Raw genomic sequence first — 57671 nt, forward strand, 5'->3', positions numbered from 1 at the left:
GTCGGGAGTCGGGAGTCGGGGAATGTGGGATTATTGACCTTGACTTTATCATTCCGATGCAACCGGAAACGATATCATTGGTTTTACGGATGATGTGGTTATTGTATTCCTGTGGATGTACAGGGGTTTCCGCTGTTATGAGGTACACTAAAATATCATTGTTGTAGTCAAACCGTCGTCAAGCGTATTCTCTCAAGCTCCGGCAAAAAATAGTGAAGGCTCATTTGGCAGAAAAGATGTCAAGCGAGGAAAGTAGCTACTAGATGTGGAGTCAGTAAAAGTCTAGTCCAAAAACTGGTGAATCTTCAAAAAACCGAGGGCGATTTACAGCCAAAACAGAGAGGAAAACCGCAATTGAGTCATCTGACAAATGCCGAACCATTCGTCAAAGCACTGGTGGCAGAGCACCCAGATGCCAATGCAGGTAGAGTTGTGTGAATTATTTGCTCATCAGACTGGAAATTGGGTGAGCTCCACGGCAATGTCTCGGCCCAAGCAGAAGTTAGGATTAAATCGTAAAAAAAAACATGGTAGAGTAGCCAAGCCGCAACAGAAAGAGTCCAAAAATTAAGAGTATAATATTGGGAAACTATCAAACATATCGAGCCAGAAAACCTGGTATTTTTGGATAAAACTGGGATTTTACGCTCGTTTGACCAGAACTCATGCCCGTTCGCAACCGTTCGAGTATCCTCATTAAAACCATTTTATCGAGCCGCGAAAATTACAGCTATAGGCGCCATTAGTATCAACAAAGTGCTGGCAGTAATGACAATGAATGATTCAATGGATGGAGCAGCATTTGCCGTATTTATTGAGAAGCTTTTGTGTCCTCAATTATGGGCAGGAGCAGTAGTAATGATGGATAATCTACCCGCTCATAAACTAGCATCAATTGTACCAATGATTGAAGCTTTAGGCAGGAGTGTTATTTGTTTATCTCCTTACTCTCGCCTATTTTAACCCTATTGAACTCTCGTGGTCACAACTCAAATCCTTTTTGCTCTGGTTCGCTCCAACTAACGCATCTATGATTGATAGAATAATAGCAGTTGCCCTCAATTTAACAAATTCTCAGCATTTAAGAAATTGGGAAAGCTTGGTGTTGCTATTGTACCTCATAACAGCGGGAAATGCTGTAATTTCATATCCGATTTACATAGGGTGTTTTTTCGGATTTTCTGGATTTCTCGAAGAGGTGTTATTTTTTTAACCGCAGATGGACGCAGATAGACGTAGATAGGTTAGCTTTTTGGGCATCGGATTTGGTATAATTTTCTCTCTTGTTCTCCATACAAGGGCTTTAAGTCCTCGGCGTTTTGTTCGGGCAGCTTGTTGAAAAGGCTGCAATGTCTCAGTTTAACCCTAGCAAATTAATTTCCCGTGTTTCTACAACTAAAAAAACAATGGCGACAGATTGTCTCGTTATTGATGAGTTTTGTTTTAGTTTTGCTCCTCAATAATTGGATTCAAGCCGCGCCTCAAGCCGGCACTCAAATTCTTTGGGATACCTATGGAATTCCACACATTTACGGAGAGAATAGTAAAAGCCTTTTCTACGCTTTCGGGTGGGCGCAGATGCAAAGTCACGGTAATCTGATTTTGCGTCTTTACGGGCAAGCTCGGGGGCAAGCTGCGGAATTTTGGGGCGAAGATTATCTGGAATCCGATCGCTGGGTGCAAACTATGGGAATTCCTAATCGCGCCCAGGCGTGGTATGAATCACAAAATCCCATTTTTCGCAACTATCTCGATGCTTTTGTTGGCGGAATGAATGCCTATGCAAAAAAACACCCAGAGGCGCTCACCAAAGAATTAAAGGTAGCATTGCCCCTCAAACCGGTAGATGTATTGGCACACGCGCAACGCGTCATCAATTTTACTTTTGTAGTCGATCCAGATCGCGTTGAAGATATCGCTGAAAATGATACCCCCAAAGGCTCTAATGGTTGGGCGATCGCTCCTTCCCATTCTCAAAGCGGCAATGCCATGCTATTGGCAAATCCTCACCTTCCTTGGTCGGATTTATATTTATGGTACGAAGCGCAACTGGTTGCCCCAGAAATTAACGCTTACGGAGCGACTCTCGTCGGATTTCCTGTATTAACGATCGCCTTTAATGACAACTTGGGATGGACTCATACTGTCAACACTCACGATGGCTGGGATGCCTACGAATTGTCCCTCGCTAACAATGGCTATCGCTTCAATGGCAAAATCCGAAGTTTTGACAGGGAAGAGAAGGTTTTAAAAGTCAAAGAAAAGAATGGGAATTTGCGCTCGGAATCTCTAGTAGTGCGGCGTTCTGTTCACGGGCCGATTCTCACAGAAAAACAGGGCAAAGCGATCGCCCTGCGCGTTGTCGGACTCGATAAACCAGGAGCCCTTCAGCAGTGGTGGGATATGGCACGCTCAAAGAATTTTTCTGAATTTGAAGCCGCTTTAAAGCGCTTGGAAATTCCCATGTTTACCGTCATGTATGCCGATCGTGAGGGGCATATCATGCACTTGTTTAACGGTCAAGTCCCCATACGCAAAAAAGGAGATTTTAAATACTGGTCAGGCACGATCCCAGGCAATACGTCAGAGACTTTGTGGACCACAAATCATCCCTATGCGGATTTGCCGCGCGTTGTCGATCCGCCCAGCGGTTGGTTGCAAAATACCAACGATCCCCCCTGGACGACGACGTTTCCCAGGCAGATCGCAGCGGATAAATATCCCGCCTACATGGCACCGCGCGGCCCGATAGACTTGCGAGCGCAGCGATCGGCAAAAATGCTCTTAGAAGATAAAAAAATCTCTTTCGCTGAATTGATGCAATACAAACATTCCACTCAGGTAGAACTCGCCGATCGCCTCCTCGATGATTTAATTCCCGTCGCACGGCAAGGCAGTGCTCAAGCGCGCCGCGCTGCGGAAGTTCTCGCCGCTTGGAATCGCAAAGTCGATGCTGACAGTCGCGGTGCGGTGCTGTTTGCCTTTTGGAAACAAGCGATGGATGACGATAAGTTATTCGCTAAACCTTGGAGGGAAGATGCGCCGCTAACGACGCCAGACGGGTTGGCAAATCCTGCGGAGGCGGTGCGGGTGCTGGAAGCGACAGCAACCAAAGTTGAGGTAACTTATGGCGCGTTAGATGTGCCATGGGGGGAAGTCTTCCGATTGCCTGGGGCGGCGAATCTGCCTGCAAATGGAGCTGACGGTGAGTTGGGCGTATTTCGCTCAGTCTGGTTCGCTCCTGGGAAAGACAATCGCTTTCAAGCGGTTGCCGGCGATTCTTTTGTCGCTGCGATTGAGTTCTCGAATCCGGTGAAAGCGATGGCGCTAAACAGTTACGGCAACGCCACTCAACCTGGTTTGCCCCAGGCAGGCGATCAGTTGCAGCTCTTTGCTCGCAAGGAATTGCGCCCTGTATGGCGATCGCGATCGGAAGTTGAAGCTCACCTGAGTTCGCGCCAGAAACTTTAGCAGAAGGAAGAAGGAAGTTCGGCAACGGATTCTGTAACGGATGTAACGGATGTAACGGATTTCAGGAAGAAGGAAGTTCGGCAACGGATTCGCAAGGGCGGATGTAACGGATGTAACGGATGTAACGGATTTCAGGAAGAAGGAAGAAGGAAGAAGTTATATCAAATCTGTTAGCATCGGAATTATTGATATCTCTCTTCTCGACAAGGGCGTGAATCAGCGTCAATCCATTGTCATCTGCGGTTAACACATTCTCTTTTTTTTACCGCAGATGATGGCAGATAAACACAGATTAACGCAGATGAATTAGATCGAGTCCGGTTGCAACATGGATGATTGTTGACTGTTAACTGGATTTTACTCTTCTGATGCTACCGGAATTGATATTAAAACACCTCTTTCCGTTTCCCCTTTACCCATCGCGCAGCAGTCGGCAAGCATACCCACCGACTGCTACGAGCAATAAGCCCAGCGCGGAAATAGCGTATAACAAAGCCATGCCAGCACCGGCACCTGTCCCGATAATTGGGCCAAAAATAGCTGCTAAAAAACCTCCGGGTTGCATGGCGGGTTCAAAGACGCGATCGGCAAGCGGCCCTGCGATCAATAAACCGATCGCTGACGCCAATTGCACGATAACTGCTTTGGTAGCAAAAACGCGCCCCTGTACCTCTGGTGCGACTTTCGCCAGCCAGATCGCCTCGTTGGAACTGCCGAGGATGGGGAAATTGAAAGACGAACAAAATTGAGCGGGAATCCAGATGGAAAGCGCCTGACCGAAAGCAAAGACTATTTTACTCAAGCCCGCGCCTGCCATGCCGAGCAGAAAGCCCCGGATTCGGCGTTTGGGACCGCCCCAAATACTGACGATCGATGCTCCTAAAACGCCGCCTGCGCCGGCGGCTGAAAGAATAGTACCTAGGGTTCTGGCATTGTTGCCGGTGCGTGCCAGTATCATCGGTGAGTAGAGGGCCGCGCCGATGTCGTGAGCGAACCAGAATAGCGAAACTGACACCAGCAAGGCAAGCAGGCTGGGACGCTCGAGGATGTAGCGGAATCCGAAGCTGAGTTCTTGCAACAGGTGGGGGCGAGTCGGCTGGGGATTCGAGGCGATCGCGGGCTGGGGTATTTTGACAGATACTAGGGTGGCGATCGCTATTGTAAAAGTTGCCAGGTCGATCGTAAAAATCCCGCTCAACCCAATCACAGAATAGAGAATCCCCGCCAGCGTCGGAGCAATAATACTCGCACCGTAACTTGCCAAAAAACTTAAACTGCTAGCGCGGCTGTAATGCTTTTCTGGCATCATTGTGGCGATAGCTGCTGAGTAAGCTAACTGCTGAATTTGGCCAAAAATTCCGTTAACTGCACCCGCTACATATATATGCCATATTTGCAGGTTTTGGCTGATATAAAGTAATAGGATAGCGAGCGTTAACAAAGCTGAAACCGCATCACCGATCCCCATCAAAAATTTTCGATTACAGCGATCGACGAGAATGCCAGCAACCGGAGCGAGCAAGATGCGCGGCAATTGAATAAAAAAACTCAACAAAGCCAAAGCCGTCACTTGACTGGTGGACTCCCAAATCCAAATAGTCAGCGCAAACGCCGACATAGCGCTGCCAATCATCGAAGCAGTTTGTCCCAGCCACAGTTGAATAAATTTTTGCATGAAATAGGCGGTTGATAGGATTTAAAATTCAGAGGATAGGGGTTTTTAGGCAGGATAATGACCGAAAGCATCCAGGATACAAGCCCCCGATTCATGCGTGGAGAAATAAAAAACCTGTATCCGAGAAACTTGCCCCCCGAATTTATCCGTGGGGTCAATGCTTCAATCTAAAATCTAAAATCTAAAATCGATTGACACCCGCATAAAATCGCACGCTGCTCTCATTAAAACCAAGGCCATTGCTGGCTAAGTGGAGATAATTCTTCATATTGCTGTCTCGCCTCCTTGCGGTAAAATTTCGCCAAATGCCGCTGCCGCCACATCAGTACACCCGTCATAAACAGTACAATCGCTGCTAATCCTGCGATCGCGTGTGCCAGCCGCAAATAAATTCCGCCATAGCTGCCAATATGTAGCGGATAAAGCGAGTTGAGAATTCGATTTGCTACAGAAGCTGAATTTACACTGTCAGCCTGCAATATTTCGCCACTGTATTGGTCGAGATAAATGGTGCTAATCCCGTTTGGGTTCGGGTCATTGGGAAATTTTTTCCGTACTTTAAAAATTGCTTCAGGCGTCAAAGGCAGAGAAATAAAAGTGGTTTTAGCTTCCGGCCAAACCCTATTAACTTGGTGTACTATTTCGTCAAGATTTTGCCTCGAACTGCTAGAGTGGGGATGAGAAGTCAATGCTGGCTGTGGCTTTTCATTCGTTAGCCAATACAGCGTCGATTGAACCGGCGCGTAAAAAATTATCGCTGTCCCTGTAGCGGAGATGAGCATGAGAAAAGCGACCGATACAATGCCAGAAACGTTATGTAAATCAAATACAGTCCGCTGCCAGTGAGCTTTCCAATTAATAGAAAATCCGCGAGCAAAATTGCGCCAACCCGTCCACAATACCAAGCCAGTAAAAGTTAGTCCTAGCATTACTAGACCGCAAATACCTACAACCAAATGACCGAATTCTCCTCCAGCTAATTCCGCGTGTAACGTCAAAATAAAACCTGTAAAAGTTTGTTTCGTGAGGCGTGTACCCGTAATTTCTCCGCTGTAAGGATTGACATAAACGCTAACTATTTCCTCACTCTTTGACAGCATCCAAACTTTGCAAACTTCCTTGGCTTCTCGCGGCAGAAAGATACTAAGAGCTTGATTTTGCGGATAAGCTTTTTCGACAATTTGCAGGACATTTTCCAGCGGTATCCGTTCGGCTTGAGGAATAACTTGCAGGAGTTGGGGATTGAAGAACCGCTCGATTTCGGGACCGAAAACCAGCAAGCACCCGGTTAAAGCAATTGCTGCTAGAAATATTCCTACCACCAACCCCAAATACAAGTGCAGTTTGAATGCGAGTTTGCGGAACTTCATCTCAAAATTTTCCTCGAAGCCGTTAACTGTTCTCATTGTCTAACCCAAGTTGCTAGTTATAATTAGACGCCCCCCAACCCCCCAAATTTCGGCGGCTTTTAGAGTATTCTTCCCAAATTTGCGGAGGGCTTTTAGAGTTCCCCCCGAAGCTTGGGGGTAAATTTGTAACTAGCAACAAGGGTCTCTCAGAGGGAGAGCCACCCTTGTTATCATTTCCAGAAAAATACCTGATAGCGACTGTTAGGCTGCCAGCCCTTTCCTCGCAATTCCCAACTTTCTCATCAGCATGAAATCCCCAGCCGATAAATAATTACCAGTTAAGGCGGTAATTAACACTGAGAGTCAAACCTCTGCCTGGATAATTAGAGCTGTCCGAGCCAAATCCAGCGATGTATTGAGAGATTACGGGAAAATATTGATTATTCAATAAATTCTCGACTTTGACTTGTAGCAGCCCTTTTCCCAGTTGAATTGTGCTGATGTAATCCACTGTGAGATAGCTGCTAATTGGACCACCATCCGACCCGTCTTTAAAGGCCCGATCGCGATTTCCAGAATATAAGAACTGTAACCGATTGTTCCATCCCTGCAAAGTTTCGTTTTGGAGATAAGCTGTTAGCTTGAGCGGTGGAATTCTGCTGCTATCGAGGGCGAGGTAACTGCCCCTATTCTCCTCAGATTCGCCTTCAATATAAGTAGCAGTACCGCCGAGCGACCATGCTCGTGCAGGTTGCCAATCCACAGTCCCTTCTAAGCCGTAAATGCGTTCTGGGGCGCGCTTTAGTTCCAGGCGGCCTGTGTTGCCAACTGGTTGAAAACTCACTCCTAAATCAGAGGTATTGTAAAAAGCGGAAAGCGACATTTGCACGGATTCCCACGTTCCTCGAATGCCAATTTCGTAGTTGTTGACTTTTTGCGGTTGAGTTACTTCTAACGAAGATTCAATTCCGACAAAATTGTTAGGGGGTTCGCGGAGGATGCGGCCGAAATCGGGAACTGAGAAACCTTGAGCAAAGTTGCCAAATACGTTGAAGTTGTCATTAATTTTATAGACAGCCCCTGTATTAAATAGGGTGGCGTAAAATTTGCGATCGCCTCCTTCGATCTGGCGCTCGTTAAAAGTGGTATAATCATTGACTTCTAACCCGATGCGTTCGTGACGTATCCCGCCACTTAGAATCACGATATCGTCAATATTCCATTCCATTTGACCGAAAAAGCCAAGGCTGTTGTAAGTGTAAGGAGGAACGAAAGGACGCTCGGAGATTTTCCGGTAAACCCGACCACCACTTTCGTCAAATCTCTGCAGGTCGTACAGGTCGAAACGCTGTTTGCTATCTTCAGTAATATAGTCAGAGCCCCAAGTTAATCGAAGATTTTCGGCACGGGATAAAGGAGTGGTGATCGCCAGTCTACCTCCTACCTGTTCGCTCTCGGCTCGCGAACGAGTAACGCCGAGAAATGGACCATAGAACTCGAACGGGCGGTAATCTAAAGGAACACCTACATTGGAATTCGTTCGATAGTAGATTTGACTTTGAAGGCTGCTGCCAAAAAGGTTTTGGTTGGTGTAAGTTAGGTTGAGGAGTGTACTTTTATTTCCCGGTGTTTCCCCGTCGATATCCAAATTTCCGGTTCGGATGGCGCGGGCTTTTTGCCGTCCTTCCTGGTCGTTAACGCTAGAGTCTAGGATCACATTGGGATCTTGGGTTTCCCGATAGTGATTGACAGTTAGTTGCAGCCGCTGTTGGCTGCTCAAATCTACCCCGACTTTGCCCAGCACGTTGAAGAGAGTGCTGCTATCTCCGCCGAGTTCAAAATAGGGAATGCGATCGCCTTTGGCATCGTAAAAAGATCCACTTCTAGAGAGCGAGACAGTGCCGGTCAGATCGAAATTACCCGTTCGGCCAGAAATCGTCTGCTGAGCGTTAAAGCCTAAAGCATCTTCTGTGTTTGTTAAAGCGCTATTGACGCCCACTTCAGTAATAGCAGTTAGCCTTTCCTCAGTTGGCCGACGAGTAATAATATTAATCACGCCACCTGTAGCCTGAGCGCCGTAGATTGCGGTAGACCCCCGCACTACTTCAATACGTTGGATAGCGCTAGGATCGATGTTTCTAAAATTTCTGCCAAAAGATTGAAGGTTGGTCGTTTGCGGCACGCCGTCAATCAGAACGGAAACGTCGCGACCCCGCAAAGTTTGTCCAAAAGTGGCCGTACTTTGAGTCGGGGCCGCAAAACCGGGAACCTCATTTGCCAGAGCTTCCCCGACATTTCTCGATGGCCCTACCTGCTCCTGAATTTCTTCTGAGTCTATCACCGTTATAGAGCGCGGCACGTTTGTCACTCTTTCTGCGGTTCGTGTTGCAGTGACGACGATTTCAACCCGGTCTCTCCCCACCTGTGGCGTCCCCGGTGGCTGCGCTGTCGGCGGCAAGGGTTCTCCGGGTGTCCCCGGTGGCTGCGCTGTCGGCGGCAAGGGTTCTCCGGGCGTCCCTGGTGGCTGCGCTGTCGGCGGCAAGGGTTCTCCGGGTGTCCCTGGTGGCTGCGCTGTCGGCGGCAAGGGTTCTGCGGGTATCTCTACCGGCTGCCCTGTCGGTGGCAAGGGTTCTCCGGGTGTCCCCGGGCGCTGTGTTGTAGGAGCCGGTGCAGGCGTGCGAGCAGTCGTGTCCGAGGTGGGTTTTATGCCCAGAATCAGACCCGCAGCACCAGGAATCACCTGTGCTACTGGTTGACCCCTCTCGCCAATGACTTTGATTCGGATGCTGTTGTTATCTAAAGGAGTAACGGTGATAGAAGCAATTCCCGCAGCCGGCTTGTCTTGACGAAACTCATTTCCCCCCGGCAATCGCAGTTGAGCGGTGATGACATCAGCTTGTAAAGTTTCGCCAAAGGTGGCGCTGAAGACTTGTAGGGGCCTTCCATCTTCAGTGTCTAGAATGATTTCAATGCCTTCTGACGTGGGGTTGAGGCGAACGGCCGTCACCTGCGCGATGTTGGAAGCGCACGCCGGCCCAGCGACTAACGCCGACACGACTCCTGCGAGCCCAAGGCTATTTAATAATTTCTGCGATCTATTCATTACTCTTGAATCAACAATTGATAGAACTTCGGATATGTGGTTTGCGTTGTTTGCACAACATGATTGGTGGCAGCGTTGCTGCTCTTCTGGGCCGGAGTGAAACTGACCTGCGGAAGATACGACCTAGTTGTCGGGCGCACTTCGATCCGATTCTCCCGTCGCTATCCGCCTTTGTCTGGCAGGAAGCCCGTGAGGGCGAACGCCTCTGTCCGGTGGCGCGATCGACGATCTGCCACGGTTGGCACCTTCCTCGGTTAAAGGAAGTAGTCGCTGGGCTGTTAATGAGAAAGTACCTTAATTAGATAACAGAGCGCTCACATCTGTCAAGAGTTAACTAATGAAAACTAATTTCATTTTAAGATAGGGGGTCAGACCCCTCTAGCTAGTTGTGCAGCACTTGCATATTATGGTTGCTGTCAGGGCTAGACAAACGATCGCCTAAAATGCTATGGCAAGAGTTAGAAAAGATTGTCATATAGGAAATGATAGGAGTCAACAAATTTGCTCGACGACTCTTGACAATAAATATCATTTAGCGTAGTATGCTTAAAGTCGATAGCCGTAAAGCCCCTGAAGCTGATATCGAAGCTGGCTCGGACCCAAAATCGCCCCGGAGCCATTGCCGAACAGCGCGATCGACAACAAAACGTGAAAAGAAGCGCTAATACCCGGATTGAAGACTCAAACGCGCTGATGGCAGACTCGTAACGTCCGAAAGCTGTTCACAGAAAGTCTATGTGGAAAGAATTTGGCGGAACAGGTTGGCGTACTGCAAACAAGATTTATTAGGTAAAAAGAATCGATGAGTGACGCAAGCATTAAGGGAAACCAACTCACCGAAAGTTGTACCACTTTAGTAGAACTCCTACAAAACAGAGCATTACACCAACCAGAGCAGAAATATACATTTCTGTTAGATGGAAAAACTGAAACCGCCAGTTTGACTTATCGAGAGTTAGATGCGATCGCCCGATCGCACGCCGTGCGACTTCAGACATTGGGAGTCACTGGCGAACGAGCCTTACTGCTTTTCCCGCCAGGATTGGACTATCTCGCCGCCTTTTTTGGATGCTTGTACGCCAAAGTTATCGCCGTTCCCCTCTATCCGCCGAAGCTGAAACGGAATTTAGCGAAAATTAGCGCCATCGCCCTAGATGCAGGAGCAACAGTTGCGATCGCTCCGGCGCGACACCTGGAAAATTTAGAGCAGCTATGCGAGCAAGCGCCGGAACTCAAAGCGATGCGCTGGCTGAGTGCAGAGGCGCTTTCCGATGACGGCGAAAAGTGGCAGCAGCCAGCCATCCATCCCGACGAAATAGCTTATCTTCAGTACACTTCGGGCTCAACCTCCACCCCCAAAGGCGTAATGGTGAGCCACGCCAACGTTTTGTACAACATCGAATACATTCACCGAGGCTTTGACCACGATGCTGAGAGCGTTGCGGTAACGTGGCTCCCCCCCTTTCACGACATGGGGTTAATTGACGGATTGCTCAAACCTTTGTATCTGGGAATTCCCTCTTACTTCATGCCGCCAGCGGCGTTTATTCAGAACCCGATGTGCTGGTTGGAAGCGATTTCGCGCTACAAAGCTACCCACAGCGGCGGGCCCAATTTTGCTTACGACTTGTGTGCTAGCAAAATAAGCAAAATCTTGCTAGCACAATTTGAGGATGATGATTGTGGGGTAGGCGTCCCGCCTGCTGTGAAAATACACCGGACGGGCGGGACGCCCATCCCACAAAACAATCAAAATCATCCTCAAATTGTGCAACGCCAAAAAATGCTCGACTTGAGTAGTTGGCGCGTGGCCTATAACGGCGCAGAACCCATCCACAAAGAAACCCTAGAGCGATTTACCAAAGCTTTTGAGCCCTGCGGTTTTCACGCCGATGCCTTTTGTCCTGCTTACGGAATGGCAGAAACTACGCTAAAAATTGCCACGGTTCGCAGCGGGGAAACACCGACTTTCTTACCTGTTGACGCTGGGGCGCTAGAAAATAATCACATTGTAGAAGTTGTCGAAGGCGAGGTGGGCGCGAGAACTTTAGTCGGCTGCGGTTTCCCTGAATTTGGCACTAAAGTTGCGATCGTCAATCCCGAATCTCTGACGCAGTGCCAGCCGCAGGAAGTCGGAGAAATTTGGGTAGCTGGCGAAACAGTTGCGCGAGGCTATTGGAATCGCCCAGAAGAGACAGAAAAAACTTTTCAAGCATATCTTTCAGATACCAGCCAAGGACCATTTTTGCGAACAGGAGATTTAGGCTTTTTACGCGATCGAGAACTGTTTATTACAGGGCGGCTCAAAGATTTGATTATCATCCGAGGTCGCAATCTTTACCCCCAAGATATAGAAAGAACAGCAGAGCGCAGCCATCCCAGTTTGCGGCAAGGGGCGATCGCAGCATTCTCGGTGGAAGTCGCAGGCGAAGAACAGCTCGTTATCGTGCAAGAATTACAATCTCGCAAAGCGCCGGATAATGCCGAGGAAATTATCAGCGCCATCCGATCCCGCATTGCTCAAGAATATGAAGTGCAAGTTTATGGAGTAGTGCTGATTAAGCCCGGAAGCATTCCGAAAACGACCAGCGGTAAAATTCAACGTCGCGCCGCCTATGCTGACTTTCTAGCTGACAATTTGGAAGTTGTCGCCAGTAGCGTTTTAGAGTTAGCTGATTCGGGGGAAATCGACGATCGACTCACGCGAGAAATTCTGCTGGCAGCAGAGTTAGAAGAACGGCAGCCGCTGCTTGAAGCTTACCTTTGGCAGCAGGTAAACCGCAGGGGAATTCATTCCCCTGCTAATAGCCAAAGTTGGCTAAAGGCGACTGAAGAGGAATCTTCAATCCACTTCAGTGCCAGGGAGAAAACACAAAATATTATCGATCGACCGCTCAGTAGCTTTGGACTAGATTCTTTAAGAATTTTTGAGTTAAAAAATCAAATAGAGAGTGACTTGGGCGTTACTGTATCGGTTGCCGATTTGTTTGAGGATAGGAGCATTGCTCGACTGGCAGTGCAAATTCTAGAGCAACTGACAGGAAATACCAAAGCAGCCGTCATTGGACCAGTTTCTCGCTCGCGCCATCTTTCCCTGTCTTTTGCCCAAGAACGCTTGTGGTTCTTCGACCAATTGGAACCGGGAAACCCCTTCTACAACCTCTGCGGTGCGGTTCGGGTGACGGGGCAACTTAATGCAGAAGCACTCAGACAAAGTATTGAGAAAATTATCGAGCGGCACGAGGTTTTGAGAACTGCGTTTGCCGCTGTGGAAGGGCAACCGATACAAGTTGTCGCTGCTGCGGGCGATTGGACGCTGCCGCTGATAGATTTGAGCGCGAGCTCCCCAGACGATGGCCAGGCCGAGGTGCAAAGGCTGTCTGCGTCCTCCGCGCGAGAGCCCTTTGACTTGGGGCAAAGCTCTTTGCTGCGCGCCAAACTGCTGCGCCTCGACGAAACAGAGCACGTCTTACTTTTAACCGTGCATCATATTGTTTTTGATGGTTGGTCCCTGGGCGTATTTCTCCGGGAGTTGGCAGAATTTTATCAAGCTTTTTCTAGCAATGATTTACCCTTGCTTTCCCCGCTGCCAATTCAATACGCCGACTTTGCCGCATGGCAGCGCCAGCAGTTGCAAGGAGAAATATTAGAGAGGCAACTGGGTTACTGGAAGCAGCAGTTAAGCGGCAGCTTGCCGATTCTAAATTTACCAACAGACTTTCCTCGCCCCGCCGTTCAAACGTTCCAGGGTGCGAGACAAACTTGGGAGTTGCCCAAAGATTTGAGCTTGGCGCTGGCCGGGTTGGGCCAGCAAGAAAAAGCCACCCTATTTATGACGTTGCTGGCAGCCTTCAAGACGCTGCTTTATCGCTACACGGGGCAGACAGATATTTTAGTTGGCTCTCCCATCGCCAACCGCAATCGCAGCGAGGTAGAAGCATTAATTGGATTTTTTGTCAATACTTTAGTGCTGCGGTCTGACTTAAATGGAAATCCGACTTTTCGAGAGTTGCTAAGGAGCGTGCGAGAGGTGGCATTAGGCGCTTACGCGCATCAAGATGTACCGATTGAGAAGCTGGTCGAGGAGTTGCAGCCAGAGCGAGATTTGAGCTACTCGCCGCTGTTTCAGGTGGCGTTTGCCTTGCAAAACGGCTTGACGCAGACTCTAGAATTGCCAGGGCTGACCTTAAATTCCCATGAAATTGATACCGGAACCGCTAATTTCGACTTGATGCTATTTTTGGAAGAAACTGAGCGGGGGTTGACGGCGACGTGGGAGTACAGCACGAACCTGTTCCAACCCAGCACGATCGCGCGGATGCACGGGCATTTTCAGATTTTGCTGGAAGGAATTATCGCTAATGCCGATCGGCGCCTGGACGAGTTGCCATTGCTAAGCGATCGCGAACGGCATCAACTGCTAGTTGAGTGGAATAATACGCAAGTCGATTATCCAAAAGATTCCACCATTCACCAATTGTTTGAAGCGCAGGCAGAGCAGACGCCGGATGCCATTGCAGTCGTATTTGAAGACCAAAAACTAACCTACGGCGAACTGAATAAACGAGCGAATCAAGTCGCGCACTACCTGCAAAAACTCGGTGTAAAACCTGAAGTCCGCGTCGGAATTTATGTCGATCGCTCCCTAGAAATGGTGGTGGGATTGCTGGGAATTATGAAGGCTGGCGGCGCTTATGTTCCGCTCGACCCGGCGTATTCAAGTGAACGCTTGAGCTTCATGCGGTCGGATGCCCAGGTTCAAGTGCTGCTGGCGCAGTCGCATTTAGATGAGGAGATTCGCGATCGGGCGCAGAGTGTAGTTTTCCTTGATTCAGACTGGGAAAACATCGCTCACGAAAGCAAAGAAAATTGTTTGAGCGATGTAACACCCGATTGTCTCGCTTATGTAATCTATACGTCAGGTTCGACAGGGAAACCCAAGGGCGTTCAAGTCAACCATCGCAGCGCCGTTCATCTTTTTGCAGCCACTTCCCCCCTATTTAATTTTAGCGAGCGCGACGCTTGGACAGTTTTTCACTCTTACGCTTTCGACTTCTCCGTATGGGAAATTTGGGGAGCGCTTGTTCACGGCGGAAAGCTGGTGATCGTCCCTCTGGAAGTGACTCAATCGCCTTCCGCTTTTTACCAATTGCTGTGCTCCGAGCGAGTTACCATTCTCAATCAAACTCCTTCAGCAATTCGCCAACTGATTGACGCTCAAAAAACTGCAGATCGCGAGCCAAAATGGAGCCTCCGCCTAATTATTTGCGGCGGAGAAGCTTTGCCTGCAGAACTCGCCTCTGAGTTGCTGGAGTGGAACCTCCCCCTTTGGAACTTTTACGGCCCCACAGAAGCCACTGTCTGGACAGCCATCCATCCGATAAAATCCGTTGAATCAAAGCGCGGTTCGATCCCCATTGGTCGCCCTCTTCCCAACACCCAGCTCTACATTCTGGACGCAAATTTGCAGCCGGTTCCTGTAGGCGTTTTGGCCCAACTTTATATCGGCGGCGCTGGCTTATCCAGAGGCTATTTGAACCTACCCGAACTAACTGCCCAAAAGTTTATTCCCAATCCCTTCAGTCAGGAAATCGAGGCGCGGTTGTACAAAACTGGAGATATTGCTCGCTACCTGCCAGATGGAACGATTGAATTTGTAGGCCGCAGCGACAATCAAGTCAAAATTCGCGGTTTCCGAATTGAACTGGGCGAGATTGAAGCGGTACTGAGCCAGCATCCAGCAGTGCGGGAAAGTGTAGTGCTGCTTGGGGAGGATAATTCAGGCGAAAACGGCTTGGTGGCTTATATAGTTTCTAGCTCAGAATTCAGCACTGGGCAGCCATCTTTAATTAGCAAACTGCGTGGCTGTCTCAAAGAAAAGCTGCCACAATACATGATTCCTTCAGCCTTCGTGCTGCTAGAGGCTCTGCCTTTAACATCTAATGGAAAAATCGATCGCCGATCGCTCAGAGTTCCCGATGTAGAAAGCTCGGAATTAAACGCAGCTTTTGCACCTCGCACTCCGGAAGAACAGTTACTCGCTGAAATTTGGAGTCAGGTTCTCGGCGTCAAACAAATAGGAATTGGCGACAATTTCTTCGAGTTGGGAGGACATTCCCTGCTAGCAACGCAACTGATTGCTAAAGTTCGAGAAGCGTTTCAGGTAGAGTTGCCGCTGCGCAGTTTGTTTCAGTCTCCGACGGTGGAAAGTTTGGCATCCGCGATCGCCATCGCTAAAGTGCAGCAGGCGATCGAACCTCGCCCCATTGCCCAACTGCCTGCAATCGTCCCCGATCCTCAAAATCGCTGGGAACCCTTTCCGCTCAACGAAATGCAGCAGGCTTACTGGATCGGGAGAAATAGCTTTTTTGAAATGGGGAATGTCGCCATTCACGGCTATGTAGAAATTGAAGGCGACGATATAGATTTAGAGCGGTTTAGCCTCGCGTGGCAGCGAGTGGTGGAACGCCACGATATGCTGCGCGCGATCGTCCATCCAGACGGGCAACAGCAAATTTTAGAAACAGTGCCAGCTTATGAAATTCGAGTATTAGATTTGCGCGGGCAAAGCCCAGAGGCGGTGAATTCCCAACTCGAAGTAATTCGCGAGTCCCTGTCTCACCAAGTGCTGCCGCTCGATCGCTGGCCGCTTTTCGAGATTCGCGCCTCGCTTCTGAGCGATCGCCGCATCCGCTTGCACGTCAGCATTGACGCCTTGTGCATTGACGGTTGGAGCTATCAAATTCTCTTCGGAGATTTGGTGACGTTTTACCGCAATCCCAACGCAGCGATCGCGCCTTTGCAACTGTCATTCCGCGACTACGTTATAGCTGCGATCGCGCTCCAAGATTCCCCATTTTTCCAGCAATCTTTAGAGTATTGGAAAAATCGCCTCGCGGCTTTGCCGCCAGCGCCCGAACTGCCCTTAGCCAAGCATCCGAGTTCCCTGACACAGCCTCGCTTCAAGCGCTGGAGCGCTCAGCTAGAGCCGGAAACGTGGAAAAAACTTAAAGCCAGAGCCGCGCGATCGGCGCTTTCTCCGACAGGCGTTTTGCTGGCTGCTTATGCCGAAGTTCTGGGCCTGTGGAGCAAAAGCCCTCGGTTTACCCTCAACGTGCCGCGCTTCAATCGCCTTGTACTGCACCCGCAAGTCAACGACATTATCGGCGAGTTTGCCTCGTTTACTTTGCTGGAGGTAGACAACTCGCGCCGAGAAAGTTTTGAAGTTCGGGCGAAACGCCTGACTCAGCAGCTTTGGCACGATTTAGAGCACCAGTACGTCAGCGGCGTGCGCGTTCTGCGAGAATTGGCGCAACTGCTGGGAAGAACATCGGCGGCACCGATGCCAGTGGTATTCACGACTAATCCGCAGAATAACCCCGGACAAAGCGATTCTTCCATACTGAGCGCGATCGCAGAAATCGGAGAGGTTGTTTACGTCGTCGGTCAAACTCCCCAAGTTTGGATAGACAATCAGTACAGCGAAGCTGGCGGCACTCTGTTCTTGAACTGGGATGCGGTGGAAGAACTCTTCCCCCAAGGGCTAATCGACGATATGTTTGATGCCTACTGCGGCCTGTTGCAGCGCCTCGCGGGGGAGGAGTCAGCTTGGCAAGAAGAGGCGCAGTTGCAGCAGCAAGCCGTCGCTAACGGCATCGAAGCACCGATTCCCGATGTATTGCTGCACGAGTTGTTTGCTCAGCAAGTAGCCTCGCGATCGCAGCAATCCGCCGTGATTACTTCAACGCGTACCCTCACCTACGAGGAACTATATCTGCGATCGAATCAAGTCGCTCACCGATTGCGGAAGCTGGGAGCTCGCCCCAACCAGTTGGTTGCCGTCGTTATGGAAAAAGGGTGGGAGCAAATCGTCGCTGTGCTGGGCATTCTCGCATCCGGGGCTGCTTATTTGCCCGTAGATGCTGCGCTGCCAAAAGAACGGCTGTGGTATTTGCTGGAAAATGGCGAAGTTGAGATTGTTTTGACCCAATCTGAGTTAAATCAGCGATTGGAATGGCCGGAAAATGTGCGGCGAATTTGTCTCGATACCGACGAATTGGCTACCGAAAGCAGCGAAGCTTTGGAGTCGGTGCAGGAACCGGAAGATTTAGCTTATGTGATTTATACTTCTGGCTCAACTGGCTTGCCGAAAGGCGTGGCGATCGCGCACCGAGGTGCAGTTAATGCGATCGCTCAGACCAATCAAGTGTTTAATGTGGCCGAGTGCGATCGCGCGATCGCAGTCACCGCACTGCACCACGATATGTCGGTTTACGATATCTTCGGCATCCTAGCGGCCGGAGGAGCGATCGTCATTCCCGATGCCTCACAACGGCTAGACCCCGCTCACTGGGCTCAATTGATGGTAAAAGAGCGCGTCACCATTTGGAACTCGGTTCCCCCGATGATGGAAATGCTGCTCGATTACGCTGCCGGACGTTCTGAGGTGTTGCCAGAGTGCTTGCGCTGGGCATTTCTCGGCGGAGACTGGATACCGATAACGCTCCCTGAGAGGTTAAGTGCGATCGTCAAAGGATGTCGCGCTGTCAGCGTTGGCGGGCCAACCGAAACTACCCTTTGGAACATCTGGTATCCGGTAGAAACTGTTGACCCTTCTTGGAAGAGCATTCCCTACGGATCGCCGATCGCCAATACACGCTATTACATTTTGAATGAAAGGCTCGAAGACTGTCCCGTCTGGGTTGCCGGTGAGATGTGCTGTGCCGGAGTTGGACTGACAAAAGGATACTGGCGGAACGAAGAAAAAACTCGCGCCAGCTTCCTCACGCACCCCGTCACGGGCGATCGCTTGTACCGAACGGGAGATTTAGGGCGCTTCCTCCCTGACGGCAACATCGAATTTTTAGGACGAGAAGATTTCCGCCTTAAAATTCGAGGATTCCGCATCGAAGCAGGAGAAATTGAAGCTGCTTTGAACGAGCACCCAGCAGTCAAGGCATCCATTGTCACCGCATTCGGAGAAAATCACAGTCAAAAGCGCTTAGTAGCATATATCGTTCCACAACAAAACGCTGCCCCGGCGGTTGAAGAATTGCGCCAATTCCTGAGCGAAAAACTGCCAGATTATATGGTGCCTTCTACATTTATAATTCTGGACGCGCTGCCGCTTTCGGCGAACGGCAAAGTTAACCGCAAGGCACTGCCAGAACCGGATGCCGCAATTCCAGAAGCAAAGATTTTTGTCGGACCGCGCACCCCTATTGAGGCAATGTTAGCGAGAATTTGCTGTGAGGTTATCGGCATCGAACAGTTAAGCATTACCGATAACTTTTTTGAACTAGGAGGAAATTCGCTCCTGGCAATTCAATTAGCAGCAAAGGTACGAGAATCTTGTCAGATAGAGTTGCCTTTGTGCGATATTTTTGCAGGACGATCGCTCGCCGTACTTGCCGAAAATATTTCTGAAGCCAAAAACCAAAATGCGGCCGTTGAAGAACCCGCGATCGCGCCCGTTTCGCGATCGGCGTACCGCATGAAACTGTCATCTTTGCGCTAACCACAAATCAGTGATGAGTCATGGGATTGCAGCCCATAACTCATAACCACTCTCCAAATATCGGCTGCAATCCCAATTACCAATTACCAGTTACTAATCCTATGACGGTGCATTTTTCCGAAAAACCTCCAACAGATACTCGCGACTCTGCGAATGCTTCAGAAGAAGAAGTGTTTGCATTTCCCACCTCTTTTGCCCAGCAAAGACTGTGGTTTCTTGACCAATTTGAACCGGGAAACCCTTTTTACAACCTTCCGGCGGCTGTGTTACTAAAAGGCAGGCTAAATGTAGTAGTGCTAGAGCTAAGTTTCAAGGAAATTGTGCGCCGTCACGAAGCTTTACGGACGACATTTGCCACTGTAGACGGTCAACCCATGCAGGTGGTTGGTGAGAATTTTAATTTCGGGCTGCAAGTTTTAGACCTGCAACAATTGGCGGAAACTGAGCGACAAGAAAAAGTAAAACAACTGGCGGCCGAAGAAGCTAGCAAACCTTTTGACCTAACCAAAGGGCCACTGTTGCGAGCTAGTTTGCTACAGTTAGATGCTGAGGAATATGTCTTGCTGCTGACGCTACACCACATTATTTTTGATGGCTGGTCAATCGGAGTCTTTATCCAAGAATTAGCAGCACTTTACGAAGCGTTTTCGATTGGCAAACCATCCCCACTTCCCGAACTTTCCATCCAGTACGCCGATTTTGCTATTTGGCAGCGGGAATGGCTTGCGGGCGATCGCTTGCAAACTCAACTTAACTACTGGAAAAAGCAGCTCAGTGGCGCTCCCCCCTTGCTGGAATTGCCAGCCGATCGCCCCCGCCCCCCGGTGCAAACCTATCGGGGCGCGAAAGAATCATTTCTCATCCCCAGAACGCTAAGGTCAGCCCTCAAAAAGCTCAGCCGCCAGGAAAATGCCACCCTGTTTATGACGCTGCTAGCAGCCTTTAAAACGTTGCTCTATCGCTATACAGGACAGGCAGATATCCCCGTTGGCTCTCCCATTGCCAACCGCAACCGAGCGGAAATTCAAGGGCTAATCGGGTTTTTTGTCAATAGTTTAGTATTGCGAACTGATTTGTCAGGTACTCCCACTTTTCGGCAGTTGCTCGCTCGCATTCGGGAGGTGAGTTTAGAAGCTTACGCTCACCAGGATTTGCCGTTTGAGAAACTGGTTGAAGAGTTGCAACCCGATAGAAATTTGAGCTACAATCCACTGTTCCAAGTTGCTTTTGTTTTGCAAACTCCACCTGTTGCTGCGGAATCAATAGCCGGACTCAATCTCACTCTGTTAGATGTTGAGAATCAGACAGCAAAAGTAGACTTAACGCTGTATTTAGAAGAAAAGCAGGAAGAAATTAGCGGTCACTTTGAATACAGCACAGATTTATTTGATGCGGTAACTATTAGGCGGATGGCGGGGCATTTTCTCACGTTGCTGGAGGGCATAGCTGCCAACCCAGAGCGGCGGATTGAAGAGCTACCGTTGCTGGGGGAAAAAGAGCGGCATCAGTTATTAGTAGAGTGGAATGACACCAGGGCCGATTATCCGGGCGATCGCTGCATTCATCAATTATTTGAAGCGCAGGTCGAGCGAACTCCCGATGCCATTGCAGTCGTATTTGAAGACCAACAAATCACCTACCGCGAGCTGAATGAACGAGCCGATCAACTCGCCCATTACCTGCAACAACTCGGCGTCAAGCCAGAAGTTTTGGTGGGAATTTGTGTCGAGCGTTCCCTAGAAATGGTGGTCGGACTTCTTGCCATCCTCAAAGCGGGTGGCGCTTACGTTCCCTTCGACCCGGGCTATCCGCCAGAGCGCCTCGCCTTCATGCTAAAAGATGCGGCAATTCCAATTCTCTTAACTCAGAAACGGCTGTTAGAAACCCTGCCGGAAAACAGCGCCCGCGTCGCCTGCTTGGATGCCGACTGGGAAGCCATATCCAGCAGTACCGCTCCAGCCGCTGGCTTACAAAATTCTGCCAATTTAGCCTATGTCATCTATACTTCAGGCTCAACAGGAAAACCCAAAGGGGTGCAAATTTCCCACGCTGCCGTCGTCAACTTTTTGACTTCTATGGGCCAGCAGCTCGCGATTGCAGACCGAGATATTTGGCTGGCAGTCACCTCCTTATCTTTTGACATTGCAGCCCTGGAGTTATTCCTGCCTATTACAACAGGTTCTCGCGTCGTTCTCGCCAGCCGAAAAGTGGCATCTGACGGACAAAAACTGTTAGAAATCTTAAATAATTCTGGCGCAACCATTATGCAAGCTACTCCAGCCAGTTGGAAAATGCTTTTAGCCGCGGGATGGCCCGGAAGCGAGGGATTAAAAATACTGTGCGGGGGAGAAGCTTTACCCCAACAGCTCGCCAATCAGTTGCCGTTGCGGGGCGCTTTGGTGTGGAATTTATACGGCCCGACAGAAACCACCATCTGGTCTACTCTCTATCAGGTTGACCGCAAAGATGAATCAGTTTCTATCGGTCGCCCGATTGCTAACACTCAAATTTACATCTTAGACCGCTATTTAATGCCGGTTCCCGTTGGCGTTTTTGGCGAACTGCACATCGGGGGGGCTGGCTTATCTAGAGGCTACCTAAACCGACCGGAACTGACCTCCGTGAAGTTTATTCCTAACCCCTTTGCAGAGGGTGGAATATATGCTTCATTCATCCTTCATCCTTCATCCTTCATTCAATCAGAACGCCTCTATAAAACAGGGGACTTGGCTCGCTATCTCCCCGACGGAAATATTGAATTTATGGGGCGCAGCGACCATCAAGTGAAAGTACGGGGTTATCGAATCGAGTTAGGAGAAATTGAGGAAGCTCTCAGACAGCACCCCGCTGTGCAAGATGCTGCGGCGCTCGCGGGCGATGACGGTTCCGGCAACAAGCGCTTAGTCGCTTATGTAGTGCTTAACCAAGACAAACTTCCCAGCATCAGCAACCTGCGCGGCTACCTGCAAGAAAAGCTGCCGGAATACATGGTGCCTGCTGCCTTCGTGATGCTGGAATCCCTGCCTCTAACTCCCAACGGAAAACTCGATCGCAAGGCACTTCCCGCACCCGATCGCGATCGCCCAGAACTCGAAGAGGCATTCGCCGCGCCAAGCACGGCTATTGAGAAAACTTTGGCAGAAATTTGGGCGCAAGTATTGGGGTTAGAACAAGTGGGAATTGACGACAATTTCTTTGAATTGGGCGGCGATTCTATCCTCAGCATTCAAGTCATTTCTAAAGCCAATCAAGCGGGGTTGCGGCTCACTCCAAAACAACTGTTTCAACACCAAACCATTGCACAGTTAGCAGCCGTCACCGATACAGTTGGGACCAAAAAATCGGAACAGGGATTAATCATTGGCGAAGTTCCTCTGACACCGATTCAGCACTGGTTTTTTGAACAAAATCTCTCCGATCCGCACCACTGGAATCAGGCGGTGCTTTTAGAGTTGCAGCAACCTCTCGAACCTGCATTAATTGAGTCAGTTTTGCAAGAAGTGCTGAAGCACCACGACGCGCTGCGCCTGCGTTTTGCGCGAGGAGAATCTGGCTGGCAGCAGGATCTTGCCAATCCCGACGAGGTTGCTCCGTTTACCTGCATTGATTTGTCGTCGCTACCTCCAGAGGAACGAGAAGCCGCTTTCCAAACCGCGGCCACTCAGTTGCAAGCCAGTTTGAATTTGTCAGAGGGGCCATTACTTCGCGCTGCCCTATTTGACTTGGGCAAACATCAGCCAAATCGCTTGTTATTGGTTATTCATCACTTAGCGGTTGATGGGGTTTCGTGGCGAATTTTAATTGAGGATTTCCAGACAGCTTATGCCCAGATTAGCCGCGACGAAAGAGTCGCGCTCCCGCCCAAAACAACCTCATTTAAGCAGTGGGCAGAACGCTTGCATCAGTGGGCGCGATCGCCCGAATTGCAGGGAGAGTTCGATTACTGGCTCGCCCTTTCTCACCTACCAACTTCTCGCTTGCCAATTGATTTCCCCACAGCAGCCAATTTAGTCGCATCTGAAAAGACAGTCTCCGTTGCTTTGAGTGTTGAAGAAACACAACTGCTCCTGGAAGAAGTACCTGCCGCTTACCGCACTCTAATTAATGATGTATTGCTAACTGCTTTAGGTCAAGCATTTGAACGCTGGACTGGCAATAACTCACTTTTACTTGACTTAGAAGGTTCTGGGCGCGAAGATATATTTGAAGGAGTAGATTTGTCGCGCACAATCGGCTGGTTCACAGCAGTTTTCCCCGTCCTGTTAAATTTAGAAAAACCTTGCGATCTAGGGGTAGCCCTCAAATCAGTGAAAGAGCAATTACGTGCTGTGCCAAATCGTGGTATTGGCTGCGGTGTCCTAGGATATTTAAACCAAGAAATTTCTAAAAAATTGCACAAATTGCCGCAATCTGAGGTAAGCTTTAACTATCTCGGACAGTTAGACCAAATGCTGCCGAAATCTTCTTTGTGGATGCTGTCCTCCGAGCCTAGTGGCCCCATTCGCAGCCCGCGCGAAAATCGGCGTTACCTACTGGAAATTAACGGATTTATTGCCAGCAGCAAGCTGCAATTAGATTGGACGTACAGCGAAAACATTCACCGACGAGAAAGCATTGAAAATTTGGCAACGGGCTTTATAGAATCGCTGCGATCGCTAATTCAATACTGTCAGTCCCCCGACGCCGGCGGCTGCACTCCTTCTGACTTTGCAGAGTTTAAGTGGAGCCAGTGGGGCCAGGACGATTTAGACAACATTACCGCAATTTTGGGAGACCTGTAAGATGAGCAAAGGCAATATCGAAAATTTTTATCCCCTCTCCCCAGCGCAGCAGGGCATTCTCTTTCATTCCCTTTACCAGCCAGAATCGGGCGTATATTTCGGGCAACTGCTGTGCGTCTTGCGCGGCGATCTCAATGTTTCTGCGTTTAGAAATAGTTGGCAAAAAGTTGTAGACAGGCATCCGATTTTGCGGACTGGTTTCCTGTGGGAGAACGTAAAAGAACCCGTGCAAGTTGTCCGCAAGCAGGCTCCCTTATCCTGGCAGCAAATGGACTGGCGATCGCGATCGGCCTCCGAACAACAACAGCAGCTAGAAAATTTCCTAAAAGCCGATCGAGAACAGGGCTTTGACTTGACATCAGCTCCCTTGATTCGCATTGCGCTAGGGCAGTTACAGGAAGATGCTTTCCAGTTCATTTTGAGCTATCACCACTTAGTTTTAGATGGGTGGTCGCTGGCGCTCGTCTTTAAGGAAGTTTTTGCCTTTTACCAAGCAGAATGCCAGGGGGCGGAATTGGAACTCAAGCGCCCTCGCTCTTATCGAGATTACATCGCCTGGTTGCAGCAGCAAGATTTAGCTGAGGCGGAGTCCTTTTGGCGGCAAACACTCCAAGGATTTACGGCACCCACGTCGCTTGTTGTTGGTGGAAAATTGAGTCGCAAAAGCGGTGAAGGGAGCCGGGGCGAAGCTGAAATCAAACTTCCTAATCTAGCGCCTCTACAAGAATTAGCGCGACAGTACAAGCTGACTGTAAATACTCTCGTACAGGGAGCTTGGGCGCTACTTTTGAGCCGATATAGCGGTGAAGAAGACATAATTTTTGGCGTAACGGTTTCGGGGCGTTCGCCTGAATTAATCGGGGCGGAATCGATGGTTGGGATGCTGATTAATACTCTGCCTGTCAGAGTATCAGTGTCCGCTGAAGACTCAATAATTTCGTGGTTACAGCAATTGCAAAGCCACAGCATGGAAGTGCGCCAGTACGAATACTCGCCTCTGGTAGAAATTCAGCAGCGGTGGAGCCAAATTCCTCTCAATACGCCACTATTTGAAAGTATCGTCGTATTTGAAAATTACCCCGTCGATCCTTCATTGCAGGGCGGAAAAAATGACCTAGAGATTGGCGACGTGCGATCGGTTGACAGCACGAATTACCCCATCGCATTGATGGCGATCGCGCAATCGGAGTTAGCGCTCAAAATTATGTACGATCGCAGCCGCTTTGAACAAGGCGCGATCGAGCGGATGCTGGGACACTTGCAGGTCTTACTAGAAGGGATGGCGGCAAACCCTCACCAGCCTTTGAAAAATTTACCGCTGCTAACGCCAGCCGAAAAGCAGCAAATTCTTGTTGAGTGGAACGACACCAAAGCTGACTATCCCCAAGATCGCTGTATTCATCAATTATTTGAAGCGCAGGTCGATCGAACTCCCGATGCGGTTGCCGTAGTATTTGAAGACCAAAAACTCACCTACCGCGAGCTGAATAAACGAGCGAACCAACTCGCGCATTACCTGCAACACCTTGGCGTCAAGCCAGAAGTTTTGGTGGGAATTTGTGTCGAGCGATCGCTTGAGATGGCGATCGGCATTCTCGGTACTCTCAAAGCTGGGGGCGCTTATGTTCCCCTCGATCCAGGCTATCCATCAGAGCGATTGGCTTTCATGTTAAAAGACGTTCAAACGCCTGTGCTGCTCACACAAAAGCATCTGGTAGAAAAGCTGCCCTTGGTGGGAACGAGCGCGATTTGTCTGGATGCCGATTGGGAAGCCATCGCTCGACAAAGCGAAGAAAATCTCACCGTCGCAGTTACTGCTGAAAACCTAGCTTACGTCATCTATACGTCAGGCTCGACAGGAAAGCCAAAGGGAGTTGCTAATACTCACAGAGGCATTTGCAATCGCTTGTTGTGGATGCAGGATGCCTACCAATTAACTGCAAGCGATCGTGTTTTGCAGAAAACACCCTTTAGCTTCGACGTATCAGTATGGGAATTATTCTGGCCTTTGCTGACAGGAGCGCGTCTAATCATAGCTCGACCATTCGGCCATCGCGATAGTTTTTATTTAGTGGAACTCATTGCTGCGCAGCAAATTACCACACTCCATTTCGTTCCCTCAATGCTGCAACTGTTCCTCGAAGAACCTGGACTCGATTTTTGTCACTGCCTCAAGCGCGTCATCACCAGTGGCGAAGCGCTATCCTTTGAACTTCAGGAGCGCTTTTTTAACCGTTTGAATGCTGAATTGCACAATCTTTATGGCCCCACTGAAGCGGCTGTAGACGTAAGTTTTTGGGCTTGTACGCGCCAGCGCTATCCTGGAATTGTCCCCATCGGGCGCCCCATAGCCAACACGCAGCTTTACATCTTAGATCGCTATTTGCAACCTTTGCCAATTGGAGTGCCAGGGGAACTGCATATCGGTGGCGCAGGATTGGCCAGAGGCTATCTGAATCGTCCCGAATTAACGGCCCAGAAATTTATTCCAAATCCTTTTAGCAACTCACCCGACGCCCGCCTTTACAAAACTGGCGACAGGGCGCGTTATTTGCCAGATGGAAATATCGAATACCTGGGGCGAATAGATAACCAAGTGAAAATCCGGGGCTATCGCATCGAATTGGGAGAAATTGAAGCGCAGCTAAACCGGCATCCAGCCGTGCGGGAGAGCGCAGTTTTGCTGCGGGAAGACGCGCCGTCCGACAAGCGGTTAATAGCCTATATAGTGGCTGCGTCAGAAACGACTCTCACCACTGGAGAATTGCACGTTTTCTTGAAGGAAAAGTTGCCGGACTATATGGTGCCTGCGGCCTTCGTGCTTTTGGAAGCTTTGCCCCTGACCATTAACGGTAAACTAGATCGGCGATCGCTGCCAGAACCCGACACAGCCAGACCCGATTTAACGGAAGCTTTTGTCGCTCCCGGCACTGCCGAAGAAAAAGCGTTGGCAGAAATTTGGGAGAAAATTCTCGGCGTGGAAAAAGTCGGCATCCGTGACAATTTTTTTGCCTTGGGAGGCGATTCTATCCGCAGCATTCAGGTGCAGTCTTTAGCTCAAAAACAAGGCTTGCGCTTTTCCTTGCAACAACTGTTCCAGTATCCAACGATCGAGGCGATCGTTCGGGAGCTGAAAGCAACAGAATTTAAAGAATTAGAACCTTCAAAAAGTCAAGCTTTCAGTTTGATTTTGCCAGCAGACAAACAGCAAATACCTGATAATGTAGAGGATGCCTATCCCTTAACTGCCCTTCAGATGGGCATGATTTTTCACAGCGAGTACAGCCAGGAAAGCGCTATCTATCACGATATCTTTAGCTTTCACCTAAAAGCTCCTCTCGAAATTCAGGTTTTGCAGGCAGCGATAGAGTATTTGGTAAAGCGTCACGCCGTGCTGCGGACTTCATTTCAGTTAACTGGTTTCAGCGAACCCCTGCAATTGGTTCATCAAAAAGTTGAAGTTCCCTTGCAGGTGGAAGATTTGCGCCACCTCTCCAATTCCCAGCGAGAAGCGGCTTTAAATACTTGGCTTGAAGGAGAAAGAAATCGGCATTTTGATTGGAAAACTCCTCCTTTGATGCAGTTCCAGATTCACCGCTATACTCAGGAGACTTTTCAGCTAACTTTTGCATTTCACCACGCGATTCTCGATGGATGGAGTCTGGGGTTGGTGTTGACAGAGTTGTTTCAGCAATATTTTTTACTGCTGGGGAAAACAGGCGGTTCTGCCGCTGTGCTACCTCAAAGCACGTTCCGAGATTTTGTGGCCCTGGAGCGAGCGAGCGTTGCATCTGAGGAACACCAGCGCTTTTGGGAAGAAAAGTTAAGCGACTGCACGATCGCGGTGCTGCCGCGCTGGCAAAAATTCCCGCGCGAGGCGAGAATCCGGCAAATTTGCACCCACAATGTGGCGATTCCCCCGGAAATTTCTGAAGGGCTCAAACAGCTAGCTAATTGGGCCGGAGTTCCTCTTAAAAGCGTTTTGTTAGCTGCTCATTTGCGCGTTTTAAGCCTGCTATGCGGACAGTCAGACGTGCTGACAGGTTTAGTGGCGAACGGACGCCCTGAAGAGACAGATGGAGAGCGAATTTGCGGACTTTTTCTGAATACTCTACCATTTCGCTTGCAACTATCCGGTGGTACTTGGATAGATTTGGTGCAGCAGGTTTTTGAGGCGGAGCGAGAATTGCTGCCTTATCGGCGTTATCCGCTGGCAGAAATACAGAGAAATTTGGGCGGTCAGCCTTTGTTCGAGACAGCGTTTAACTACGTTAATATTCACGTTTATCAGGGCGTGCAAACCCTAAAAAATCTTGAAGTTTTAGGGGGAAAGTTTTTTGAAGAAACGAATTTTCCTTTATTTGTTGACTTCAGCCTAGATGCTTTCTCCGCGAAAGTACAGTTGTCTCTGAAATACGACAGCGCCGAGTTTGGCGGCGAACAGGTTGAGGCAATGGGAGGTTATTACGCCCGAACCTTAGAAGCGATCGCGCGCGAGTCATCCGAGCGTTACGAGTTGCGATCGCTTCTTTCCGAGCCAGAGCAACATCAGTTGTTGATCAAGTGGAATGACACCCGGGCCGATTATCCGGGCGGCTGCATTCATCAATTATTTGAAGCGCAGGCCCAGCGAGTTCCGGATGCAATAGCAGTAGTATTTGAAGACCAACAAATCACCTACCGCGAGCTGAATGAACGAGCCGATCAACTCGCGCATTACCTGCAAAAACTCGGCGTCAAGCCAGAAGTTTTGGTGGGAATTTGTGTCGAGCGTTCCCTAGAAATGGTGGTCGGACTTCTTGCCATCCTCAAAGCGGGTGGCGCTTACGTTCCCTTCGACCCGGCCTATCCGCCAGAGCGCCTCGCCTTCATGCTAAAAGATGCGGCAATTCCAATTCTCTTAACTCAGAAACGGCTGTTAGAAACCCTGCCGGAAAACAGCGCCCGCGTCGCCTGCTTGGATGCCGACTGGGAAGCCATATCCAGCAGTACCGCTCCAGCCGCTGGCTTACAAAATTCTGCCAATTTAGCCTATGTCATCTATACTTCAGGCTCAACAGGAAAACCCAAAGGGGTGCAAATTTCCCACGCTGCCGTCGTCAACTTTTTGACTTCTATGCGCCAGCAGCTCGCGATTGCAGACCGAGATATTTGGCTGGCAGTCACCTCCTTATCTTTTGACATTGCAGCCCTGGAGTTATTCCTGCCTATTACAACAGGTTCTCGCGTCGTTGTCGCCAGCCGAAAAGTAGCATCTGACGGACAAAAACTGTTAGAAACCTTAAATAATTCTGGCGCAACCATTATGCAAGCTACTCCAGCGAGTTGGAAAATGCTTTTAGCAGCGGGATGGCCCGGAAGCGAGGGATTAAAAATACTGTGCGGGGGAGAAGCTTTACCCCAACAGCTCGCCAATCAGTTGCTTTTGCGGGGCGCTTTCGTGTGGAATTTATACGGCCCGACAGAAACCACTATCTGGTCTACTCTCTATCAGGTTGATTGCAAAGATGAATCAGTTTCCATCGGTCGCCCGATTGCTAACACTCAAATTTACATCTTAGACCGCTATTTAATGCCGGTTCCCGTTGGCGTTTTTGGCGAACTGCATATCGGGGGGGCTGGCTTATCTAGAGGCTACCTAAACCGACCGGAACTGACCTCCGTGAAGTTTATTCCTAACCCCTTTGCAGAGGGTGGAATATATGCTTCATTCATCCTTCATCCTTCATCCTTCATTCAATCAGAACGCCTCTATAAAACAGGGGACTTGGCTCGCTATCTCCCCGACGGAAATATTGAATTTATGGGGCGCAGCGACCATCAAGTGAAAGTACGGGGTTATCGAATCGAGTTAGGAGAAATTGAGGAAGCTCTCAGACAGCACCCCGCCGTGCAAGATGCTGCGGCGATCGCGGGCGATGACACTTCGGGCAACAAGCGCTTAGTCGCCTATGTGGTGCAAAATGCCGACTTCAAAGGAACAAACGAGACAGTTGCTGGCAGCGAATGGGATGCCGAGCGAATTTCTAATTGGCAATCGGTCTTTAACGACACCTATCGCCAGACCCCTTCAGATCGAGATGGCATTTTCAATATTGTGGCATGGAATAGCAGCTACACGGATTTGCCCCTTTCAGAAACAGAAATGCGCGAATGGCTCGACCTAACCCTTGAGCGCATTCTGGCGCTGCAACCTCAACGAGTATTAGAAATTGGCTGTGGCACGGGTTTGCTGCTATTCCGAATTGCGCCGCACTGCGTGCAATACTGCGGCACAGATTTCTCCCAAATCGGGCTCGATTCTATCGAGCAACAGTTGCGATCGGGGGAGCAAAACTTGCCGCAAGTTAAGCTTTTGCACAAAGAAGCACAGGACTTTGAAGGAATCGAGCCGGAATCTTTCGACTTAGTAATTATCAACTCCGTGGTGCAGTATTTTCCCAGCGCCGACTATCTCCTGCGCGTCTTGTCGCAAGCTGCAAAAGTTGTACGCAAAGGGGGTTCTATTTTCATCGGAGACGTGCGCAATCTAGCGCTGTTAAAAGCGTTTCACCTCTCGGTACAATTGCACCAAGCCAGCGACGATCTGCCAGTCGCTCATCTGTTGCAGCGCGTGCAAAAGCGCATGGCTCAAGAGCAAGAATTAATTCTTAATCCAGGGTTCTTTTCTGGCTTCAAGCGACAGTTCCCGAATATCAGCAGCGTCCAAGTACAGCCAAAATATGGCAAGTTCTGGAACGAACTTACCATGTTTCGCTACGATGTAATTTTGCGCGTCGGGCAGGAAACAGGACAAATATACCCGCCAACAATCAACGGTTGGATAGATTGGCAACAGCAGGAATTAACGCTCAAATCCGCACGCCAGTTACTAGAGGAAACCCAGCCAGAAGCTCTCGGATTTCGGCGCGTGCCGAATGCGCAATTGAACTCAGAAATGAAAGCTTTAGAACTGCTGAAGCTCGACAGTGCGCCACAGACCGCCGGTCAGTTAAAAGAAGTGCTGCAAAGCCTGGATCCGGAATCAGGGATAAATCCAGAAGCGCTTTCAGAATTGGCCCGCGAATTGCAATATTCCGTTGAGTTTAGCTGGTTAAATGGTAGCCCAGATGGCAGTTACGACGCAATTTTTTATAAGGCGATCGCTCCCAGTTTTTCCCAAACTTCTGGCTTTTCGCGAAAGGCTTTGAACGCCTTTGCCAACAATCCCTTGCAAGGAAAAGCGGACCGAGAGTTAGTGCCGCAACTGCGCGGCTACCTGCAAGAAAAGCTGCCGGAATACATGGTGCCTTCTGCGTTCGTGATGCTGGAATCCCTGCCTCTAACGCCCAACGGAAAACTCGACCGCCGCGCTTTGCCCCAGAAGTGCGATCGCGTCTCTGAGGAAACAGCTTTCACCGAGCCACAAACGCCTACTGAAAAAGAACTCGCTCAGATTTGGATGGCTATTTTAGAACTAGAAGAAGTAGGAATTAATGAAAGCTTTTTTGACATCGGCGGTCACTCAGTGATAGCGATGCAATTGATATCGCGAGTCCGATCGTGCTTTGGGGTAGAGTTAGCGCTGAGCGATTTTTTTGCCGCTCCCACCATTCAAAAATTAGCAGAACTGGTCGAGGAAGAAATTCTGGCAAACGCCGATTCTAACCAGATAGATGAATTGCTCGATCTCTTAGAAAAATTTGATGGAGAGCAAGCACCAACTGTGATGCTGACTGAGTAAAAATCTGGTTTGTAAAAACAACACAAAAAGCCCTTTTCCCCTTAAGGCTTCGGTGGGGAAGAGGAGACAAAAAAAGCCCATTTAACAGGATTACTTCGGATGAGTAAACTAACATTAAAACCCAAAGATTCTCAAGATGTAATGCAGCCATTAAAAGTCTCTGTTACCCCACTTGAAGAAAAATTAATGGAGCTATTCAGTGCCTCACAAAAGTCGTTTCTGGCCGAGGAAGCAATGGAGGAGCGAATTTCTGCCCTTGTTCAAGACTTTTTGTACGCAAAAACCGCTAGTACAGATATTGACTTAGAGTTAATTATTCAGGAGTTTGAGAAAAACCAAATTCCCGCCCTTCCTACAGATGTTGGGAATTATATGGATGATTTGGCCCAAACCCTCGTTGCCCATTCCATTCACACATCTTCCCCCCGATATATCGGTCACATGACGAGTGCACTTCCCTATTTTGTGCGCCCGATCGCGAAGCTTTTAACCGCGATGAATCAAAATTTAGTCAAGATGGAAACTGCCAAAGTTTTAAGCCCCTGCGAGCGCCAGACTTTGGCAATGATGCACCGATTAATTTACGATTTTTATGAAGATTTTTATAACCAGCACATTCAAAAAAGTGACAGCACGCTCGGTATCATGGTAACGGGCGGCACCCTAGCTAATATCACAGCCATGTGGTGCGCTCGCAACGCTTCTTTAGGGCCAAAAAATAACTTTAGTGGCATTGAAAAAGAAGGCTTGTACGCAGCTTTAGAGTTTTACGGCTACAAGGGAATGGTGATAATCGGCTCGAGTTTGATGCACTATTCTTTTGAAAAGGCTGCCGGTTTATTAGGCATTGGCGATCGCAATCTCCTAAAAGTCCCCACCGATTCCAATCACCGCATGGATTTGGCAGCACTGCGCCAAACTGTAGCGGAATGCCGCGATCGCAACCTGCACATTCTGGCAATTATCGGTATTGCAGGCAGCACCGATTCGGGAAGTATCGATCCGCTTCCAGAAATAGCCGCGATCGCGCAAGAAGCAAACGCTCACTTTCACGTCGATGCCGCTTGGGGCGGTCCCGTGCTTTTTTCCGAACGTCACCGGCACAAATTCGCAGGTATTGAACTAGCAGATTCCGTCACCATAGATGCACACAAACAAATGTATTTGCCAATCGGAATCGGTCTGGTTTTATTCCGCAATCCCCAAACCGCCAAAGTTATTGAAAAACACGCGCCCTACACGGTGCGAAAAGACTCCCTCGATCTAGGCAAGCGCTCTCTCGAAGGCTCTCGACCAGGTGTGAGTTTGTTCTTGCAAGCCGCCTTGAATATCATCGGCCATCAAGGCTATGAGTTTTTGATAGATGCAGGCATCCATAAAACGCAGCACTTCGCCAATTTAATTCGGGAAAATCCAGCATTTGAATTGCTGCTCGAACCAGAAATTAATATTCTTTTATACCGCTACATTCCAGAAATCTTCAGGGAAAAAGCAGCCAAAAAACAACTAGCCGAAGCAGACAACCACTTCATTAATCAATTTAACGAGCGCCTTCAGGAGGCCCAGTGGCGAGCCGGTCACACCTTCGTATCGCGAACAACCGTGCAAAACACCTATTATGGCAAAACCATTCCCATTGTTGCTTTTCGAGCCGTCCTTGCCAACCCCCTCACCACTGAAGCAGATATCAATGTTGTTTTAAACGACCAGCTAAAAATAGCAGCAAACCTTTCCTTAACTATCACAAACAGCGACCGCTGCGAGGAGGTAAATCATCATGTCTACTAATCGTTCAGAACGACTAAAAAACCTCTCGCCCCAGAAGCGAGCGCTCCTCCTCAAAGCATTGGGCAAAGAGGCAGTACAGGCTGAGCAATCTAAGCGCATTCCCAGGCGATCGCAGCAAAATTCTGCTCCCCTTTCTTTTCCCCAGCAACGGCTGTGGTTTCTCGATCGATTGTCTCCCGAAAACCCTGCCTACAACCTTCCTGCTGCTGTGCGGTTGCAAGGGCAATTGAATTTGTCGGCACTGCAACAAACACTCAATGAAATTGTCAGGCGTCACGAAGTTTTACGGACTGCTTTTGTAGAAGTGGACGGGGAACCTGTTCAACTGATTTCTCCTTCGTTGGATTTCGCTTTGTCGGTGGTAAACTTGGGACATTTACCAGAAACTGAGCAGCAAGCTGAAATTGAGCAGCGTACTCTTGAAGAAGCCCAACGCCCCTTTGACTTAACGCGATCGCCCTTAATGCGGGGCACTCTCCTGCAACTTGGTTCGGCAGAATATGTGTTGCTGCTGACGATACACCACATTATTTCTGATGGTTGGTCTATGGGCGTGTTGGTGCGAGAAGTAGCCGCACTTTATGAAGCTTTTTCCAATGACAAACCCTCTGGGCTGCCTGAACTTGCCGTACAGTATGCCGACTTCGCCAGTTGGCAGCGGCAGCATTTCCACGGAGAGAAATTAGAAAAACAGCTCGCTTATTGGAAACAGCAATTGGGAGGCGCTTTAGCAGTGCTGTCAACAGATAGGCAGCGCTCTCCCGTGCAAACTTTCCGAGGGTCGCAGCAATCTTTTGTGATTTCTGCTTCTTTAACAGAAAGGCTGAAAACGCTCGGCCAGCAACAAGATGTCACCCTATTTATGACGTTGTTGGCAGCATTTCAATCCTTGCTATACTGCCACATAAAGCAGGATAACCTCGCTATTGGCTCTCCAATCGCCAATCGCAACCGCCTTGAATTAGAGGAACTGATTGGATTTTTTATCAATACTTTAGTGCTGCGAATTGACACCGCAGGTAATCCAACTTTCCGCGAACTACTCAGTCGAACACGCGAGGTAGCGTTAGCAGCTTACGCTCACCCCGATGTCCCTTTTGAAAAGCTCGTGGAGGAATTGCAGCCGGAGCGAAATCTCAGCTATAACCCGCTGTTTCAAGTGTGGTTTGTTCTCCAGAATGCACCCATGCCACCCCTGGAGTTAGCTGGTTTGACCTTGAGCATTCTGGAATTCGATGTCGGTATGTCGAAACACGACTTAAGCCTCACTCTCTGGGAGGTTTCAGAAGGAATTCAAGGCTTATTTGACTACAAAACAGACTTATTTGAGGCTGCGACTGTTGCCCGAATGGTGAGAGGTTTCCAAACCCTCCTCAACCAGGTAGTCATCCAGCCAGATATCAAGATCGACGACTTGGAAAAAATTCTTGCCGAAGCAGAAAGGCAGCACCAAATCGAGCAGCAAAAACAAATTAATCTTTCGGGAATTCAAAAATTAAAAATGGCTAAACGCAAAGTTATGAAAAGTTTAAAATGATGGCTCAATCTCTCAGGTTTTTTCGGGAAAAAAAGATAAAATTTTCACCAAAGCAAAAACTATGACAAATACAGAAACAAAGAATCTCAATTCCCAAAAGTTAGGATCGGTTAGGCGCAAAGCCGTCAGCCTGTCCTCAGAGGAATTAGTCAAAACCGCCTACCTCCAGCCCGAAAACCTTTTACCTCTAGTTGTTCAGCCAACCGTAGAAAAATTAAATCTCGCAGGTTGGGCACAGAACAATCGCTCATCAATTGAAACGCAGTTATGGAAGCACGGAGGAATACTTTTTCGAGGCTTTGAAGTCGGCGGGGTGAATGGTTTCGAGCAGTTTATTCAAACTCTTGCTGGCGACTTGTTGGAATATTCTTTTCGCTCGACTCCGCGTAGCCTGGTGAGCGGAAATATCTACACTTCCACCGAGTATCCTGCCGAGCAATTCATCCCACTGCACAATGAAATGGCTTATTCTCGCAATTGGCCGCTGAAAATCGCTTTTTTCTGCGTCAAGAAAGCCGAACAGGGAGGAGAAACTCCGATTGCTAACAGCCGCAAAGTGTTTGAAAGCCTGGATCCAAAGATTAGAGAAAAGTTTGCCCAAAAAAAGGTTATGTATGTGCGAAATTACGGCGGTGGCGTAGATTTACCCTGGCAAAATGTCTTCAATACTGATAGCAAAATTGAGGTAGAAGAGTATTGCCAAAAAGCGGGAATTGAGTTAGAATGGAAAAATGGCGATCGCTTGAGAACTCGGCAAATATGTCAAGCTGTTGCTGGGCACCCAAAAACGCAGGAAATGGTGTGGTTTAATCAAGCTCACCTCTTCCACATTTCCAATCTTGAACCCGTCGTTCGCAAAGAGCTTTTAACTTCTTTTAAACAGGAAGATTTACCCCGCAATGCTTATTACGGCGATGGCTCGCCCATTGAAGATTTTATATTAGACGAAATTCGGCGCTGCTATCAGCAAGAAACAATTGTTTTCCGTTGGGAAGAAGGAGATGTCTTGCTGCTAGATAATATGCTAGCCGCGCACGGACGCACCCCATTCTCTGGTTCGCGTCGAGTTGTTGTCGGGATGGCAGAACCGTTTAGCTGTCAAGACATTTAGACCCATGAAAGGAACAGTAGATATGCAAAAGGAAACAATCGAAGGGTTTAGACTTTCTCCACAGCAACGGCACCTGTGGGAGTTACAGCAAAATAATCCTAAACAGACCTATCGCGTTCGAGGTGCAATTTTAATTACAGGAAACCTCGATCGAGAGATTCTTAAAAGTGCGCTGCAAAATGTCGTGAATCGGCACGAAATCCTGCGGACTAGCTTTCACTGCTTGCCTGGGATGACACTACCCCTGCAAGCGATCGCCAGCACTGGTGAAGTTCCTATCTCGGAATACAATCTCAGCGATTTGTCTCCCGAAGAACAAGAAGCTAAAATCGCAGCGCTTTTTCAGCAATTAAGTCTGCTTCCTTTTGATTTTGAGCGCGGCTCACTTTGGCACATCTCTTTAGTCACTCTGGCCCAAGACAAGCACCTATTGGTGGCGAACTTCTCTGCCTTAATTGCAGATAGCGTCACCCTGAAAAATTTTACCCGCGAAGTCAGTCTTTCCTACTGGGCCTATACCTGCCAAGAAGAACCAGCCGATGAGCCAATGCAATATGCCGATATTGCTGAGTGGCAAAATGAGTTACTCGAATCAGAAGAAACGGCAATCGGCCAAGAATACTGGCGAAAGCTGAACATTGAATCTTTGGATTTATTAACGCTTCCTTGGGAAAAGAAGAACGCAGAAGCGGAATTTAAGCCGCTAGTAGAAAGGGTGGAAATTCGGGGTGATTTGTTGAACAGCCTGGAAGCGATCGCCCCAAAGCACAAAAGCGATATTTCTGCCTTCCTGCTGACTTGCTGGCAAATTCTCATTTGGCGGCTTACCAGAGAGCAAAACCCGATAATCGGCGTAGCGATTGACGGCAGAAAATATGAAGAATTAGAACACTCTCTGGGGCTGCTGTGCAAATACTTACCCCTACGATGCCCAGTGCAAGACGAGTTAAATTTCTCACAAGCGAGGCAGCAAGTTGAGCTTAATCTCAACGAGATGTACAACTGGCAAGAATATTTTAGCTGGGAAGAAATCCTAGAAAACGAAAAAAGCAGCAGCTTTTGGCCCGTCTGCTTTGACTTCCAAGCAGAGCCTAAGAACTATGGTAATTCAGGCGTTTCATTTTCCCTTGTTCGGCAAGATGCCTGCCTAGAGCCATTCAAACTCAAGCTCTCCTGCCTCCGCCTGTGCAATTCCATAAGCGCTGAATTTCACTATGATTCCGCTTTATTTGCTGCGGCAGATATAAAGCGCTTGTCAGAACACTTTCAGGCGCTTTTAGAAAGCACAGTCAAAAATCCAGAAGTCGCTATCAGTCAGCTAGACATACTGAGCGCTCGCGATCGGCTGCAACTTCTCATTGACTTTAACCAAACTCAAAAAGATTACCAGAAAAATAAATGCGTTCACCAGCTTTTTGAAGAACAAGCAGAACGCAACCCAGACAGCATTGCCGTCGTCTTTGAAAGTGAACAAATCACCTACCGAGAACTCAACGATCGCGCCAATCAACTCGCCCATCACCTGCAAAACTTGGGAGTTGAACCAGAGGTCGTTGTTGGCATTTGCCTCGATCGCTCCTTAGAAACAATCGTAGGAATGCTGGGCGTACTCAAAGCCGGTGGTGCCTATTTACCCATCGATCCAACGACCCCAATAGAGCGCAAAGCCCTAATGCTAGAAGACGCTCAGGTGAAGGTTTTGCTCGTACAACAGCGGCTCATCGAAAGCTTGCCGAAAACTCAGGCAAATATTGTTTGCATCGATACAGACATTCCCACTGTTTCTGCATCTTACACCGCTCGCGCCTCTTCTGACAATTTAGCTTACCTCATCTATACTTCCGGTTCCACTGGCATCCCCAAAGGAGTCGCGATCGAACACCGGCAACTGCTCAATTACCTGTACGCTATTGAGGAAAGATTAAACCTGCCATCAGGTGCCAGTTTTGCCACCGTTTCTACCTTCGCTGCCGACTTGGGCAATACAGCGATTTTCCCGGCACTTTGTTCGGGTGGATGCCTCCATATAGTATCCCAGGAGCGCGCAACCGATCCAGAAGCACTGGCCCAATATTTCCGCCGCCATTCTATCGATTGCCTCAAGATTGTTCCCTCGCACCTTGCTGCTCTTTTAACTTCTTCTGTCGCCGAGTCTATTTTGCCACGAAGACGGCTAATTTTAGGCGGTGAAGCTGCAAGCTGGGAATTGATTGAAAAGATTCGTCAAATCAATCCAGATTGCCTTATTTTCAATCACTACGGGCCAACAGAAGCGACAGTGGGCGTACTCACCTATCAAGTGTATGGCGAGGAATTGAAAGGAATTTCCGAGACAGTTCAACTCGGCCGACCTATAGCAAATACCCAGATTTATCTACTGGATTCCCATTTGCAGCCAGTGCCAGTAGGCGTGCCTGGGGAACTGCACATCGGCGGCAGCAGTCTGGCGCGGGGCTATCTCAACCGCCCCGAATTGACGGCACAAAAATTTATTCCGAACCCATTCGGTGCGCCTGAAGCGCGGCTGTACAAAACTGGGGATTTGGCTCGCTATTTGCCTGACGGAAACATCGAATTCATCGGGCGAATTGACAGTCAAGTAAAAATCCGGGGCTTCCGCATTGAATTGGGAGAAATTGAGGCAGCGTTAGGGCAGCATCCAGATATCGCGCAGGCTGTAGTGGTGGCGCGGGAAGATGCGCCTGGTGAAAAGCGCCTCGTGGCTTATTTTGTTTCTAATCAGAAACAAGCACCAAGCAGCAGCGAACTTCGCCGTTTTTTAGCGACAAAATTACCTGAGTACATGGTACCTTGGGCTTTTGTAACGCTCAAAAGTTTGCCTTTAACTCCTAACGGAAAGGTAGACCGGCGATCGCTCCCAGAACCCGACACTGCCAGAGCGAAATTAGAAGGAACTTTCGCAGAACCTCGCACCCCTGCCGAGGAAACTATCGCCCAGATTTGGGGGCAAATGCTAGATGTCGAAAAAGTAGGAATTTATGATAACTTTTTCGAGTTAGGCGGAGATTCGATCTCAAGCATTCGCATCGTCGCCAAAATCAATCAAGCCGGCTTTCGCGTGACGCCCAGACAACTGTTTGAGTGTCCCACTGTGGCGGAGCTTGCAGCCGTTGCAGGCACAATTGAGACGACTAAAAAACTGCTGCCTATTCTCCCAATACAGCAGGAATTTTTAGAAGAAAAAATTTCAGGGAAATGCCAGAGCTTTTTATTTAAAACAGACTCGGCAATCGCTCCTGAACTATGGCAGCAAGCGGTGCAAAAATTGCTCGATCGCCACGACATTCTTCGCCTGCGATTTCTCCATACAGAATCGGGCTGGCAGCAAATGTATGGTAGTTTAGATGAAATTCAAACAGCACCTTTCTCATACATCGATTTATCGGCGTTGCCAGCGAGCGAACGAGAAATTACTTTAGAAAGAACGGCAGCCGAGCTAACAGAAAGTTTGAATCCAGCCGAGGGAATTCTCTGGCGAGTGGCTTTGTTTAACCAGGGAAACGATCGGCCCAATAGCCTGCTATTAACGATTCATCAACTGGCGGCAGATAGCGTTTCCTGGCAAATTTTGCTAGAGGAACTTTCTGCGGCTATCGCGCAGTTGAGTCAGGGGCAATCCGTAGAATTACCGCCCACAACAGCAACTTTTAAACGGTGGTCAGAATTTCTGCAAGAGTACGCCAAATCGCCACAAATTCAGCAAGAGCGAGATTACTGGCTTGCTGCGCGTCAAGAAGTCTCGAAACTGCCCGTTGATTCTCCAAGCAATGATGAGGCGAGCATTGTATTAGTTTTGCTCGATGTTGAAGAAACTCGCACTTTACTGCAAAAAGTTCCAGCAGCTTATGGAACCCAAACGAGCGAAGTATTGCTGACTGCATTGGTGCAAACTTTTAATCAGTGGACGAAAGCGGATTCCTTGCAGGTGGATTTGGAGGCTTCGGGGCGAGAAATTTTTGGCAAAGATATCGATTTGTCGCGCACGATCGGCTGCTTTGCGGCGATTTTCCCGGTGCAGCTCATTCTCAAGGGCATCTCACAGCCTGGGGAAGCTTTAAAGGCGATTAAAGAGCAGGTGCGGGGCGTACCCAATCGAGGTGCTGGCTTTGGGGTACTGCGCTATTTGGGCGATGGCGCAGAAGTAGCGGCGCACCTGCAAGCCTTGGATCGATCGCAGGTTAGATTTAACTACCGCGAGCAATTCGATCCGATTGTGCCTGAATCTTTTGCGTTTGAGCTAGTAGAAAGCGCGAGCAGCAGCCTGCTAGGAAATCGGCGCTATCCGATCGAAATTGACGGAGGCGTGCGAGAAAATAGGCTGCAACTAGAGTGGAGGTATAGCGAAGCAGCCTACCGGCGAACCACCATCGAAAAACTAGCTAATGATTTTGTGGATAATTTGCGCTCGCTTGCCGCCCACTGTCAGTCTGTCGAAGCAGGAACCTACACGCCTTCTGACTTCCCAAAAGCAAATTTGAGTCAAAAAGACCTCGATCGCTTCTTAGCGAAAATCAACCAACGGAGGTAAATTCATGCAAGTAGAAAACATTGAGGATATTTACGAACTTTCGCCGATTCAGAAAGGCATTCTTTTTCATAGCTTATTCGCTCCGGAATTGGGATTGTATTTTTTCCAAATGCCCTTTTTGTTGCGGGGCAATCTCAACGTTGACGCTTTCTCTAGCGCTTGGGAGCAAGTAGCGAACCGGCACGCGAGTTTGCGGACAGGCTTTTTCTGGCAAGATATCAACAAACCGTTACAAGTTGTATATCAGCAAGTAACAGTTCCCTTAGAGCAATGCGACTGGCGGGGGCTAAATCCTGCGGAACAGGAGGAGCAATTAAATACTTTTCTGGATAGCGATCGCGCCTTAGGGTTCGACCTTTCCCAAGAGTGTTTGATGCGCCTGACTTTGTTTCGCCTCGCTGACAACTGTTACCAATTTATTTGGAGTAGACATTTTATCGTGATGGATGGGTGGTCAATCCCCACGATTCTCGCGGAAGTGATTCAACTTTACGATGCGATTTGTGAGGGGAAAAAGGTAGATTTAGCACCCAGCATTCCCTACCGAGAGTACATCGAATGGTTGCAAAAACAAGACGTAGCGAAAGCCCAGACGTACTGGCGGCAGGCACTCGGAGAATTGCGATCGCCTACTTCCCTTACCAATCTAGATGCTAGCAGCGCCTTCAATTCCGAGGAAAAATACGACGAACAGAGAATCTATTTATCGCCAGAAACTACAGCAGCGCTACAATCTTTTTCGCGGCAGCACCAGCTTACATTGAGTACGATCTTTCAGGGAGCATGGGCGATGCTCCTCAGTTACTACAGCGGCGATCGCAAAGTCGTCTACGGATGTACGGTGGCGGGACGCCCAGTAGAATTACTACAAGACAAGCCGCTAATTGGGCTATTTGTTAACAGCTTGCCCGTATGGATCGAGGTAGCTTCTGACCAATCTCTGCTAGTTTGGCTGAGGCAGCTTCAAGAACAATTACTGGAAATGCGCCAGTACGAGTGGAGTCCGCTAGTTGATATTCAAGGGTGGAGTCAAGTGCCGCGAAGCAGGCCTTTGTTCGAGAGTATCTTGGTGTATGAAAACGCGCCTGTGGATTCACTCTTGCAAAAATGGGAAGGCAATCTAGAAATCTCGAACTCGACGATTTTCTCCAATGCGCCGACTTTTTACAAGACTAACTATCCCCTGACTGTTGCGGTGTATCCGGATCTAACGTTCTGCATCGGCATCAATTACGATTTCCGCCGCTTCGAGCTAGCCACAATTACTCACATTCTGGAGGATTTCGAGAGATTAATTCAGGGCATCTTGGCGCAACCAAACGCGCTCCTGAAGGACTTGCTGTTGCCGATCGATCGCGAGTATCCCATGACGTTAAGTCTGGAAAGAGAAGTAACGTTTAGTTTTGAATTGTCCGCCGCGTAACAAACAAATTAACTAGAGTGAGAAATTTGCCATGCATCCCATCGCCCTACAAAAGCCAAGTCAGCCAGCAAATATTTTTGAAAGTTGCGAGTCTAATGTCAGAAGCTATTGCAGAAATTTTCCTGATATATTCCATCGGGCAAAAGATTCTATCATATATTCCGAAACAGGAGCGGAATATATCGATTTTTTAGCAGGGGCAGGGGCGCTGAATTACGGGCACAACAATGACTATATCAAGCATAAAGTAATAGCGTATCTGGAATCGGACGCGATCGCCCAGGGATTAGATATGCACACCTCAGCCAAAAAAGAATTTTTAGAAAAATTCTTTTCGTCTGTCTTAGAACCGAAAAAGCTGGATTATAAAGTTCAGTTTTGCGGCCCAACGGGAACGAATGCCGTTGAAGCGGCTTTGAAATTAGCCAGAAAAATCAAGAAAAGACCGGGCATTTTCTCATTCATGGGAGCCTATCACGGCATGACGTTAGGCAGTTTAGCTGCGACTGGCAATATTGCCGCGAGAGCGGGGGCAGGCGTAACCTCAAATAATGTAACTTTTATGCCCTATCCCTATGGGTTCATGGAAAGTTTTAATACTATCGGTTATATCGAAGCAGTCCTAAATGATGTCAATTCTGGAATCGAAAAACCAGCGGCAATTATTTTTGAAACGGTGCAAGCTGAAGGGGGAATAATTGTCGCGCCCGTCGAGTGGATGCAACAGCTCAGAGACTTGTGCTCGCGCCACGACATTTTATTAATTTGCGACGACATTCAAGTTGGTTGCGGGCGGACAGGGCCATTCTTCTCATTTGAAAGAGCTAATATCGTTCCCGATATGGTAATCCTCTCCAAATCGATCAGCGGTTACGGCTTTCCGATGTCGCTTTTGTTGATTAAATCTGAGTTCGATATTTGGGAACCGGGCGAACATACGGGTACATTTCGGGGAAATCAACTCGCTTTCGTAGGAGCTGCCGCTGCTCTAGAGTATCGAGAAAATATCCGCCTTGAACCCGAAGTACAAGTGAAAGAGTTTTTGTTAAAAAAATTCCTCACCGAAGAAATCGCCCCCATCAGCGAAAAAATAGAGATCCGAGGAATTGGTTTAATCTGGGGCATTGATTTGGTAAATTTTGGCGGTGCCAGTTTTGCTAAAAAGGTCACTTCGCGGTGTTTCGAGTTGGGATTAATCGTCGAAAGAGTTGGGAGAAATGATACCGTGCTCAAAATCTTGCCCCCGCTAACGATAGAATGGCCGATTTTGAAAAAAGGCTGCCTGATTCTCCAACAAGCCTTGTCCGATTGCTTGAATTCCTAATTGCCATAACTTTTTCCAATTTTTTTAATAATGTGAGGAGACGATCGATGATAGCCGTAGTTAATCAAATCAGGCAGCTTACCCCCATTTCAGATAACTTGTTGTCTCAAAAAATTTATTGGTTAAACAAGCTCTCCGGGGAACTGCCGGAGACCACTTTGATAGCCGATTATGTAAGACCTGTGCTAGATAGTGGCAAAGAGCGAGAGGTCGCATTTGAACTGTCGAGCGAACTGTCTGAAGCGATTTTTAAGTTGGCGAAAAAATCCGATTTGTCAATTTATCTAATTCTCCTCGCTACCGCTAAAATACTGCTCCACAAATATACGAGCAATAGGGATGTTATTGTCGGCTCGCCGGTTTATAACCCAGAAAAAAGCGATCGCTTAATTAATCGAGTGGTTCCGCTGCGCTCCACTGTAACTCCTCAATTGACTTTTAAAGAGTTTCTGCTGCAAGTCAAAGATACTGCGCTCGCGGCCTACAGCCACCAAAATTATCCGTTTGCTGAATTAGTGGGGTTGTTAAAACTTTCCGAAACTCAGAGCCGCTGTCCCATTTTTGAGGTAGCCGTCTTATGGGAAAACATTCACTCTGCAAGCGATCTCGCGGAACTAGGCAATGATTTAACAATTGCTTTGAAAGTCGATGGCAATCGGATTGTCGGCAAAATTGAGTACAGCGACTTGCTTTTCAAAGAGGAAACCATCAGAAGACTGACGGCACACTATGTCAATCTGTTGGAAAACGTCACCAACAACATTCACCTGAAAATTGGGGATCTTAGTTTTTTAAGCCAATCTGAAATCCGCCAGCTATTAGAAACTTTTAACGACAATGCTAGAGAGTATCCTGTCGAGCGAACGATTCACGATTTATTTGAAAGCCAGGTCGAAAAAACGCCCGATCGAATAGCTGTTGTTTTTGAAGAAACTCAGTTAACTTATCGCCAACTGAACGCAAAAGCGAATCAACTCGCCAGATTTTTGCAGAGTTTAGGAGTCAAAAATCGACAACTGGTGGGAATTCTGCAAAAACGGAGTCCGAATTTTATCATCGCTATTCTCGCTATTTTAAAGGCGGGGGCAGTCTACGTTCCCATTGACAGCACTTATCCTCCGGAGAGAATTCGCTATATGCTTTCTCACAGCGAAGTGCGGATTCTCTTAACAGACGCTTCATTTTTAGAGATTTTGGCAAGCCAAATTGAGTATTGCCCTCAGTTAAAATATTTGGCTTGTTTAGATGTCAAGCCCGAGGGCGCGGCGAGATCCGCCGCCGAGGTTCAGATATGCGATCGCCGCGATTTCGATAAACTGCCCTCCGCCAATCTAGAAACTAGCAATCGCGGCACCGATCCAGCTTACGCGATTTATACCTCCGGTTCCACCGGATTGCCCAAGGCAGCTATTATCCGACACGGCGGCGCGCTCAATCACATTTACGCCCAATTTGAGGCGCTGGGATTGACTGAAGAATTTACCTTTTTGCAAAGCGCTCCCGCTTCATCGGATATTTCGGTTTGGCAATTTTTAGCGCCTCTTTTAATTGGCGGAAAAACCGTAATTGCCGACGCGGAAACAATTTGCAATCCAGAAAAATTGTTTGAAATCATTCAAAAACAAAAATTAACCCTCGTCGAACTCGTTCCCACCGTTGTCCGAGGATTGACAGACTATCTTTCAAAATTCTCGCCGCAGCAACGAGCGTTCCCCAATTTAAAATGGATGATGGTAACGGGAGAATCCGTCTCGGTAGAGTTGGCGAATCAGTGGTTGCGCCTGTATCCCTCTATCGGCGTTGTCAATGCTTATGGCCCTACAGAAGCGGCTGACGATATTACGCAGGCAATTCTTGATAAACCTTTGCCGGAAAATCAGCGATCGCTATCGATTGGCCAACCCCTCGCCAATTTAAATCTTTACATCCTCGACTCTCAGATGAAGTTATTGCCCGTCGGAGTGCCGGGAGAGATTTGCGTGTCGGGATTTGGCGTCGGCGAGGGCTATTGGAAAGATGAAAAGAATACTCAATTAAGCTTTGTTGAAAATCCCTTTCCAAATACGGCAAAACCGCTGCCAGGAATTGACAAAGATTTAATGTACAAAACCGGAGATTTAGGGCGGTGGCTTCCGGATGGAACGATCGAATTTCTAGGGCGCATCGATCGCCAGGTAAAAATTCGCGGTTTCCGCATCGAACTAGGAGAAATAGAGGCTGTATTGGAGCGACATCCAGCCGTGCGGGAGACGGCAGTTATCGTCAGGGAAGATAGCCCGGGCAACAAGCGTCTAGTCGCCTATATCGCTGGGCACCAGGCAGAAAACAGTTTTTCAGAGTTTCAATCTTCGAGCCTGGCAGATGAGTTATGCGGCGATTTAAAACAAAAATTGCCGGAGTATATGGTGCCTTCAGCCTTCGTGCTGCTGGAGGCGCTGCCGCTTTTGCCGAATGGGAAGGTCGATCGCCGATCGCTGCCTGCACCGGAAAAAAGCGCGATCTCCGCGGTGCGATCGCCCCTGGAGGAAATGGTTGCTGGCATCTGGAGCGAAGTGTTAGGCATCGAGGGAATTGGCAGCGAGGATAACTTCTTTGAATTGGGAGGACATTCCCTATTAGCTACTCAGGCGATCGCGCGCCTGCGAGAAGCCTTTAAAATTGAATTGCCCCTGCGCGTCTTATTTGAATCGCCAACAGTGGCAAGTTTGAGCTCGCGCATTTCCCAAATCAGCAGCAGCGAGCAAAAACTGAAAGCACCTCCCATCGATCGCGCACCGCGAGGCCCAGAATTGCCCCTTTCTTTCGCACAACAGCGGCTCTGGTTTCTCGATCGGTTGCAACCGGGCGATCGGGCTTACAATATCCCCGCAGCCGTGCGCTTGAAAGGTGCGATCGACCTGACAGCATTAGAGCGCAGTTTCCAAGCAGTTATCAATCGCCACGAAGCCTTGCGGACAACTTTTAGCGCGGTGGAAGGGCGGCCCATTCAGTTGATAATTCCCGAACCTACTTTCGCGCTCTCAGTTATAGATTTGCAGCACTTTCCTCAATCTCAGCGAGAAGCAGAAGCTATGCGACTCGCCGCCGAGGAAGCGCAACAACCTTTTGACTTAGCAAACTGGCCATTAATGCGAGTCACTTTGCTACAGTTAGGCGACACAGAATTTATCTTATTGCTAACCATCCATCACATCGTTGCAGATGGCTGGTCTCTCGGGGTACTTGTGCGGGAAATGGCAACCCTCTACGAAGCTTTTTGCACTGGCAAACCCTCCCCACTTCCCGAACTTTCAATCCAATACGCCGATTATGCCGTGTGGCAGCGAAACTGGCTCTCTGGGGAAGTTTTAGAAGAAAAACTTGCCTATTGGAAGCAACACTTAGGCAATCCCTTACCAGTGCTGCAACTGCCTGCCAAACAACCGCGTGCCGCTGTTTCTACCTATCGCGCTGCCCTTCAACCTTTCCAGCTTTCCCCAAACCTTTCCGCAGCGCTCAACAAGCTGAGCCGCCAACAAAATGTCACCCTATTTATGACGTTGCTAGCTGCTCTTGAAACGCTGCTATATCGCTCGACAAATCAGGATGACATGGTGGTTGGCACCGACCTCGCCAACCGCACCCAATTGGAAACAGAGGCTCTGATTGGTTTCTTTGTCAATATCTTGCTTTTGCGCGGCGATCTCAGTGGCAATCCTACTTTCATTGAATTGCTCGATCGCGTGCGCGAAGTCACCTTAAAAGCCTACGCTCACCAGGATTTACCATTCGACAAATTGGTGGAGGAATTGCGGCCCGATCGCAGCGTGAATCAAACACCGCTCTTTCAAGTCTTATTCGTCATGCAAAATATGCCCATGCCTGCTTTAGAGCTAGGCGGGTTAACTTTGACACCCTTAGAACAAGACAGCGGCATCGCCAAATTTGATTTAGTTCTCTTCGTGGGAGAAACCGAGCAAGGAATTGCAGGCGCTTGGAAGTACAACGCTGACCTTTTCGAGGCCGCCGCCATCGAGCAAATGTCCAGCCGTTTTGAAACCTTACTCAACAGCATTGTGGCGGAGCCTGAGACTCGGTTAAATAACTTAGAAATTCTTACGGAAGCGGAAAAAGAACAACAAGCAATGCAAGAAGTCAAGCGCGAAAAGCTGAATTTTAGCAAGTTTAAGAGTGTTAAACCGAAAGTAGTCACTCTGCCAGACGGCGAGTTGATAAAAACCGAATTTCTCCAGCCTGGGGAACTATTCCCGCTAGTCATTAAACCCGCTGCCAGCGATGTCGATCTCATTGATTGGGCGAAAAGCAACCGAACTTTGATCGAGACCAAATTGCAGCAACACGGTGCAATTTTGTTTCGAGGCTTCACCGAGCCCTTAGTTTCTACTTTCGAGCAGTTTGCCTTGGGGATTTGTCCGCAACTGTTCGGCGAGTACGGAGATTTGCCGCGCGAAGGAATCGGCGGAAAAGTTTACGGTTCGACCCCTTATCCTGCCGAGCAAACCATCTTCTTTCACAACGAAAGTTCCCACCTGCACCGCTGGCCAATGAAAATCTGGTTTTTCTGCGTTCAACCCGCGCAGTCAGGCGGCGAAACCCCGATCGTTGATTGCCGGAAAGTTTACCAGTTGCTAGACTCCAAACTCCGAGAAAAATTCGCCCAAAAGCAACTGATGTACGTCCGCAATTACACCGACGGACTCGATGTAAGCTGGCAAGAATTTTTCAAAACGGCGCATAAAACTGAGGTGGAACAATATTGCCGTCAAGCAGGCATAGAATTTGAGTGGAAAGACGGAAATAAGCTCAGAACTTGCAAGCGGAGGCCGGCGATCGCCAAGCACCCCAAAACTGGAGAGATGGTATTTTTTAACCAACTTCCTTTGCACCACATTTCCTGCTTAGATCCGGCCGTCCGCAACTCCTTATTATCTGTCTTTGGAGAAGGAAACCTGCCTCGCAATGTTTATTACGGCGACGGCACTCCCATTGAAGACTCGGTAATGGCAGAAATTCAGGCAGTCTATCAGCAGGCAACCGTTAGTTTCCCTTGGCAAGCTGGCGACATATTAATGTTAGATAATATGTTGGCTGCTCACAGTCGCAATCCATTTGTCGGACCGCGCAAAATTGTGGTGGCGATGGGCGAAATGATCGGTGAAGCAGAGATTTAAAAGTTGACTTCTCTCTCGCAAAATTCGGCTTTATCCAACTCGGCTACGAAGTTAGAATTGCCTGTATTCGCCACTTCAACGCCTTTTCCATAGTCTGTTTTAACTTATATGTTGCACCCTTCTCAATTACTTATTTAGGAACAGGCAAGATGCCTGTTCCACAAGAGATGAATTTTATTGTGGAACAGGCATCTTGCCTGTTCTTGACAATGGTACAAGATGTGAGTTTTAACGGACTTGAGCTATAAGCTTTGGACTTAATTCCCTAGCGATCCTAAAACATAAAGCAATATAACCCATGCAAACAATTAATGGATTTCGGCTTTCTCCTCAACAAAAATATCTGTGGCTGTTGCAACAAGATAGTACCGCTTATCGCGCTCAGTGTGCGATTTTGATCGAGGGCAATCTCCAAGCAAATGCCTTAAAAGAAGCGCTGCAAAAAGTCAGCGATCGCCACGAAATTCTGCGGACGAGCTTTCAGCGACGTTCTGGGATTAAATTTCCGATTCAAGTCATCGGCGATCGCAGCTTAATTTCCTGGCAGATCGTTAATCTCGAATGCTTTACCCCGCCAGAACAAGCGGCTAAACTCCCTGAAATTTTTCAAAACGAAAAGCGCTCAGTTTTCAACGTTGAGCAAAATCCAATTTGGCGCTTATCCTTAATTTCTCTATCAGCAAACAGGCACATTTTGCTTGTTAGCCTGCCTTCCCTCTGCGCCGATTCCCGCACCATCAAAAATCTAATTCGAGAAATTAGCCAGTGTTATTCAGCTTGCTTGCAAGGTGAGGAACTGGCCGACGAAGTGGTGCAATATGTCCAATATTCGGAATGGCAGAATGAATTGATTGAGGATGAAGAGGCGGCAGAGGGCAAAAAATATTGGACTGAGCGGGATTACTCGGCGCTAGCCAGTTTAAAATTGCCTTTTGAAAATAAAAATAGCAGCGCGTCCGATCCATTTGAACCGAATTTTTTTGAGGTTAAAATAGAACTGAGTTTACTAGAAGAAATAGAAGCGATCGCCCGCCGCTACGAAACCTCAATATCTGCTTTCTTTCTAGCTTGCTGGAAAACGTTGCTCTGGCGGCGGTTGGGAAAGGCAGAAATCATTATGGGCACCGCCTTCGACAATCGCAAATATGAAGAATTAGAGCCAGCACTCGGTCTATTTGCCAAGTTTTTGCCGCTTCGCAGCCAACTGCAAGAAAATTTTACCTTTCAGGAATTCTGGCAGGAAATTCAGCAATCCCAAAGCGATGCTTATAAATGGCAGGAATATTTCAACCGGGAAGATATAAACGGCTCGCCTGGATTTCCATTTTGTTTTGAGTTTGAGGAACAACTAGAAAAGTATGCGGCGGCTGGCGTAGATTTTTCAATTTACCAGCAATATGTCTGCGGCGATCGCTTCAAAGTTAAACTCTCCTGCGTGCGCCGAGAGGATGCTCTCATCGCTGAGTTTCACTACGATCCGGCCTTGATAGGGGAACAAGCGATCCAATGTTTAGCAGAGCAATTCTACACCTTAACAAAAAGTGCAGCTAATCACCCAGAAACCGCTCTCGGCGAGTTGGAAATTCTGAGCGATCGCGCCCGCCACCAAGTCTTAGTTGACTTCAACCAAACACAGAAAGATTACCCAAAAGACAAGTGCATTCACCAGCTATTTGAGCAACAAGTGGAGCGCGTACCAGATTGCCTTGCGGTTGTCTGTGAAAATCAGCAACTCACTTACCGGGAACTCAACGTCCGCGCCACCCAAATCGCTCGTTACCTACAACAATTAGGAGTTAAATCCGAAGGATTAGTGGGAATTTGTGCTGAGCGATCTGTGGATGCGATCGCCGGAATGCTCGGCATTCTCAAAGCAGGCGGCGCGTACTTGCCACTCGATCCGGCCATGCCAAAAGAGCGCCTCGCCTTGATGTTGCAGGATGCCGGAGTGGCAGTGCTATTAACGCAACAACAGCTAATCGAAAACTTGCCAAAAACTCAGGCAAAAATCGTTTGCTTAGACGCAGAAATTCCCTCTGTCTCCCCCTCTCCCTCTCCTCCTCTCTCTCCTGAAAATTTAGCTTATGTCATTTATACTTCCGGTTCCACTGGCACGCCAAAGGGAGTGGCAATTGAACACCGATCGCTCGTCAATTACCTCTACAGCATTCAGGAACAGCTAAACCTGCCATCAGGTGCCAGTTTCGCAACCGTTTCTACCTTGGCAGCAGACTTAGGAAATACAGTAATTTTTCCAGCTTTATGTACGGGAGGAAGCCTTCACATAATTTCCCAGGAACGCGCTACCGATCCAGAGGCGATCGCTGCTTACTTTCAACAGCATTCCATTGACTGTCTCAAAATCGTTCCCTCCCATCTAAAAGCTTTATTAACTGCTTCTTATCCGGCGCAGGTTTTGCCGAAAAAGCGATTAATCCTTGGCGGCGAGGCCTTAAGTTGGAATTTGCTCGAAACTATTCAGAAATACGCCCCAGACTGTTCAGTCTTCAACCATTACGGGCCAACAGAAGCAACCGTAGGCGTGCTGGCTTATCCCATCAAAGACCGAGAAAATTGCATTTCTGAGACAGTTCCTCTCGGTCGCCCTATCAATAACGCGCAGATTTATTTACTTGATTCGCACTTGCAGTCAGTTGCCATTGGCGTGTCCGGCGAGTTATACATCGGCGGTGCTTCTTTAGCTCGCGGCTATCTAAACCAACCCCAATTAACCGCAGAAAGATTCATCATCAACCCTTTGAGAAATGCCGCAGGCATTCTTCCTTCTGATTCCTTAGCTATACCTTCAAATCGCCTTTATAAAACAGGAGATTTGGCTCGGTATTTGCCGGACGGAAATATTGAGTTTTTAGGGCGGAGCGACAGCCAAGTTAAACTGCGAGGGTTCCGCATTGAATTGGGGGAAATAGAAGCAGCGCTATCTCAACATTCTGCTGTGCGCGAAGCAGTAGTTTTGCTACTGGAAAATGAACCGGGGAATCAGCGCTTAGTGGCCTATGTTGTACCCGCGAGGGAATCAGCGATCGCTATTAACGAGCTGCGGTCATTTGTAAAAGAAAAACTGCCCGACTACATGGTTCCTTCTGCTTTTGTCGTACTGAAAGCATTGCCCCTCACGGCTAATGGAAAAATAGACCGGCGGGCGCTGCCAGCGCCGGAGGTGGCGACAGCCGATTTAGCAGATACTTTTGTCGCTCCTAGCACTCCCATTGAGAAAATGCTTGCTGAGATTTGGGCCCAGCTGCTAGGGCTGGAAAAAGTGGGAATTTATGACAATTTCTTTGATTTGGGGGGACATTCATTACTGATTACTCAGTTGCTAGCAAAGGTAAGAGATTCTTTCCAAAAGGAATTGCCCTTGCGCCGTTTCTTTGAAGCGCCTACCATCGCTGCTTTAGCAAAGAATATTGAGGTGAAGCATGGGGGGGATTCTGCGGGCGATCGCACTGCAAGTTTCGATATTAACGCTGAAGTTGTTTTAGATCCAGCAATTCGCCCTGCAACTCCATTGAGCGAGCCAAAAACGGAACCAGCTTGCATTCTCTTAACAGGGGCGACGGGCTTTTTGGGAGCCTTTTTACTCCGCGACCTCTTGCAACAAACTCAAGCAGAAATTTATTGCCTAGTCCGTTCTGCCGATTCAGAATCAGCCAAAAAGCGGATTCAAAGCAGCCTAGAATCCTATTTAATTTGGGATGAAAGCAGCAGCGATCGCATTATCCCAATTGCTGGAGATTTGTCTCAACCACTTTTGGGGCTTTCCGAGGAGGAGTTCCGAGTTTTAGCCAGTAAAATTGATGTCATCTACCACAATGGTGCATTTGTCAAGTTTACTTATCCCTACTCGGTTCTCAAACCCGCTAACGTTTTGGGGACGCAGGAAGTTCTGAGATTGGCGAGTCAAAGTAAGCTAAAACCAGTCCATTTAATTTCTACGATTTCCGTTTTCTCGGCAATGGGAGAATCTGGGATTAAGCTCGTGCGAGAGGAGGATGAACTCACTCCGGGAGAGGGTCTAAAAGGCGCTTACACTCAGACTAAGTGGGTGGCAGAAAAGTTAGTAGAGGTCGCGCGCGATCGCGGGGTTCCTGTTAGCATTTACAGGCCAGGCCGCATTTCTGGGGACAGCCAAACAGGGGCCTGCAATCCCAGTGACTTACTGTACAGGTTAATCGCTGGTTGCGTGCAACTTGGATGTGCGCCCGATGACGATAAGCTGATGAACGTAGCGCCTGTTGACTATGTGAGCCGAGCGATCGTTCATCTTTCGAGCCAAAAAGAATTGCTCGGAAAGACTTTTCATTTAGTCAACCCTCAGTCTTTTCAGATGAGTGAATTGCTTGGCTGGGTTTGCTCAATGGGTTATCCAATCAAACAAGTTTCTTCTGAGACTTGGCAAGCAGAAGTAATCAATCGCGCTGGATATTCTCCAGAAAATGCGTTGTATCCGCTTGTCAGTCTTTTCTCCGAAAAAGTTTCGGAAGCAGAAATGGCTAAATCTGCCACGCTGCAATTCGATTGCCAGAATGCCTTGAAGGGACTTTCTGGAACGGACATTATCTGCCCGCAAGCGGATGCAAGTTTGTTTCGGACTTATTTTTCCTATTTCGTCGATCGCCAGTTAATAGAGGCTCCCAAATATCTGGTCTAAAAATGTAGAGGCGCGAGCGATCGCGTTTCTACCTTGCTCACTTTGAGGAGAATTTTAAATCTAGCATCACTTAAACTTGCGGAAGTCCTGATTAGTTTATTTAAGAGAAGGCAAAAGATTTTTATGTTAGGAAGTAGTAATGCGATCGCGATCGCAGGCAGAGCTACCGCAGAAGGAACGCGGCGTTACAGGGAACGGCACAACAAAAACTGTGCAGCCGATCACTTCCGAGAAACTGGTTCGCTTGTTGCCAGCTCGATTGGAATTGGCACTTACCTTGGCGAACCAGATGAGTATACTGACACTCTTGTGGCGGAAGCTGTAGTTGAATCGGTTCGGCGGGGTGCCAACGTAATTGACTCAGCAATCAACTACCGCTACCAGTACGGAGAGCGGAGTGTCGGAAAGGCTATCCGGCGTCTCCTGGAATCGGGAGAAGCCTCAAGAGATGAACTAATTATCTGTACGAAAGGCGGCGTTGTTCCGCATCCAACTCCAAACCATGTAGAGTGGTTTTATCAGCAGTACGTCGAGCCAAACAACTCTACTGTCAGCATGGCAGATTTGGCTGCGGAGCGTTACTGTATCCACCCAGAATACATTCAAGATCAGCTTAATTGGAGCCTCGCCAACCTCGGCATTGAGACAATCGATGTCTACTATCTTCACAATCCAGAAAAGCTACTTTCTCAAGTTGAACCCGATACTTTTTACAATCGGTTGCGAGAGGTTTTTGAGGTACTTGAAGGTGCAGTTTTAGCTGGAAAAATTGCCAATTACGGTCTGGCAACTTGGAATGCTTTCCGCGTACCTCCAACTCAAAGGGATCGTATCGATCTGGCGCGTGCGAAATTTCTTGCTGGGGAAGTAGCTGGGAACAAAGAGGATCGGTTTCGGTTTATCCAGCTTCCTTTGAATATGGGGATGCCGGAAGCGGCGCTAACCCCAACTCAAACAATCAAAGGAGAACAAGTCTCAGTATTGGAAGCTGCCGATCGCTTAGGCATTTCCGCGATCGCCAGTATGTCGCTGTGTCAAGCGCAGGTTATCGGTCAGATCCCAGAAAAGATTGCTTCTGCCTTTGGCGATCGCTTGCGGACAGACTGCCAGCGGGCGCTCCAATATACCCGGAGCGCCCCTGGCCTCCTGAGTGCCCTTGTAGGGATGAAAGCGCCAAAACATATAGAAGAGAACCTAGCCCTTGCTGCTGTCCCGCGGCTTGAGAGAGCAAGCTTTCTGGAACTTACTGATTCAATTGTTCAAGTGTTAAACGGAAATTGAAGTTCCCCTTGCCGGAGAACGGCTGAACTTAAAATCTTGAATGGCGTTACCCAAAAAATTGGGTCTAAAGCCCCTTCTTCAGTGGCCGGCTTTAATTTCCACTGTAAAGTCTAAAGAATCATAAAGTAAGCACATCTTATAGGCATAGTTATTTATGAATGTGATACCATAATTGCATGATTATATTAGAGTTTAAGTTGAAAGGCAAAGCGCAGCAATACCGAGTCATTGACGACATGATTCGGACGGCTCAATCTGTCAGAAACAAAACTCTTAGATACTGGATCGATAATCAAGGGGTTAAGCTAGTTGACCTGTACAAACAGTGTGCCATTATGGCGTTTGAGTTTGAATGGGCAGGCAAACTTAACTCGATGGCGCGTCAAGCTACGGCACGAATGTGCTATTTTTGCTATTCAACGTTTTTTTGCTAATTGCCAAGCCAAGAAACCAGGGAAAAAGGGATACCCGCAGTTCAAAAAAAATACTAGTTCCGTCGAATACAAGACATCAGGGTGGGCGCTTTCTGCTGATAAAAGATGTTTAATGTTTAAGGACGGTTTTGCTGCTGGGAAGTTTAAGTTGATCGGTAGTAGGGACTTGCATTTCTATGCACCCGACGAGATTAAACGAGTTAGGGTTGTCCGTCGTGCCGATGGCTACTATGCTCAGTTTTGTATCAATATTGAACGAACAGAGGAATCTATCTCCACTGGTAAAGTCCTTGGAATAGATGTGGGATTAAACCATTCCTATACCGATACTAATGGTGAGACAGTCCCCCACCCTCGCTATCTTCGCAAAAGTGAAAAAGCTTTGAAGAGATTGCCAAAGCGAGTTTCAAGGTAAGAAGAAAGGTTCCAGCAATCGGAAAAAAGCGATCGAGAAGTTAGGAAGAAAACACCTTCATGTCAGCAGGCAGCGTAAAGACTGCGCCGTCTTAACGGCGTTGTGCGTTGTAAAATAAGCGCGATTTTGTAGCCTAGGTCGAACTTCAGGTGAAGAATATGGCTAAGAATCACAAGCTTGCTAAATCAATTAGCGATGCAGCGTGGTCACAGTTTGCTCAGTGGTTGCAATACTTTGGAAAAATGTACGGTAAAACAGTAATTGCTGTGGGGCCTGTGTATACTTCCCAAGATTGTTCAGCCTGTGGCAATACTGTCAAAAAAACGCTATCAACTAGAACCCATATTTGTGGTTGTGGTGCGATATTAGATCGCGATCACAACGCCGCGAAGAACATTTTGGCAAAAGGATTGAAGCAAGCAGGAATCAATTCAAATACGGTGGGGCACACCGAAATTAACGCTTGGGGACAGAACGATCTCTACTATGAAGGTGGTGACATCAACGAGCAAATCGACTGACCCAAGCAAGAATCCTCGCGCCTTCAGGCGCCCGGAGTGTCAAAGTTCAACTTTTCCGCAGTGCAGCGATAATCTGTGCGTTTGCCTGGGGAAAAGTAAATTGGTCAATTTCATCGAGTGTGACCCAGCGAATTTCATCGCATTCGATCGTTTGCGGTTCCCCACTGACGTAGCGGCAGTGGTGCACGTAGAGCCTAACTGTAAATTTAGTGTAGTCGTGGTCAATTGTAATCAGGCGATCGCCAACTTCTACGACAATCCCCAACTCCTCCATAATTTCCCGTTCTATGCAAGCTTCGATCGTTTCCCCAGGCTCTATTTTACCGCCAGGAAACTCCCATAAACCCCCGTGCAGTCCGTGTTGTCGGCGCTTGTCAATCAAAATTTGTTGTCGCTCGTTCCAGATTGCTGCAACGCCGATAACTTTGTGGGCAAAAGGAGAAAGAGACATATTAATTAGGAATTGGGAATGGGGAATTGGGAATTGGGAATTGGGAATTTAAGAATAATCTCAATAATTATTCAATTATTTAATCTAAAATCTAAAATCTAAAATCTAAAATCTAAAATCTAAAATCTAAAATCTAAAATATTAAGCCCCCATCTTGCGAGGGGGGGCTTGACACTTGGACCAGTTCAAGGTTAAGAATCTACTAATCGTCCGAGCCGTGTCTCTCACTGGCTTGTATGGACTTTTCAAAAGTCATTCGCTGTTCGGCATTTTTCAGAAAATAACCGCTAATCATAGCCGAGGCGAGCAATCTACCCAAATGTTCGCGACTGGTAGTGACTGTCACCCCGAAGTGTTCCGAAGGCAAATTCCCCAAAAGTCCAACAATATTTCGCTCCATTACTTGAAACACTTCGTGAGAAGTCGGCTTAGACAACTGAGAAACTGTGTCGGGAGCCATTGACTGCACGTATTGCCATAATAAGTTGGCATTTTCTCCGTCTTCTTCAAAGAATTCTGGGGATTTATTAGATGAGTTGCTCACGAGTACCTCCGTTTCAGAGACAGCTTGTTATGTTAGACGCGGGCGGTTAAATTAAATAACCCTTATCCGATCGCTGCTGATCTTTATTACTAAGTAATTACTAATGTAGCAGGACAGTCGTAACAACCAAGTGGGCACAACCGAATTAAAAGCGGCGGTTTTTACGATTTTAGATTGGGGATTGCGAGTGGGCGAAATGTCCGATCGCCAATCCCCAATCTACCTAGCTGGCTAGATAATCGTTCATATCTTGCTTGCGCTTGCGGAGTTTGGTCAAAGCTTCCCGTTCTATTTGCCGCACTCGTTCCCGACTGATGTTGAGACGATCGCCTATTTTTGCCAAAGTTAAGGTTTGCCCGTCTTCTAAACCGAACCGCAAGGCGAGCACTTCTCGCTGTTGCTGAGTCAGTTCCGCCATCAGGTGGTCTAAGTCAGTCCGCAGGGAAGATTGCAGGGCAAAATCTTCTGGCGTAGTACCGGTATCTTCCAACAAATCGCCCAACTCTGTATCTTGATTGTCTCCCACGCGCAAGTCCAGGGAAAGTGGCAGGCGCGCGCGATCGAGATATTCGCGAATCTGTTTGGGAGTCAATTCTAGCTCTGATGCCAATTCAGCAGCCGTGGCCGCGCGACCAAGCTGTTGAGCAAGTTGGCGCTGAGCCTTTTTAATTTTGTTGAGCTTTTCGGTGATGTGGATCGGTAAGCGGATGGTGCGGCCTTTTTCGGCGATTGCCCGAGTAATTGCCTGACGAATCCACCAATAAGCATAAGTAGAAAATCTGTAGCCCTTAGTCGGGTCAAATTTTTCTACTCCCCGCTGCATCCCGATCG

General features: G+C 48.3%; 22 protein-coding genes and 1 pseudogene (1 of these 23 running past the window's edge). 17 read left to right on the forward strand and 6 right to left on the reverse strand.

The genetic code is table 11. The features are described 5' to 3' along the window. Positions 1–297 precede the first annotated feature (297 nt). The 3 genes from QUB61_RS08635 to QUB61_RS08645 all read left to right on the forward strand — a co-directional run bounded on the left by QUB61_RS08635 (position 298) and on the right by QUB61_RS08645 (position 3471). Complete coding sequence (locus tag QUB61_RS08635) at positions 298–438, forward strand: hypothetical protein (RefSeq protein ID WP_333126585.1); 141 nt, start codon at positions 298–300, stop codon at positions 436–438. A gap of 186 nt (positions 439–624) precedes the next feature. Continuing rightward, positions 625–963: a transposase gene (locus QUB61_RS08640; RefSeq protein WP_333126582.1), complete on the forward strand. Its 339-nt coding sequence runs from the start codon at positions 625–627 to the stop codon at positions 961–963. A gap of 420 nt (positions 964–1383) precedes the next feature. Beyond that, a complete protein-coding gene (locus tag QUB61_RS08645) occupies positions 1384–3471 on the forward strand; it encodes an acylase (protein ID WP_333126578.1) in 2088 nt (695 codons plus the stop codon). Positions 3472–3883: 412 nt separating this feature from the next. Here QUB61_RS08645 and QUB61_RS08650 read toward each other — a convergent pair whose 3' ends face one another. From QUB61_RS08650 to QUB61_RS08660, 3 genes are all read right to left on the reverse strand, one after another. Further along, positions 3884–5146 (reverse strand): MFS transporter, encoded by a 1263-nt coding sequence (locus tag QUB61_RS08650; protein ID WP_333126575.1) that lies wholly within the window; start codon positions 5144–5146, stop codon positions 3884–3886. Positions 5147–5370: 224 nt separating this feature from the next. Beyond that, entirely contained in the window at positions 5371–6552 is a 1182-nt protein-coding gene (locus QUB61_RS08655; protein WP_333126572.1) for a PepSY-associated TM helix domain-containing protein, read from the reverse strand. Positions 6553–6826: 274 nt separating this feature from the next. Further along, entirely contained in the window at positions 6827–9598 is a 2772-nt protein-coding gene (locus tag QUB61_RS08660) for a TonB-dependent receptor domain-containing protein (protein WP_333126569.1), read from the reverse strand. Positions 9599–9648: 50 nt separating this feature from the next. Here QUB61_RS08660 and QUB61_RS08665 point away from each other — a divergent pair, with 50 nt between their 5' ends. The 14 genes and pseudogenes from QUB61_RS08665 to QUB61_RS08730 all read left to right on the forward strand — a co-directional run bounded on the left by QUB61_RS08665 (position 9649) and on the right by QUB61_RS08730 (position 55845). Beyond that, a complete protein-coding gene (locus tag QUB61_RS08665; protein ID WP_333126565.1) occupies positions 9649–9900 on the forward strand; it encodes a hypothetical protein in 252 nt (83 codons plus the stop codon). A gap of 500 nt (positions 9901–10400) precedes the next feature. Next, a complete protein-coding gene (locus QUB61_RS08670; RefSeq protein WP_333126563.1) occupies positions 10401–19115 on the forward strand; it encodes an amino acid adenylation domain-containing protein in 8715 nt (2904 codons plus the stop codon). 101 nt (positions 19116–19216) lie between these two features. Then, the gene (locus QUB61_RS08675) at positions 19217–23896 is read left to right on the forward strand and encodes an amino acid adenylation domain-containing protein (protein WP_445300994.1); all 4680 of its coding nucleotides are present in this window, start codon (positions 19217–19219) and stop codon (positions 23894–23896) included. Position 23897: 1 nt separating this feature from the next. Beyond that, on the forward strand, positions 23898–31619 hold the full coding sequence (locus tag QUB61_RS08680) for an amino acid adenylation domain-containing protein (RefSeq protein ID WP_333126557.1): 7722 nt from the start codon (positions 23898–23900) through the stop codon (positions 31617–31619). 99 nt (positions 31620–31718) lie between these two features. Continuing rightward, positions 31719–33407: a pyridoxal-dependent aspartate 1-decarboxylase PanP gene (gene panP, locus QUB61_RS08685; RefSeq protein WP_333126554.1), complete on the forward strand. Its 1689-nt coding sequence runs from the start codon at positions 31719–31721 to the stop codon at positions 33405–33407. Further along, positions 33397–34944: a condensation domain-containing protein gene (locus QUB61_RS08690; protein ID WP_333126551.1), complete on the forward strand. Its 1548-nt coding sequence runs from the start codon at positions 33397–33399 to the stop codon at positions 34942–34944. The genes panP and QUB61_RS08690 overlap by 11 nt, the downstream gene beginning before the upstream one ends. Positions 34945–35005: 61 nt before the next feature. Then, positions 35006–36055, forward strand: coding sequence for a TauD/TfdA family dioxygenase (locus QUB61_RS08695; RefSeq protein WP_333126547.1), 1050 nt, complete (start codon positions 35006–35008; stop codon positions 36053–36055). A 22-nt stretch (positions 36056–36077) separates the two neighbouring features. After that, positions 36078–40604 carry an amino acid adenylation domain-containing protein gene (locus QUB61_RS08700; RefSeq protein WP_333126544.1) on the forward strand — a complete coding sequence of 1509 codons (4527 nt, stop codon included), beginning with the start codon at positions 36078–36080 and terminating at the stop codon, positions 40602–40604. A 4-nt stretch (positions 40605–40608) separates the two neighbouring features. Next, on the forward strand, positions 40609–42027 hold the full coding sequence (locus QUB61_RS08705) for a condensation domain-containing protein (RefSeq protein WP_333126541.1): 1419 nt from the start codon (positions 40609–40611) through the stop codon (positions 42025–42027). A gap of 31 nt (positions 42028–42058) precedes the next feature. Further along, positions 42059–43351, forward strand: a complete 1293-nt coding sequence (gene ectB, locus QUB61_RS08710; protein WP_333126539.1) for a diaminobutyrate--2-oxoglutarate transaminase — start codon at positions 42059–42061, stop codon at positions 43349–43351. A gap of 47 nt (positions 43352–43398) precedes the next feature. Then, a complete protein-coding gene (locus tag QUB61_RS08715) occupies positions 43399–48522 on the forward strand; it encodes an amino acid adenylation domain-containing protein (protein WP_333189907.1) in 5124 nt (1707 codons plus the stop codon). Between the two features lie 298 nt (positions 48523–48820). Further along, complete coding sequence (locus QUB61_RS08720; protein WP_333126533.1) at positions 48821–53194, forward strand: amino acid adenylation domain-containing protein; 4374 nt, start codon at positions 48821–48823, stop codon at positions 53192–53194. A 123-nt stretch (positions 53195–53317) separates the two neighbouring features. Continuing rightward, complete coding sequence (locus QUB61_RS08725) at positions 53318–54475, forward strand: aldo/keto reductase (protein ID WP_333126532.1); 1158 nt, start codon at positions 53318–53320, stop codon at positions 54473–54475. A 176-nt stretch (positions 54476–54651) separates the two neighbouring features. After that, a pseudogene (locus QUB61_RS08730) lies at positions 54652–55845 on the forward strand (RNA-guided endonuclease InsQ/TnpB family protein). Between the two features lie 46 nt (positions 55846–55891). On the opposite strand, the gene mutT reads toward QUB61_RS08730, so the two are convergent. The 3 genes from mutT to QUB61_RS08745 form a co-directional block, all read right to left on the reverse strand. Further along, positions 55892–56296 carry an 8-oxo-dGTP diphosphatase MutT gene (mutT, locus tag QUB61_RS08735; RefSeq protein ID WP_333126529.1) on the reverse strand — a complete coding sequence of 135 codons (405 nt, stop codon included), beginning with the start codon at positions 56294–56296 and terminating at the stop codon, positions 55892–55894. A 202-nt stretch (positions 56297–56498) separates the two neighbouring features. Next, positions 56499–56840, reverse strand: a complete 342-nt coding sequence (locus QUB61_RS08740) for a DUF760 domain-containing protein (RefSeq protein ID WP_172187001.1) — start codon at positions 56838–56840, stop codon at positions 56499–56501. Positions 56841–57063: 223 nt separating this feature from the next. Next, positions 57064–57671 carry the 3' portion of an RNA polymerase sigma factor, RpoD/SigA family gene (locus QUB61_RS08745; protein ID WP_332960513.1) on the reverse strand. The gene runs 352 nt beyond the window's last position, so only the last 608 of its 960 coding nucleotides appear in the window; its start codon lies beyond the right edge, outside the window — the gene reads right to left on this strand; the stop codon is at positions 57064–57066.

The sequence above is a fragment of the Microcoleus sp. C2D2 genome (assembly GCF_036702495.1).
Lineage (GTDB): Bacteria > Cyanobacteriota > Cyanobacteriia > Cyanobacteriales > Microcoleaceae > Microcoleus.

Coding starts and splice junctions, on each gene's coding strand:
- QUB61_RS08715 (WP_333189907.1), top strand. CDS start 43,399: ATGATAGCCGTAGTTAATCAAATCAGGCAGCTTACCCCCATTTCAGAT.
- QUB61_RS08655 (WP_333126572.1), bottom strand. CDS start 6,552: ATGAGAACAGTTAACGGCTTCGAGGAAAATTTTGAGATGAAGTTCCGC.
- panP (WP_333126554.1), top strand. CDS start 31,719: ATGAGTAAACTAACATTAAAACCCAAAGATTCTCAAGATGTAATGCAG.
- QUB61_RS08725 (WP_333126532.1), top strand. CDS start 53,318: ATGTTAGGAAGTAGTAATGCGATCGCGATCGCAGGCAGAGCTACCGCA.
- ectB (WP_333126539.1), top strand. CDS start 42,059: ATGCATCCCATCGCCCTACAAAAGCCAAGTCAGCCAGCAAATATTTTT.
- QUB61_RS08650 (WP_333126575.1), bottom strand. CDS start 5,146: ATGCAAAAATTTATTCAACTGTGGCTGGGACAAACTGCTTCGATGATT.
- QUB61_RS08675 (WP_445300994.1), top strand. CDS start 19,217: ATGACGGTGCATTTTTCCGAAAAACCTCCAACAGATACTCGCGACTCT.
- QUB61_RS08705 (WP_333126541.1), top strand. CDS start 40,609: ATGCAAGTAGAAAACATTGAGGATATTTACGAACTTTCGCCGATTCAG.
- QUB61_RS08680 (WP_333126557.1), top strand. CDS start 23,898: ATGAGCAAAGGCAATATCGAAAATTTTTATCCCCTCTCCCCAGCGCAG.
- QUB61_RS08670 (WP_333126563.1), top strand. CDS start 10,401: ATGAGTGACGCAAGCATTAAGGGAAACCAACTCACCGAAAGTTGTACC.
- mutT (WP_333126529.1), bottom strand. CDS start 56,296: ATGTCTCTTTCTCCTTTTGCCCACAAAGTTATCGGCGTTGCAGCAATC.
- QUB61_RS08660 (WP_333126569.1), bottom strand. CDS start 9,598: ATGAATAGATCGCAGAAATTATTAAATAGCCTTGGGCTCGCAGGAGTC.
- QUB61_RS08720 (WP_333126533.1), top strand. CDS start 48,821: ATGCAAACAATTAATGGATTTCGGCTTTCTCCTCAACAAAAATATCTG.
- QUB61_RS08700 (WP_333126544.1), top strand. CDS start 36,078: ATGCAAAAGGAAACAATCGAAGGGTTTAGACTTTCTCCACAGCAACGG.
- QUB61_RS08695 (WP_333126547.1), top strand. CDS start 35,006: ATGACAAATACAGAAACAAAGAATCTCAATTCCCAAAAGTTAGGATCG.
- QUB61_RS08690 (WP_333126551.1), top strand. CDS start 33,397: ATGTCTACTAATCGTTCAGAACGACTAAAAAACCTCTCGCCCCAGAAG.